This window comes from Duganella sp. Root198D2 (assembly GCF_001428585.1).
GTDB lineage: Bacteria > Pseudomonadota > Gammaproteobacteria > Burkholderiales > Burkholderiaceae_D > Rugamonas.
Genome location: NZ_LMIC01000001.1, coordinates 393645 through 449539, shown reverse-complemented (window position 1 = coordinate 449539; position 55895 = coordinate 393645). Strand labels below are relative to the sequence as shown.

General features: G+C 61.7%; 57 protein-coding genes (2 of these 57 cut by a window edge). 15 read left to right on the top strand and 42 right to left on the bottom strand.

What is annotated here, in order from left to right:
* The 3 genes in view from surE to ASE26_RS02110 are tightly spaced (at most 54 nt apart) and all read right to left on the bottom strand, a layout consistent with a single transcriptional unit that may run on beyond the window.
* Positions 1-706: the 5' portion of a 5'/3'-nucleotidase SurE gene (gene surE / locus ASE26_RS02120; RefSeq protein WP_055931561.1), read on the bottom strand. The gene continues 32 nt to the left of window position 1, outside the view; 706 of the gene's 738 nt are visible here — the first part of the coding sequence; its start codon is at positions 704-706; the stop codon falls past the left edge of the window.
* 54 nt (positions 707-760) lie between these two features.
* Positions 761-1813, bottom strand: coding sequence for a KGGVGR-motif variant AAA ATPase (locus ASE26_RS02115; protein WP_057245505.1), 1053 nt, complete (start codon positions 1811-1813; stop codon positions 761-763).
* Between the two features lie 22 nt (positions 1814-1835).
* The gene (locus ASE26_RS02110) at positions 1836-2441 is read right to left on the bottom strand and encodes a toll/interleukin-1 receptor domain-containing protein (protein WP_055931556.1); all 606 of its coding nucleotides are present in this window, start codon (positions 2439-2441) and stop codon (positions 1836-1838) included.
* Between the two features lie 114 nt (positions 2442-2555).
* On the opposite strand from ASE26_RS02110, the gene ASE26_RS02105 reads away from it, so the two are divergent.
* A complete protein-coding gene (locus tag ASE26_RS02105; protein WP_057245504.1) occupies positions 2556-3530 on the top strand; it encodes an NADPH:quinone oxidoreductase family protein in 975 nt (324 codons plus the stop codon).
* 266 nt (positions 3531-3796) lie between these two features.
* Here the strand turns inward: ASE26_RS02105 and ASE26_RS02100 are convergent, their stop codons facing one another.
* From ASE26_RS02100 to ASE26_RS02060, 9 genes are read right to left on the bottom strand one after another with little or no spacing between them, the layout of a single operon-like run.
* Entirely contained in the window at positions 3797-4183 is a 387-nt protein-coding gene (locus ASE26_RS02100; protein WP_156409850.1) for a hypothetical protein, read from the bottom strand.
* Between the two features lie 39 nt (positions 4184-4222).
* Positions 4223-4957: a DUF899 domain-containing protein gene (locus ASE26_RS02095; protein WP_373922079.1), complete on the bottom strand. Its 735-nt coding sequence runs from the start codon at positions 4955-4957 to the stop codon at positions 4223-4225.
* Positions 4958-4959: 2 nt separating this feature from the next.
* Positions 4960-5613, bottom strand: coding sequence for a glutaminyl-peptide cyclotransferase (locus ASE26_RS02090; protein ID WP_055931544.1), 654 nt, complete (start codon positions 5611-5613; stop codon positions 4960-4962).
* 49 nt (positions 5614-5662) lie between these two features.
* Positions 5663-6874: a hypothetical protein gene (locus ASE26_RS02085; protein WP_055931541.1), complete on the bottom strand. Its 1212-nt coding sequence runs from the start codon at positions 6872-6874 to the stop codon at positions 5663-5665.
* A 6-nt stretch (positions 6875-6880) separates the two neighbouring features.
* Positions 6881-7348, bottom strand: coding sequence for a hypothetical protein (locus ASE26_RS02080; protein ID WP_200953798.1), 468 nt, complete (start codon positions 7346-7348; stop codon positions 6881-6883).
* Positions 7345-7707, bottom strand: a complete 363-nt coding sequence (locus tag ASE26_RS02075; RefSeq protein WP_055931538.1) for a GFA family protein — start codon at positions 7705-7707, stop codon at positions 7345-7347. Before ASE26_RS02075 ends, ASE26_RS02080 begins: the two co-directional genes overlap by 4 nt.
* Entirely contained in the window at positions 7704-8318 is a 615-nt protein-coding gene (locus ASE26_RS02070; protein WP_229208102.1) for a DUF6683 family protein, read from the bottom strand. Before ASE26_RS02070 ends, ASE26_RS02075 begins: the two co-directional genes overlap by 4 nt.
* Before the next feature lie 33 nt (positions 8319-8351).
* Complete coding sequence (locus tag ASE26_RS02065) at positions 8352-8735, bottom strand: hypothetical protein (RefSeq protein WP_055931531.1); 384 nt, start codon at positions 8733-8735, stop codon at positions 8352-8354.
* Positions 8732-9397 carry a DUF6683 family protein gene (locus ASE26_RS02060; RefSeq protein WP_055931529.1) on the bottom strand — a complete coding sequence of 222 codons (666 nt, stop codon included), beginning with the start codon at positions 9395-9397 and terminating at the stop codon, positions 8732-8734. Before ASE26_RS02060 ends, ASE26_RS02065 begins: the two co-directional genes overlap by 4 nt.
* Before the next feature lie 110 nt (positions 9398-9507).
* Between ASE26_RS02060 and ASE26_RS02055 the strand changes: the two genes are divergently transcribed.
* Positions 9508-10272, top strand: coding sequence for an alpha/beta hydrolase (locus ASE26_RS02055; RefSeq protein ID WP_057245501.1), 765 nt, complete (start codon positions 9508-9510; stop codon positions 10270-10272).
* Here the strand turns inward: ASE26_RS02055 and ASE26_RS02050 are convergent.
* The 4 genes from ASE26_RS02050 to ASE26_RS02035 are packed head-to-tail and all read right to left on the bottom strand — an operon-like array spanning position 10269 to position 14409.
* Positions 10269-11111: an alpha/beta hydrolase gene (locus tag ASE26_RS02050; RefSeq protein WP_057245500.1), complete on the bottom strand. Its 843-nt coding sequence runs from the start codon at positions 11109-11111 to the stop codon at positions 10269-10271. The genes ASE26_RS02055 and ASE26_RS02050 overlap by 4 nt on opposite strands.
* Positions 11108-12151, bottom strand: a complete 1044-nt coding sequence (locus ASE26_RS02045; RefSeq protein WP_055931521.1) for a hypothetical protein — start codon at positions 12149-12151, stop codon at positions 11108-11110. The genes ASE26_RS02050 and ASE26_RS02045 overlap by 4 nt, the downstream gene beginning before the upstream one ends.
* A gap of 15 nt (positions 12152-12166) precedes the next feature.
* On the bottom strand, positions 12167-14182 hold the full coding sequence (locus ASE26_RS02040) for an ATP-dependent DNA helicase (RefSeq protein ID WP_055931519.1): 2016 nt from the start codon (positions 14180-14182) through the stop codon (positions 12167-12169).
* Between the two features lie 26 nt (positions 14183-14208).
* Positions 14209-14409 carry a YdcH family protein gene (locus ASE26_RS02035; RefSeq protein WP_055931517.1) on the bottom strand — a complete coding sequence of 67 codons (201 nt, stop codon included), beginning with the start codon at positions 14407-14409 and terminating at the stop codon, positions 14209-14211.
* 135 nt (positions 14410-14544) lie between these two features.
* Here ASE26_RS02035 and ASE26_RS02030 point away from each other — a divergent pair, with 135 nt between their 5' ends.
* Positions 14545-15351, top strand: a complete 807-nt coding sequence (locus tag ASE26_RS02030; RefSeq protein ID WP_055931514.1) for a PP2C family serine/threonine-protein phosphatase — start codon at positions 14545-14547, stop codon at positions 15349-15351.
* On the opposite strand, the gene ASE26_RS02025 is transcribed toward ASE26_RS02030, so the two are convergent.
* From ASE26_RS02025 to ASE26_RS01995, 7 genes are all read right to left on the bottom strand, one after another.
* Entirely contained in the window at positions 15348-16064 is a 717-nt protein-coding gene (locus ASE26_RS02025) for a hypothetical protein (protein WP_055931511.1), read from the bottom strand. The two genes, ASE26_RS02030 and ASE26_RS02025, sit on opposite strands and share 4 nt — an antisense overlap.
* Positions 16065-16077: 13 nt before the next feature.
* On the bottom strand, positions 16078-17175 hold the full coding sequence (gene zapE / locus ASE26_RS02020; RefSeq protein WP_055931508.1) for a cell division protein ZapE: 1098 nt from the start codon (positions 17173-17175) through the stop codon (positions 16078-16080).
* Positions 17176-17250: 75 nt separating this feature from the next.
* Positions 17251-18684, bottom strand: coding sequence for a dihydrolipoyl dehydrogenase (gene lpdA / locus ASE26_RS02015; protein WP_055931504.1), 1434 nt, complete (start codon positions 18682-18684; stop codon positions 17251-17253).
* 12 nt (positions 18685-18696) lie between these two features.
* Entirely contained in the window at positions 18697-19026 is a 330-nt protein-coding gene (locus tag ASE26_RS02010) for a PspC domain-containing protein (RefSeq protein WP_055931501.1), read from the bottom strand.
* Positions 19027-19158: 132 nt separating this feature from the next.
* Positions 19159-20397, bottom strand: a complete 1239-nt coding sequence (gene odhB / locus ASE26_RS02005; RefSeq protein ID WP_055931498.1) for a 2-oxoglutarate dehydrogenase complex dihydrolipoyllysine-residue succinyltransferase — start codon at positions 20395-20397, stop codon at positions 19159-19161.
* Between the two features lie 76 nt (positions 20398-20473).
* A complete protein-coding gene (locus ASE26_RS02000; RefSeq protein ID WP_055931494.1) occupies positions 20474-23329 on the bottom strand; it encodes a 2-oxoglutarate dehydrogenase E1 component in 2856 nt (951 codons plus the stop codon).
* Positions 23330-23503: 174 nt separating this feature from the next.
* Positions 23504-24403: a LysR family transcriptional regulator gene (locus ASE26_RS01995; protein WP_055931491.1), complete on the bottom strand. Its 900-nt coding sequence runs from the start codon at positions 24401-24403 to the stop codon at positions 23504-23506.
* 100 nt (positions 24404-24503) lie between these two features.
* Here ASE26_RS01995 and ASE26_RS01990 point away from each other — a divergent pair, with 100 nt between their 5' ends.
* The 3 genes from ASE26_RS01990 (at position 24504) to ASE26_RS01980 (ending at position 27153) form a co-directional block, all read left to right on the top strand.
* Entirely contained in the window at positions 24504-25352 is an 849-nt protein-coding gene (locus ASE26_RS01990; RefSeq protein WP_055931488.1) for an MBL fold metallo-hydrolase, read from the top strand.
* Positions 25353-25463: 111 nt separating this feature from the next.
* The gene (locus ASE26_RS01985; RefSeq protein ID WP_055931485.1) at positions 25464-25835 is read left to right on the top strand and encodes a BlaI/MecI/CopY family transcriptional regulator; all 372 of its coding nucleotides are present in this window, start codon (positions 25464-25466) and stop codon (positions 25833-25835) included.
* 46 nt (positions 25836-25881) lie between these two features.
* Entirely contained in the window at positions 25882-27153 is a 1272-nt protein-coding gene (locus ASE26_RS01980; protein WP_057245499.1) for a leucine-rich repeat-containing protein kinase family protein, read from the top strand.
* Between the two features lies 1 nt (position 27154).
* Here the strand turns inward: ASE26_RS01980 and ASE26_RS01975 are convergent, their stop codons facing one another.
* The 10 genes from ASE26_RS01975 to ASE26_RS01930 form a co-directional block, all read right to left on the bottom strand.
* Positions 27155-30496 (bottom strand): S41 family peptidase, encoded by a 3342-nt coding sequence (locus tag ASE26_RS01975; RefSeq protein ID WP_057245498.1) that lies wholly within the window; start codon positions 30494-30496, stop codon positions 27155-27157.
* 229 nt (positions 30497-30725) lie between these two features.
* Positions 30726-31244, bottom strand: a complete 519-nt coding sequence (locus tag ASE26_RS01970) for a hypothetical protein (protein ID WP_055931476.1) — start codon at positions 31242-31244, stop codon at positions 30726-30728.
* Between the two features lie 377 nt (positions 31245-31621).
* Positions 31622-32410, bottom strand: a complete 789-nt coding sequence (locus ASE26_RS01965; RefSeq protein WP_055931473.1) for a DUF6585 family protein — start codon at positions 32408-32410, stop codon at positions 31622-31624.
* A 139-nt stretch (positions 32411-32549) separates the two neighbouring features.
* Complete coding sequence (gltA, locus tag ASE26_RS01960; protein WP_057245497.1) at positions 32550-33854, bottom strand: citrate synthase; 1305 nt, start codon at positions 33852-33854, stop codon at positions 32550-32552.
* A gap of 44 nt (positions 33855-33898) precedes the next feature.
* A complete protein-coding gene (locus ASE26_RS01955) occupies positions 33899-34180 on the bottom strand; it encodes a succinate dehydrogenase assembly factor 2 (RefSeq protein ID WP_055931468.1) in 282 nt (93 codons plus the stop codon).
* 5 nt (positions 34181-34185) lie between these two features.
* On the bottom strand, positions 34186-34896 hold the full coding sequence (locus ASE26_RS01950; RefSeq protein ID WP_055931466.1) for a succinate dehydrogenase iron-sulfur subunit: 711 nt from the start codon (positions 34894-34896) through the stop codon (positions 34186-34188).
* A 16-nt stretch (positions 34897-34912) separates the two neighbouring features.
* Positions 34913-36691 (bottom strand): succinate dehydrogenase flavoprotein subunit, encoded by a 1779-nt coding sequence (gene sdhA / locus ASE26_RS01945; RefSeq protein WP_055931463.1) that lies wholly within the window; start codon positions 36689-36691, stop codon positions 34913-34915.
* Positions 36692-36694: 3 nt separating this feature from the next.
* Positions 36695-37060 (bottom strand): succinate dehydrogenase, hydrophobic membrane anchor protein, encoded by a 366-nt coding sequence (gene sdhD / locus ASE26_RS01940; RefSeq protein ID WP_057245496.1) that lies wholly within the window; start codon positions 37058-37060, stop codon positions 36695-36697.
* Positions 37061-37483 (bottom strand): succinate dehydrogenase, cytochrome b556 subunit, encoded by a 423-nt coding sequence (gene sdhC / locus ASE26_RS01935; protein ID WP_057245495.1) that lies wholly within the window; start codon positions 37481-37483, stop codon positions 37061-37063.
* 127 nt (positions 37484-37610) lie between these two features.
* Positions 37611-38387, bottom strand: coding sequence for a GntR family transcriptional regulator (locus ASE26_RS01930; RefSeq protein WP_055931453.1), 777 nt, complete (start codon positions 38385-38387; stop codon positions 37611-37613).
* A 174-nt stretch (positions 38388-38561) separates the two neighbouring features.
* Between ASE26_RS01930 and ASE26_RS01925 the strand changes: the two genes are divergently transcribed.
* The 5 genes from ASE26_RS01925 (at position 38562) to ASE26_RS01905 (ending at position 45185) form a co-directional block, all read left to right on the top strand.
* Positions 38562-39551, top strand: coding sequence for a malate dehydrogenase (locus ASE26_RS01925; protein ID WP_057245494.1), 990 nt, complete (start codon positions 38562-38564; stop codon positions 39549-39551).
* Between the two features lie 93 nt (positions 39552-39644).
* On the top strand, positions 39645-40646 hold the full coding sequence (locus tag ASE26_RS01920; RefSeq protein ID WP_055931449.1) for a CoA ester lyase: 1002 nt from the start codon (positions 39645-39647) through the stop codon (positions 40644-40646).
* A complete protein-coding gene (locus ASE26_RS01915) occupies positions 40646-41047 on the top strand; it encodes a hypothetical protein (protein WP_055931447.1) in 402 nt (133 codons plus the stop codon). Before ASE26_RS01920 ends, ASE26_RS01915 begins: the two co-directional genes overlap by 1 nt.
* 16 nt (positions 41048-41063) lie before the next feature.
* Positions 41064-43772, top strand: coding sequence for an aconitate hydratase AcnA (gene acnA / locus ASE26_RS01910; protein WP_055931445.1), 2709 nt, complete (start codon positions 41064-41066; stop codon positions 43770-43772).
* Between the two features lie 144 nt (positions 43773-43916).
* Entirely contained in the window at positions 43917-45185 is a 1269-nt protein-coding gene (locus ASE26_RS01905; protein WP_055931443.1) for a DUF2863 family protein, read from the top strand.
* Positions 45186-45380: 195 nt separating this feature from the next.
* On the opposite strand, the gene ASE26_RS01900 is transcribed toward ASE26_RS01905, so the two are convergent.
* From ASE26_RS01900 to ASE26_RS01880, 5 genes are all read right to left on the bottom strand, one after another.
* Positions 45381-45851: a CYTH domain-containing protein gene (locus tag ASE26_RS01900; RefSeq protein WP_055931440.1), complete on the bottom strand. Its 471-nt coding sequence runs from the start codon at positions 45849-45851 to the stop codon at positions 45381-45383.
* Positions 45852-45855: 4 nt separating this feature from the next.
* Positions 45856-46980, bottom strand: coding sequence for a M14-type cytosolic carboxypeptidase (locus tag ASE26_RS01895; protein ID WP_055931436.1), 1125 nt, complete (start codon positions 46978-46980; stop codon positions 45856-45858).
* Between the two features lie 119 nt (positions 46981-47099).
* Positions 47100-48563: a catalase gene (locus ASE26_RS01890; RefSeq protein WP_057245493.1), complete on the bottom strand. Its 1464-nt coding sequence runs from the start codon at positions 48561-48563 to the stop codon at positions 47100-47102.
* Positions 48564-48650: 87 nt separating this feature from the next.
* Entirely contained in the window at positions 48651-49724 is a 1074-nt protein-coding gene (locus ASE26_RS01885; protein ID WP_229208101.1) for a patatin-like phospholipase family protein, read from the bottom strand.
* Complete coding sequence (locus ASE26_RS01880; protein WP_055931429.1) at positions 49721-50464, bottom strand: transporter; 744 nt, start codon at positions 50462-50464, stop codon at positions 49721-49723. The genes ASE26_RS01885 and ASE26_RS01880 overlap by 4 nt, the downstream gene beginning before the upstream one ends.
* Positions 50465-50526: 62 nt before the next feature.
* Here ASE26_RS01880 and ASE26_RS01875 point away from each other — a divergent pair, with 62 nt between their 5' ends.
* On the top strand, positions 50527-50880 hold the full coding sequence (locus tag ASE26_RS01875; protein ID WP_055931426.1) for a VOC family protein: 354 nt from the start codon (positions 50527-50529) through the stop codon (positions 50878-50880).
* Here ASE26_RS01875 and ASE26_RS01870 read toward each other — a convergent pair.
* From ASE26_RS01870 to ASE26_RS01860, 4 genes are all read right to left on the bottom strand, one after another.
* The gene (locus ASE26_RS01870; protein WP_055931423.1) at positions 50877-51614 is read right to left on the bottom strand and encodes a metallophosphoesterase; all 738 of its coding nucleotides are present in this window, start codon (positions 51612-51614) and stop codon (positions 50877-50879) included. The genes ASE26_RS01875 and ASE26_RS01870 overlap by 4 nt on opposite strands.
* Before the next feature lie 11 nt (positions 51615-51625).
* Positions 51626-53833 (bottom strand): LamG-like jellyroll fold domain-containing protein, encoded by a 2208-nt coding sequence (locus ASE26_RS01865; RefSeq protein ID WP_082507323.1) that lies wholly within the window; start codon positions 53831-53833, stop codon positions 51626-51628.
* Between the two features lie 131 nt (positions 53834-53964).
* Positions 53965-54129, bottom strand: coding sequence for a hypothetical protein (locus tag ASE26_RS30405; RefSeq protein WP_156397998.1), 165 nt, complete (start codon positions 54127-54129; stop codon positions 53965-53967).
* Between the two features lie 134 nt (positions 54130-54263).
* The gene (locus ASE26_RS01860; RefSeq protein WP_055931417.1) at positions 54264-54668 is read right to left on the bottom strand and encodes a VOC family protein; all 405 of its coding nucleotides are present in this window, start codon (positions 54666-54668) and stop codon (positions 54264-54266) included.
* 268 nt (positions 54669-54936) lie between these two features.
* Between ASE26_RS01860 and ASE26_RS01855 the strand changes: the two genes are divergently transcribed.
* The 3 genes from ASE26_RS01855 to ASE26_RS01850 form a co-directional block, all read left to right on the top strand.
* Positions 54937-55170, top strand: coding sequence for a membrane lipoprotein lipid attachment site-containing protein (locus tag ASE26_RS01855; protein WP_055931414.1), 234 nt, complete (start codon positions 54937-54939; stop codon positions 55168-55170).
* 96 nt (positions 55171-55266) lie between these two features.
* Positions 55267-55629, top strand: coding sequence for a hypothetical protein (locus ASE26_RS30400; RefSeq protein WP_156397997.1), 363 nt, complete (start codon positions 55267-55269; stop codon positions 55627-55629).
* On the top strand, positions 55626-55895 hold the 5' portion of the coding sequence (locus ASE26_RS01850; protein ID WP_055931411.1) for a VOC family protein. It continues 129 nt past the right edge of the window; 270 of the gene's 399 nt are visible here — the first part of the coding sequence; its start codon is at positions 55626-55628; the stop codon falls past the right edge of the window. Before ASE26_RS30400 ends, ASE26_RS01850 begins: the two co-directional genes overlap by 4 nt.

Sequence of the window (55895 nt, the reverse complement as noted above, 5' to 3'; positions counted from 1 at the left end):
GTTGGCGATGGGTCAGGTCGATCTGCAAAGGCGTCAGCGACACGCGGCCATTGGCAACTGCATGGAAGTCGGTGCCCTCGCCGGCATCCTTGCAGGCGCCGGGCGGGCCGATCCAGTAGATTTCGCGGCCGCGCGGGTCGAGCGCCTTGACCACGGGTTCGGCCTGGTGGCGGCGGCCCAGGCGGGTCGGCGTCAGTGCCCCCAGCTGCTCATACGGCAGGTTGGGGATGTTCACGTTCAGCAGGTAGGGCCGCTCCAGCAATTCCAGGTAGCGCTGCACCAGGTCGCGCGCCACGCGGGCGGCGGCATCGACATTGGCCCAGCCGTAGGAGCCCTGCGAAAAGGCCATGGCCGGCACGCCGAACAGGTAGCCTTCGGTGGCGGCGGCCACGGTGCCCGAGTACAGGGTGTCGTCGCCCATATTGGGGCCGTTGTTAATGCCCGACACCACCAGGTCCGGCACATGGTCGAGCAAGCCGGTCAGCGCCACGTGGACGCAATCGGTCGGCGTTCCATTGACAAAATAGAAACCATTGGCCGCCTGGTGCACCGACAAGGGACGGTCCAGCGTCAGGGAATTGGAGGCGCCGGAGCGGTTGCTGTCGGGCGCCACAACCACGATATCGGCAATAGGCTGCAGGGCTTCTGCCAGCGCATTGATGCCAGGCGCCAGGTAGCCGTCGTCGTTACTGATAAGGATTCTCATACAGGGAATTTTACCTGAAGCAACGACTGGCGCAGCGCGCCGGCGCAGACAAATTTATATCGCCGCCGGCATTGGCCAGTAGACGGTGCGTTCCTGCTCGAGCGGCAAGGCATGGTGGTGGTTGAGGGTGGCCGGTGCGGCTTGGGGCAGGCGCTGCCAGGGGCAGAGCCCTTCGGAAAACCATTGCATGAATGCTGAATAACCTTGCTGCAGGGCCAAAGCCGGCAGCGGCTCGCCGCAAGCCAGGCTGGCGCAGTGCGGCAGTTGCACCGCATCGAAATAGGCTTCCAGCGACAGCCAGGGCAAGCCGTAGGCCTGGCCCAGCAGGCCTTCGAACAGGGGCTGGTAGCCGCCCGCCCCATCCGCTCCGCGCCGCCAGAGCGTGCATTGCCCCTCGTTCGAAGTATCGATGCGCGATGGCAGCGGGTAGACCAGCAAAGGCCGCTGTTCGTCCTCATGGCAGCTGCGGTAGCCGGTGGCGCGCGACACCAGGTCCTGCAAGCCATCCAGGTTCTGCCGGTTCGGCGCAAACACCAGCACCAGCCGCGTCGGCAGCAGCGTGGTGCAGATGGCCGCGCAGTCGGCGCGCCCGCTGCGGGCGTCGACCAGCACATGGCCGAAATGGCGCGCCAGGCGCGCGGCAAACGTGCGGAACAGCGCGGGGCATGCGTCGAACAGGCTTTGCCAGTCCAGCATTGCCGCACGTTCCGCATGGCTGCCGTCGCACCGCCCGGCGCGCAGCAGCCAGAGTGGCCGGTCATCGCATGCCCTGACCAGGTACTGCTCCCAACGGAGCGCGTCGACCACCGCATCGGCCAGCGCCTGCTCGCTGGCGTAGCGGCCGACGCGCTCCTGGAGCTGGTCGCGGCATTCCTCGAACAGCTCCAGCACGCCCGCGGCCTGCGCGGCGCCGGGGAAGTAGTAATGCAGGCCGGGGGCTTCCAGGTCCCAGTCGACCAGCAATACCGGCGCCGTACGGCGGCAAGCCAGCATGTGCCCAAGGTTGGCCAGCGCCATGGTGCGGCCTGCGCCGCCTTTGTACGAGTAGAAAGTGGTGACTTCGCCGGCTGCGGGCAGCTCTGGCAGGTGCAGGCGTAGGTGATCCATGGCGCTCTCTCAGTGGATTTTTCTAGCGTGGGAAATGCGGTGGGGCCGGCGGGCGCCATTCCGGCGGTACCGGCGGCAGCACGAACTGCCTGCAGTCGTGGCCGGGCGGGATGCTCGCCTTCACGCAGTGGTAATGCATCGTGATGCGGTCCACGATGCGCCGGATATCGGGCAGGAAATCGGGGTTGGTCTTCAAGTCCCCGGTTGCCAGCGTGTAGCGCGAAAAATCGACATACATGCCGGGCTCGCTGATCTGGCGCGGCAGGTTCAGTGGATGGCGGGTCATGATGACGGGAATGATCAGGTGGCTGGGCAGCTCGTACCAGCCACTGCGCTCAGCCTCGATCATCTGCATGGCCGCGAATTCGCGCCGGGTATACGGGTGCGCCTCGTACTTCGGGGTGTAGATCACAATCATCGTGGCGCTCTGGCACATGGCCAGGGCGAGGCGGCGCTCGATATCGTCCCCGCCGCCCAGCTGCTCGCTATCGACAAAGAGTTCGGTCTCGTTGTCGAAATGGGGCTCAAGATAGCACTTCAGGGCATCGACCAGGTCGTCCTTGAAGTGGCTCATATATGCGTGCTGGCCATGCGCGTAACTGAAAAAGCAGCCGTACCGGATACTCATGGCAATCGCCTCCCCTGCCAGCCAAATGTATCCCCGGCGCGGGCGCTGAACTTTGTGCAGGCGCAAAGTGATCTCGGGCATAATCGTACGATCGTTCGATAAGGAGACTGTGACATGAAGGCTATCGTTTGCAAGGAGTGGGGTCTGCCCGACACGCTGGTGCTGGAAGAAGTGCCCGACCCGCAGCCCGGCCCGGGCCAGGTGGTGCTGCAGGTGATGGCAGCCGCCGTCAACTTCCCCGATGTGCTGATCATCCAGGGCAAGTACCAGTACCAGCCCACCCTGCCCTTCACGCCGGGCAATGAAGTTTCAGGCGTGGTGCTGTCGGTTGGCGAAGGCGTGCAGGGCTTCAAGCCGGGCGACAAGGCAATTGCCTTCTCCGCCCATGGCGGCTTTGCCGAACAACTGCTGGTGCCCGCGGCTTCGCTGATGCCGATGCCGCCGGGGATGGATTTCGATACGGCCGCAGCAATCACCCTGACCTACGGCACCTCGCACCACGCGGTGGTGGACCGCGCCCTGTTGAAGGCCGGCGAGACCATGCTGGTGCTGGGCGCCGCCGGCGGCGTCGGGCTGGCCGCAATCGAGATCGGCAAGGCGCTCGGCGCGCGCGTGATTGCCGCCGCTTCCAGCGAAGAAAAGCTGGCGGTGTGCAAAGAGCATGGCGCCGATGTCCTGATCAACTACAGCAGCGGCGACCTGCGCGAGGCGATCAAAGCCGCCACCGATGGCAAAGGCCCGGACGTGATTTACGACCCGGTTGGCGGCGAGTATGCCGAACCTGCCTTCCGCTCGATCGGCTGGCGCGGTCGCTACCTGGTAGTGGGCTTTGCCAACGGCGAAATCCCCAAGCTGCCTTTGAACCCGGCGCTGCTGAAAGGCGCTTCACTGACGGGCGTGTTCTGGGGCGAATTCGTCAAGCGCGAGCCAAAGGCCAACCTGGCGGGCATGATGCAGCTACTGGGCTGGCTGGGCGAAGGCAGGATCCGCCCGCACATTTCCGCGCGCTATTCGCTGGCGGACACGCCGCAGGCCCTGAACGCCATGGCGGCGCGCAAAGTGACGGGTAAGGTGATCATCAAGCCCTGACCGGGCTACTTCTTTTTCGCGCCGCGCAGTTGCTCAAGCGCGGTACATGCGCCAGCCCTGCATATCCGCCTCCAAAGGCACGCCGGGGGGGCCTGGATTGAATAATCGACCATCCCGTTCTGCGCGGCGGACTTTTTCTCAAGTACGTCACTCAGCTGCAAGGTCACCTTGTCTTTTTGCGCGAGTACCGTCTTTCCAGCGGAGGTTTGCCGGACAGTCTATGGCTTGTGCGGCAGGAAGTACTGCCAGGAGAAGCAAGGTGCATATCATGCGCATGGTGTCGCGAGCCGTTTTGTCAAGAAAAAGGCGATATATGCAATGACGCCGTTTGCTGCGAGCATAACCGCCATGTGGCTACCCATCGCGCCCAGGGCAAGCAGCGCCGGCCCCACTGCGCCGCGCCCGCAGATCGTCATCAGGGACGGCATCAGCACGTAGCCGGCGCCGTGGGCAGTGGACATGATAAAGGTCCACAGCGCCATGCCCACCGGCCCCGCCAACGCATGCCCCCGGCGCAAGCGGCAAGCCAGTGCAACGAGGAGCAGGACGCCGGCTCCCCATTGCATTGCGGGCCGGTCCAGCGGCAGCCGGAAGGCTACCGCCGCTGCCACTGCGGCCATCGATGCCAGATGGCCGCAGGCGATCGCGGACACGGCCCTCCAGGGCCGAAAGCCAGGCATGGCTTCCCCGCTTCAGCCGTGGGAGCAGCAGGAGCCGGCGGCCGGCGCCTGCTGGTAGCTGTCGTGGTGTTTCACCCAGGCCATCGTGTAGGGCAAGCCTTCCTCGTGCCGCCCCAGCGGCGTGATATCGAGGAAACGATAGGTGTGCATCATCACTTCCACGCCGCGGCCGAAGGTCGAATAGGTGTGGTAGACCACGCCCGCGTCGTCCTTGTAGAACACGCTGACGCCAGGCGCGTCTTCAAACGGGAATGCCTGCCCGGTGTAGTTGTAATAGACCTCGCCTGCGGCCATTTCTTCCGGCGCGAAGCTGACGTGGAAGTCGTAATTGAAATCGCTTGCGCCGGAGGACACCCACTTGAACTGCCAGCCCATGTCCCGGCGCATGCGCTCAAGGCTGGCCAGCGGTGCGCGCGACACCGCCACCAGGCTGACGTCGCGCTGCGCCAGGTGCGACAGCGCGCCGTCGGTATGGTCGGCCATGTAGGAGCAGTGCGCGCAGCCCCGCTCCTCCCCTGGCGCAAACATGAAGTGCTGCACAACTAGCTGGCTGCGCCCTTCGAACAGGTCGGACAGCGAACGCTTGCCCTGCGGCGTATCGAACACATACTGCTTGTCCACGCGCACCCAGGGCAGCGCGCGGCGGGCGCTGGCCAGCTGGTCCTGCTGGCGCATCAGTTCCTTCTCGCGCACCAGCAATTCCTTGCGCTGCGCAACCCATTGCTCTTGATTGACGACGGTATTCATGATCATGCTCCCCGCGGGCGGCGCACTGCGCGCACCTTGCCGCTGTTCTCGCCGCCTGCATAGAACAAGCCGGCGCCATCGGATTCCAGGCCGCTGACGAACACGCCGGGCGGCATTTCCAGCAGCTCCAGCACGGCGCCGCTCTGCGGGTCAACGCGCCGGATGTCGCTTTGCTCGCCCTCCCAGGTGCCGTGCCACAGCTCGCCGTCCACCCACGTCACGCCGGTGACGAAGCGGTTCGATTCAACCGTGCGGATTACCGCGCCGGTCTCGGGATCGATCTGGTGGATCTTGCGGTCGCGGTATTGCCCCACCCACAGGCTGCCTTCCGCCCAGGCCAGGCCGGAATCGCCGCCCTTGCCGGGCGCCGGGATCGACGACAGCACCGTGCCGCTGGCCGGATCGATCTTGTTGATCCGCTCCGCCGCGATCTGGTACAGGAACTTGCCGTCGAATGCCGTCCCCGCGTCGGCGGCCAGTTCCAGGGTCCGTGCCGGCTTGCCGTTTTCCGGATCGAAGCCGATCAGGCGGGCGCCGGTGGCCGCCCATACCAGATGGCCGTCGTAGGTCACGCCGCCGACCTTGCTCACGCCCTCGAACGGGCCGTACTCGCGCAGGACTTCAGCCTTGCGCACCTTGTTTGAATTGAGAGTCATTGCCTTGCTCCTTATGAGGCGCGCCGTTGATCGGCGCCGCAAGTGAACTTTATTCCAATGGCAGCGCGGAAGGGAGTAACAAGATTGTCGTGAATCCGGCCAGCGGCGGCGCCAGCCAGCGCCGGGTGCGGGCATGACCGATCGAGCGCACACGCCCGGCCGCTTCCAGCTCTGCCAGCGCGCGCTGCACGGTGCGCTGGCTGGCGTCCAGCGCCAGCGCCAGCGCTGAGGTCGACCAGGCGGCTCCGTCCGACAGCAGCGCCAGCAGCGACGCCTGCTCGCCATCGATGGGCGGCTCCAGCACGGCCAGCACGCTGCCATTCAGGGTCCGCATCGCAAAGCCGAGCGGCGTGGCGTCAATGCTGGCAAGGCCTTTGACCAGAGCACGCAGGCGGCCGATCTCGACCCGCAGCCGTGCGCGGTGGGTTTCGTCGGGTCGGCGGATATTGAAGGCCTGTTCGATCAGCAAGTCGCGACCGGCTTCCCCCGGCCAGGCCTCGGCCAGGGTACGGGCCAGCACGAACAGCACGGGTCTGCGCGCCAGCGGGCGCCAGGTGCCGCCGCCACCCAGACCGCGCCGGCAGGCGTCCAGCACCAGCGTGCCGGACGCCTGCAGCGCAGCCACCTCGTCGAGCGACATCTCGCCGCCGCCATGCCGTCGCGCGGCAGGACGCTGCAGCGCGGCGCCAGCTTCCATTACTTCGGCCAGCAGCTCCGGTACCCCCGAGCGCGCGGCGGCCGCCTGCGCATTTACCAGCGCCGCCCGGGCCTGCGCCGGGCGCAGCGAACGCATGGCCAGTTCGGCTGCCGCCAGCTGCGCCACTGCGGCCAGGGCCGGAGTCAGGGCCCGGATATCGAGTCGGGACAGTTCCGCGGCGGCGGCCTGCAGGCGGCCGAGCAGAAGGAGTTTTCTGGCGGCGATCAGGCGCGCCTGCAGCGCATTGCCATAGTCGCCATGCGCTTCCAGCACCGCCAGCGCCGCCGCCAGCACGCGCGGTGGGCCGCCGAAGTCGCGCATCGCCATCGCCACTTCGGCCTCGGCAACGACGCAGCGGGCACGGGCCAGTTCTTCATGCGCACCGAAGCCGCGCGCAGCGCGGCGCAGCAAGTCGCGCGCCTTGGCGAAATCGCCCAGCCGCGCCATGGCGATGCCGCGCAAGGCCAGCGCAGGCGGATCTGCACGCAGGGCGACATGCTTCAGGGCGCCCAGCACATCACCGCTGGCAAGGGAGCGGGCCGACGCGGTGATCAGGGAGTCCATCGCAGTTCAGGTCCTGAGCACGCGCGACGCCGCCGCACGCAACAGGATGCGCGAATAGAGCTTATGGAAACCAAGCAGCGCGCGAAACACGCCCCCCTGCCGCGATCGCACGACGGCCGAACCGAAGTACAGCCGCGTGCCCTGCCCGGCCGGCAAGGCCATCAGCCATGAGCGCGTGCTGCCGGCGTAATCGCACATCAGCAATTGGCCGGGCGCCCGCCCCTCCACCGACCAGGCGGCGAACTGCTGGCGCTGGCCGCTCGCCAGCTCGCGCGCTTCCGCATCGCGCGAAGGGCGCGCGACGAACAACGCCAGCAGCAGGCGCTCCAGCTTGAATACGGCCGACGTGTAGAAAGCTTCGACAAACGCCGCATGCGGCACCTGGCCCGGCACGTCGATGGCGAAACAATCGGTATAGGCGCCCTGCTCGCGGTAGCGCTGCAGCAAGGCGTCCTGCGGCAGGTCGGCGATCACAAGTAGGTCCAGCTGGCGGCGCCGTCGAACTTGCGCACTTCCAGCGCAGCGACAACTTCAGGTGCGAAGTTGGCCATATTGACGCCCATGCGGCCGTCGCCGTTCGGCTGCAGCGACTTCCAATGCGTGACGCAGCCGCAAGACCGGCAGCGCACCGTGCGCAGCGACTTGTCGCCCCAGACGTAATCCTCGGTGTGCGCCGGATCGCCCCCGACGCGAACCGCTTCTTCCGGGTAGAAGGCCCACAGGGCACGCGTGCGGCGGCAGATCGAGCAGTTGCAGTCGATCAGGTATGCCGGAGCATCGGGTACCTCGATCGTGATAGTGCCGCAGTGGCAGGAACCGTTAAGGATGGTCATTTGACAAGGATAACACCTCGCTCGTCGGTCTGCAGGCGCTCGGGGTCCGTCCCCAGGACCAGCTTCAGGTTTTCGCGCGCGCTGTCGCGCAGGTTGGCAGCCACATTATCCGGCTGCGCCTTTTGCTGCTGCGACTTATAGGCCAGCGCCATGAAGGCACCCACCATGGCACTCTTTTCGTACAGGTTGCGGATCGTTTCCGCGCTTTGCTGCTCGGCCACTGCCGCGAATTGCGCATCCTGTACTTCACGATTGGCGAACACCATGCAATTGCCGACGATGAAGGCGGCCATCGCACCATCCAGGTCGTCGCGCAGCCAGCCCATTTTGGCGGCGATCTGCTGGTAGATGTCCATGCTTTGCCGGAAAGCCTCGGCCATTGCAGCCTGGCTCGATGGCGGGAACACCCTGGCCAGCTCCCGCGCATTGCGCTGTACCGCCGGCGGCGCATCCAGACGCGCCGGCTTGCTGCGCGAACGGCTGCCCGTGTTCATCGAATTGTTGTTCATCACCGCCATATTGGCGAAGTTGATCATCGGCGCTGTCGTCATCGAGTAATCGGGTCCCAAGCCCACGAAACCCTGTGCCTGGGCCGCCGATGCCTCAAGCATTGCGGCGCACAACATGGCACGCAGCAGGCGCCCTCATGCGCTCATCACCTGGCTGGGCAGCAAGTCGGACATATTCTCCGCCACGCTGCGGGCATTGAAGCAGCGGAAGCGGAACTCGCCGCCATCTTCCAGTTCAACCACCACGATGCCGGTCAGGATGCCGAATACGCGCCGCACCGAACGCACGTCGCGCAGGGGGATATGCACCGGCTGCAAATCATCATGCACCGCCTTGTTCATGATGTTCGGAATCCAGTCCAGCGCGTCGGCCGACACGGTGACGATACCGCCGACCCATAAGCCGCCGATGGCGGCGCCTATTGCTTCGACACTGCGCCCCGCTGCCCCGCCGATGCGGCGATTGACCACCGCATCGGTGATGAAGGCATTGCACATCTTCTTGATGAAGATCGTCATTGGAACCTCATGCCGTTTTTGTCGATTGACAGGTTGCCCGGATCGCCTTTCAACACCAGCTGCAGGTTTTCGCGCGCCGCGTTGCGCATGTTTTCATGGACGACCGGCGGCTGCGGCTGCTGCTGGTGCGATTTATAGGCCAGCGCCATGAAGGCGCCGATCATGGCGCTTTGCTCGAAGACGTCGCGCACCTTGTCCGCCTCGTTGCGGTCATTGATGTTCTGCAGCCTGTCCTGTGCGCGGATCTGCCTGGCGACGGCGTTGAAGTCTTCGTCCGAAACTTCGGTGTTTTTCAACACCATGTAATTCCCGACCAGGAAAGCCGCCAGCCCGCCGGCCATGTCGCGCGGAGTCCAGCCCATTTTCTTTTCGACCTGGAGATAGACGTCCATGCTTTGCACATAGACTTTCTCCATCTCCGCGCGCTTATCGGCCGCGAAGTGCTGGGCAAGCTTGTGCGCGTTGGCCTGCACGGCTGGTTTCGATTTCGGCAGGATTGGCGGGGCCTTCTTCGCATTGGCGGCGGAAGGAACCGGGATGCGCAAATCCGGCTGCGGCCAGACCACAACGTTATCGTAGCTCATGCCATAGCCGCAACATTGGCTTTGCGCGGCGGGCGCCAGCGCAGTCGCCAGCACGCCCAGGATCAACTTGCACTTCATCGCGTCACCTCGACTTTTGCGTAAAATGTTGTCGGAGAATATACAATTTCAGGCAATGCGCCAATTGAATCAAGGTGCGTGAAAGTCACTCGGCACAGGAGGATTGTCCCATGGAGATTCGCACGCTGGCATTGCTTGCCCTCGCGCTGCACGGCGTAGTGCAGGCTGGTGAAGTCCTGCTGGATATCCCGACGCGGCCCGGCGCCACCGTGCGCGTGCTGGAGATGACTGGCGAGCACGCGGTCGGCCACGTCGTGCTCTACCTGGCGGGCGGCTCGGGCCAGCGCGGGCTGCAGGGCGCCTGGCCTGGCAGCCTGCCTGCCGATCCGGATACCTTGTTCGGTGCACAGCGCCAGATGGCGCAACAGATAGGAGCGATGGTGGCGCTGGACACCGCCAGCGACCATGAGGTGCTGGATATCGACAGTCGCCAGGGCGCCGCGCACCGGCAGGATATCGCCGCCGTGGTCGACTTCATGCGCAAGCGCCACCCGCAGGCGCGCATGGTCCTGATGGGCAGCAGCGACGGCGCCTTCTCGGCCGCCTATGCCGCGAACCGCCTGCCCGCTGTCGATGCCGTGGTGCTGGTCAATGGCAGCGCCGAGGCCTGGGCCGAAGTGCCGCACCTCAAAATTCCCGTGCTCGGCGTGCATCACCGCCGCGACGCCTGCCTGCCCTTTCGCGACAGCTATCGGAAAGCGCGCTTCTTTCCGCTGATCGCTGTCGACAGCGAAGCCTTCCCGCCGGTCCATGCCGGCACCCGCCGCGACTGCAGCCGTGAAAGCGCACACGGCCTGCAGGGCCAGCGCTCGCAAGTCTATCGGGCGATCGGCAACTGGCTCCTGAGCGGTCAGGTGGCGCCGGAACTGCACTAGCCCGGCGCAGCTCGCAGCGTATCGAGGAAGCGCAGCAGGCGAAGCCGGTATTCGGCCGGATGGAATCGGTAAAGGTCTTCGTGGGCTGCGCCCTCGACCAGCCAAAGGGTTTTCGCTCCGCCCGCCGCTTCGAACATATGCCGCGTTTCTGCCGGCGGAGTCTGGCTGTCGCGCGTGCCGCCAGCCACCAGCACAGGCGCCCGCACCCTGCTGATGGCCTGGACAGGGCGCAGTTCCTCGCGCCCTACGCCTGTGCGCAAGGGAAGCTGCCAGTAAAGGAGTGGCGCAGCAAGACGCCCCACAGCCCCGAAGCGGACTGCGAGCCGGTTGGCGACGGCGTCTTCTATGGTGGGATAGACCGATTCAAGCACGAATCCATCGGCCGCCACCGGGCCTTTGCCCAACAGGGCTGCGGCGCCGCCCAATGACTGGCCGATGACGGCCACGGTCGCACATCCCTGGGCGCGCAAATAGGCAACCCCATTGCGGGCGTCGGCAGCCTCGCGGTGGCCGAATGTAATCATCTCGCCTGGCGTCTCGCCATGCGCTTGCAGGTCAATTGCGAGGGCGGTCCAGCTGGCGTCACGCAGGAACGCGGCGCGCTCCGCCATCGCGCGCCGGTCGCCGCGGATGCCATGCATCAGCAGTACGCAGCGTGTCGCGCCGGGCGCGCGCAGCAGGGAGCCGTGCGTCCCGCCAGCCAGCACCCGCTCGAAGCCAAGGGCCGCCGGCATGGCGACCGGATGATTGACCGGCTGGGAGAGCGCCCAGCCGACCGCCCACAGGCCGAGCAGCGCGCCAGCGGAAAACAGGAGTGCAAGCGCGTTGCGCAGCTTCACGCGGCGCGGCGTTCGACCAGCAGGCGCACGGGACCAGGCAGCAATTGGCGCAGGCTGGCGCCGATCCGCGCTTCGCGGCGCTGCCAGAACACGCCGGCGGCGATGATGGCAATGCCGATCGCAGTCAGTGCGACCGGGAACAGCAGGCTGTCGCGGAAAACGGTGTAAGACAAGTGGCCCAGGTAGCCAGCAAGGCCAAAGCCGCCGAATACCGCGAACACGCGGCGCGACAAGGCGGCGCCGAGACCGATCATCACGACGTTGATCAGGCAATAGACCAGCTTGCCGAACTCGCTGCCCGAGTCCATCGAAGACAAGGCGCCCCAGAACGCCAATACGCCCCAGATGTACAGCCAGAACGCATAATCCTTGCTGCTGCGGTTGCGCAGGTCGATCCACAGCGCGACCAGCGTCATGCCGACACCAAACACCGCCGAGATGATTTTGCCTTCACGGGAAAACAGGCCGTAATGGCCAAGCAGCATTTCGGCCACATCCATGCTCATGTACCACAGGGTCACCGCCAGCGGCATCACGGTGAACGGCATACGGTAGCGCCACAGCACCACCGCCCCGGCAGCCAGCGTGGCCAGCTCCATGAAGATCCAGCGCCAGTCGACGTAGTAGTGGTAGTTGCGATACGAACTGCCGGCTTCGCCGCCTGCCCACAGGCCGAGCATATGCTGCAGGCCATAGACCGCCAGCGGCACCAGCGCCACCGCGAACGCGGCCAGCACGCCCGCAGGCAGCACCAGGCCGCGCACGCGCAGCCATTCGACCGCGCCCAGCGCCGCCGCCATATAGCAAAGGGAGATGAACAGCAGGCCGGTGCCGCCGAACGACTCCCAGCCCAGCGTCATGAACAGCGACATGGCGCCGATGGCGATCAAGCCGCCCAGGTAATACAGGATGTGCGCCGGCTTGAAACCCGGCGTATGCTGCTCACGCTCCACCAGGAACTGCCACAGCCGCCCTGCCTGGCCTTCATCCAGCAGGCCCCGGCCTGCGGCTTCGTCCAACATTGCGCGTGTCAACTTCATTGACTCTCTCCGCGATTAATGACCCTTGAAAAATTCTATGACATCCGCCGCTTCGCGCGTGCGCTTGAACGGCGGCAGGCTTTGCCAGATGCGGCGGCCGTAAGGCTTGGAGATCACGCGCGGGTCGCACAGCATCAGCACGCCGCGGTCGCCTTCGTCGCGAATCAAACGGCCGGCGCCCTGCTTCAGGTTGATGATCGCTTCCGGCAGCGTATGACCCATGAAGCCGTTCAGGCCCTGGCGCTCCATCACTTCGATACGAGCGGCCAGCACCGGGTCGTCAGGCGGAGCAAAAGGCAGCTTGTCGATGATCACCAGCGAGAGCGCTTCGCCGCGCACGTCCACGCCTTCCCAGAAGCTCTGGGAACCAATCAGCACGCCGTTGCCGGCCTTGCGGAACTGGTCGAGCAGCTCGGTACGGCCACGGTCGCCCTGCACGAACAGCGGGAACTTCAGGCCGCGCTTGTCGAATTCATCGCGCAATCGCTCGGCCGCGCGCTTGACCGCGCGCAGCGTGGTGCACAGCAGGAAGGTGCGGCCGCCGGCCGCTTCGATGATGGGCAGCGCCGCATCCAGCACGGCGTCGGTGTAGCCCATCGAATTCGGGTCCGGCAGGCCCTGCGGCACGTACAGGAAGCCCTGCTCTTCGTAATTGAACGGGCTGGGCCAGTTGCGCGCGACTTCGTTCTCCAGCCCCAGTTGCTGGGCGAAGTGGGTGAAATCGTTTTTCACCGCCAGCGTGGCGGAAGTGAAGATCCAGCTGCGCGGCACGCCTTCGCGCTGGCCGTTGAAGATCGGCGCAATCGACAGCGGCGTCTTATGCAGCTGCAGCGAGCTTTGGAAGGCTTCCACCCAGAACACCGCTTCTTCGCCGGCAGCCACCTTGGCCTTCGGGTCGAACTTCCAGGCTTCCAGCTTGGCCGACAGCTCGCTGCCGCGCACACGGCATTGTTCGATGGTCTCGGCGCGCTCAGCGTTCTGCTCCAGCACGGCCACCATATCGATCAGTTCATCCTTCAGCGTCTGCAGCGCGGGGAAGAAATCGCTGGACGGCGCGATCTGCGGCAGCGACATGCGCACGATGTCCTGCGTGAAGGTCAGGCGCAGGTCGCGCGCCGCCTTCTCCACCGGGGTGACGACCTTGGCCCACTCGGCGCCGTCGCGCGCATGGGCCAGGCCCTCGGCCAGCACGTCGCGGCACAGCTCCAGTACGTGCGAAGTCGAAACGCTGTCGCCAAAGAACAAAGTGGCCGTATCGGGCAACTGGTGCGCCTCGTCGAAGATCACGGTATTCGCCGATGGCAGCAGCTCGGCCACGCCGGTGTCCTTCAGCGCCACGTCGGCGAAGAACAGGTGGTGGTTGACCACCACAACGTCGGCCTGCTGCGCCTCGCGGCGCGCCTTCATCACGAAGCAATCCTGGTAATACTGGCACTCCTGCCCCATGCAGTTTTCGCGGGTCGACGTCACCAGGTTCCACACCAGCGCATTTTCCGGCACGCGCGCCAGTTCGGCCTTGTCGCCGGTGCTGGTCATCTTCAGGAAACGCGAAATCTCACGCAGGTAGCCCACGTCCTCGCGCGAGGTCATGCGGCCGTTCTGCAGCGTGCGTTCCAGGTGATAGTGGCACAGGTAGTTGGAGCGCCCCTTCAGCAGCGCGACCGACACCGGCGCCTGCAGCGCCGCACGGATGGTCGGGATATCGCGCAGGAACAGCTGGTCCTGCAAGTTCTTGGTGCCGGTGGAGACGATGGTCTTGCCGCCCCACAGCAGCGCGGGCACCAGGTAGGCGAAGGTCTTGCCGGTGCCGGTGCCGGCTTCGGCGATCAGGGTCTGCTGCTTGGCGATGGCATCGGCGATCGCCTTGGCCATCTCGGTCTGCGATTTGCGTGGACGAAAACCGCCCACCGCCGGGCCCAGGGGGCCGCCGGGTCCAAACAGGCGCTCAATATCGGCGTCATGCGCCCCTGGAGCAAAAACCGGCTCGTTCGGCGCGCCGGGAGCGGCGGTCGGCTGTTGTGGATCTGTCAAGTTAGTAGAAGAATGAGTGGCCCTGCTCAGGCCGGTACGTCGGGCACCAATTGCATTTTCAGCAGGGTGATATAGTCTTTCAATTGCAACTTACGCTTCTTGAGGCGGCGCAATTGAAGTTGATCGTGGTGACCATCCAGGGTCAACATTTCAATGACTGCATCCAGGTCGCGGTGCTCGACATCGAGCTCAACGATGCGACGCTGAATTTCTTCTTTGTTGATCATAAATGGTAAGTCGGCACGATTTCGTTTAACGTTTGCTTACAGTTTCGTACGGACAACAGGCTATACTTGCTACGAAACTGCACACTGTGCATAGTTTAACTCAGGTAGTCATTGGAAAGAAGCTGTCAAGTCCCTATGAGCACGTACAAAATCGAGGCCGGAACCGCGCAACACATCGGTAGCCGGCCCCAACAAAATGACCGTGTCGCGTTGTTTACTGCGCAAAAAGCGCCCGGCTATGTGCTAGCCGTACTGGCTGATGGCATCAGCGGCGGTGCCACTGGTGCGGAACAGGTGCTGCATACGGCTAAACAATTGTTTGAAGAATACCGGGCCGCGGAGTCCGTCCACTTGCCGCGCCTGCAAGAATTACTGCGCGAGATCGCGCACGATGTGCACCAGATCCTGGTGATGGACCCGCGCACGGGTGCCAGCGAACCGCAGTCGAGCATGGTGTTGATGGTGCTGACGCCTGAACGCCAGGCTGTCTGGGCCATCGTCGGCGACTCACGGCTGTATCGTTTTGACAACAAGGAATGCCTGGCCCGCAGCAGCGATGCCGAATACGTCGCCCACCTGATGGCAAAGGAAAACCTGCCGGAAGAAGCGGCGCGCAAGCACCGCCAGGCCAAACTGCTCAACAACGCGCTCGGTAACAAGAACCGGGAGCCGTTCGTCACGTTTGGCGTGCAGGAAGACCTCAAGGCAGGCAATGCATTCCTGCTTTGCTCGGACGGCCTGTGGTCGTATTTTGCGGATGTGGAACTGGCGAGCGCAATCGCCAAGAAATCGCCGCGCGAAGCGGCCGAACTGCTGATCAACAAGGCGCGCGAACGTGCGCAGGGCAAGGGCGACAACTGCTCGATGGCGATCATCAAGCTGGTCGCGCCGCCGAAAGAAGCGGTCAACTACACCGTGCAGAAGCTGCGTAAAGCCGTTTAAGGCTTATTCGCGGCTTCGGCCTTTGCTGCTTTGGCCTTCGCTGCTGCCTCGGCTTTTGCGGCTTCGGCTTTCTGCGCCTCCGCAGCATGGCGCTTCTTCTCTTCCTTCTCGGCCAGCTTGGCCTTGACTTGCGCCTGCCGCTTTTCCGATTCCACCTTCTTGCGCTCGAATGCCTCGGCTTTGGCCGCGCGTTCCGGTGCGGCCGAGGCTTCCTGCGCGGCGCGGGCGCGTTCGCGGGCATCGTGTTCCGCCTGGCGCTGCTGCACCGACACGGCAGCCGGTTTCCGCGCAGCCTTCAGTTCAGGATTGGGCTTTGGCGGCTTTGGATGGGCGGCATTATAGGCCGCTTCGGCAGCATCCTTCTGGTTGCGCTCTTCCAGTTCGCGATCGCGCACTTCCACCGCACTGCGGCGCTTGAAGTAGCTCGCTTCCACTTCCACCGAGCGTAATTCGGCCAGGCGCAGGCGGCGCTGTTCCTTCGCCTTGTCGATACAATTGTTGACGAAGAACTTCTCGTAGCAAAGCTGTTCGCTGGCGCTGAACTCCGCCTCGACCGCTTCGCGGTCCTTCCTCACCTGCACCAGGCGCGCGTCAGCCTGTTCGACCGAATGGGTTTCCGGAATGCGCGGGGCGCCAGTCAGCGCCGGACGGCCGATGTCCTGCGCCAGCACAGCGCTTGGCAGCAACATGGCCAGCCAGATCCAGTTCTTCAAATCTTTCTCCTTGTCAGGACAGCTTTTCGGCAGCGCCGCGCTGTTCCTTTTCCATATATTCGCGCGATTGCATCTCGACGATGCGCGACACGGTGCGGTGGAATTCGTTGGACAGCACACCGGAGGTGTACAGCTCTTCCGGCTCCACCTCGGCCGACATGATCAGCTTGACCTTCTGGTCATAGAACACGTCGATCAACCAGGTAAAGCGGCGCGCTTCGGACGATTGTCCGGCCGACATCATCGGAATACCGGACAATATCACGGTATGGAAGCGGCTGGCGATTTCCAGGTAGTCATTCTGCGAGCGCGGGCCGCCGCACAGTGTGGCGAAGTCAAACCAGATGATGGTGCCGGCGCGGCGCAGGGCTTTCAGCTCGCGGCCCTCGACATGGATGCGCGGGTCTTCATCCGAGGTTTCGGCGACGCGCGCGAAAGCCTCGCGCAACTGGTGGTCGGTATTGGCGTTGAGCGGTGTGTAGTAGGCATCCACCTGCTCCAGCGCGCGGCCGCGGTAGTCGACGCCGGCGTCCACGTTCAGCACGTCCATCTTTTCCTTCAGCAGGGCGATGGTAGGCAGGATGCGGTCGCGGTGCAGGCCGTCCGGGTACAGGGTGGACGGCTCGTAATTCGAAGTCATGATGAAGGATACGCCGTTGTCGTACAGCGCCTTCATCAGGTTGTACAGGATCATGGCGTCGGCCACGTCCGATACGTGGAATTCATCGAAGCAGATCAGGCGGTACTTCTTGGCGATCCGTTTTGCTACTTCATCCAGCGGGTCTTCCACGCCGCGCAGCTCGTCGAGCTGCATGTGGACGTCGCGCATGAATTCGTGGAAGTGCAGGCGCGTCTTGCGCACCAGCGGGATCACCGAATAGAACGAATCCATCAGGAAGGATTTGCCGCGCCCCACCCCGCCCCACATGTACACGCCGCGCGGCGGCGTCGGACGGTTGATCAGGCGTTTGAAGGAATTCGAGCGCTGCGATTTGTACTCGACCCACGCGTCGTAGCACTGCTGCAGGCGGTCGACGGCGCGCTGTTGGGCGGCGTCGGCTTTGAAGTCGCGCTGCGTGAGCGCATGCTGGTAAAACTCTTGGACGTTCATTGAGAACCATGGGGTCAGGCAGCCGACATGAAACACGCTGCGCGTGCCTCATGTCGGAGCCAGACCCCGGCCTTATCAGAAGTTCAGCGTACGCTTGTCAACAGCGAGCGCTGCTTCCTTGGTCGCTTCGGACAGCGATGGGTGTGCATGGCAGATGCGCGCGATGTCTTCGGCAGAAGCCTTGAACTCCATCGCCACCACCGCTTCGGAGATCAGCTCGGAAGCCATCGGGCCAACAATGTGCACGCCCAGGATCTCGTCGGTGCTTGCATCGGCCAGGAACTTCACCATGCCGTTGGTATCGCCCAGCGCACGTGCGCGGCCGTTTGCCAGGAATGGGAAGGTGCCGGCTTTGTATGCCACGCCTTCAGCCTTCAGCTGCTGCTCGGTCTTGCCCACGGAAGCGATTTCCGGGTGGGTGTAGATGACGGACGGCAGGGTGTTGAAGTTGGTGTGGCCATGCTGGCCGGCGATACGCTCAGCCACGGCAACTGCTTCCTCTTCCGCCTTGTGCGCCAGCATCGGGCCGCGCACCACGTCGCCGATTGCCCAGACGTTCGGCAGGTTGGTCTTGCAGTCTTCATCCACGGTGATCATGCCGCGCTCGTCGACAGCCAGGCCCACTTTGTCGGCGCCCAGGCCGATGGTGTTGGCGGTACGGCCGATCGAGACGATCAGCTTGTCGAACACGGACTTCTGGGCTTCGCCCTTGGCGTCGGTGTATTCAACGGTGACGTTGTTCTTGCCGGCTTCAACCTTGGTGATCTTGCAGGACAGGTTGATCGACAGGCCTTGCTTGGTCAGCAGCTTCAATGCTTCCTTGGCGATCTGCTCGTCGACTGCGCCGAGGAAGGTCGGCAGGCCTTCCAGCACGGTCACTTCCGAACCCAGGCGGCGCCACACGGAGCCCAGTTCCAGGCCGATCACGCCGGCACCGATCACGCCCAGCTTGGCCGGTACGGATTCAATGTTCAGGGCGCCGGTGTTCGACAGGATCAGTTTCTCGTCGAATGGCGCGCCTGGCAGTGCGCGTGGATTGGAGCCGGTAGCAACGATGATCTGCTTGCCGGTGATGGTGTCGGTGGTCTGGCCCGAAATGGCGATCGGGTAGCCTTCCGCGCCAGCGGCGCCGGCGAACGCGCCGCGACCGTGGAAGAAGGTGACCTTGTTCTTCTTGAACAGGAACAGGATGCCGTCGTTGTTTTGCTTCACAACGGTGTTCTTGCGCTTCAGCATCTGGCCGACGTCGAAGGACAGGCCTTCCACGTTGATGCCGTGCTCTTTGAAGCCGTGCGATGCGTGGTCGAAGTGTTCCGACGATTGCAGCAGCGCTTTCGATGGGATGCAGCCTACGTTGGTGCAGGTGCCGCCTGGGGCTGGCTTGCCGGCGTCGTTGCTCCATTCGTCGATACAGGCTACGGAGAAGCCCAGTTGCGCCGCGCGGATGGCGGCGATGTAACCGCCAGGACCGGCGCCGATAACTACTACGTCAAATTGTTTGTTGCTCATGTCTATTCCCAATCATTGGTCGTCCGTGGGGACGAAAATCCACATAAGGATGTAAATCAGGCCGCCGAAGCCGAGGCATGATGCGACCAGAACGAAGATCAGGCGCCAGATCCAGGACTCGATGCCGGATTGCCTGGCGATGCCGCCGCACACGCCGCCCAGCCAGCGGTCGGTGGTGGAGCGGCGCAGCCTGCCGACTTCGGCGACGAAATCGTCGCCTGCCTGCTGGCTGCTGCCGCCGGCTTGCAGCATCTTTTCCTTGGCACGGGCGAATTCTTCATCGCTCAGGGCACCAGCCTGGTGCAGTTCGTGCAGGCGCTTCAGTTCTTCGGAGACGCTCATGTGACCCCCTTCGATTTTTTAAACCGGTAACCCGGTGTCCGACCCACAGGGTCAGACACCTATCAGGCGGCGGTCGCTGACTTGCAGGCCAAGTGCCTGACCCTGCGGGTCAGGCACTGACTTACCGGTTTATTACAGGTCCAGCAGCAGGCGTGCTGGATCTTCCAGGGCTTCCTTCATTGCGACCAGGCCCAGGACAGCTTCGCGGCCGTCGATGATACGGTGGTCGTAGGACATCGCCAGGTAGTTCATTGGGCGAATCACGATCTGGCCGTCAACGACAACAGCGCGGTCCTTGGTGGCGTGCACGCCCAGGATTGCGGATTGTGGTGGGTTGATGATCGGGGTCGACAGCATGGAGCCGAAGGTGCCGCCGTTCGAGATGGAGAAGGTACCGCCGGTCAGGTCTTCCAGGGTCAGCTTGCCTTCCTTGGCTTTCTGGCCGAATTCGCCGATCTTCTTCTCGATCTCGGCGATGCTCATCTGGTCTGCATTGCGCAGGATAGGCACCACCAGGCCGCGTGGGGAACCCACAGCGATACCGATGTCGAAGTAGCCGTGGTAGACGATGTCGTTGCCGTCAACCGAAGCGTTCAGGATCGGGTACTTCTTCAGCGCGTGCACAGCGGCCTTGACGAAGAAGGACATGAAGCCCAGCTTCACGCCGTGTTCCTTCTCGAACTTGTCCTTGTACTTGTTACGCAGGTCCATGACCGGCTTCATGTCGACTTCATTGAAGGTGGTCAGGATGGCGTTGGTGGACTGGGACTCAACCAGGCGCTCGGCGATACGTGCGCGCAGGCGGCTCATCGGCACGCGCTCTTCCGGACGGTCGCCCAGGTTGGCGGCGGCTGGAGCAGCAACCTTCTGCAGCTGCGCCTTAGGAGCGGCTGGTGCCAGCGGAGCTGGAGCAGCTGGTTTTGGCGCAGCGGCGGCAGCCAGGGCGTCGCCCTTGGTCACGCGGCCGTCTTTGCCGGAACCGGCAACGTCGGAAGCGGCGATGCCGGCTTCGGACAGGATCTTGGCGGCGGCTGGCATGGCAACGCCGGACTTGTCGGCGGACGCGGCTGGGGCGGCGGCAGCTGGTGCAGCGGCAGCGGCTGGAGCCGAAGGAGCGGCGCCTGCGGCGGCGTCGGTATCGATGATGGCGATCACTTCGCCGGCAACCACGGTGGCGCCGTCGGCCTTGATCACCTGCACAACCACGCCTGCGGCCGGTGCCGGCAGTTCCAGGACAACCTTGTCGGTCTCGATGTCGATCATGTTTTCGTCGCGGGCCACTGCCTCGCCGACTTTCTTGTGCCAGGCCAGCAGGGTCGCTTCAGCGACGGATTCCGACAGTTGAGGAACTTTGACTTCGATTTGTGCCATTTGTTTTTTACTCCGAATTTTGTGTATTTTTTGCGCCGCCCGCACCTGGCGGGCGGCTCACCCGCTTGATGCGTGATTACTTGGTCAGGATGAAGCCCTTCAGCTTCGAGAACGCGGTTTCCAGCAGGTCTTTCTGCTGCGCGTAGTGCTTGTCGTAGTAACCCACGGCAGGCGAAGCGGAAGCTGGGCGGCCGGCGTACGCCAGCTTCTGGCCCGATTCCATAGCCTCGAAGATGTTGTGCTGGATCTGGAACCAAGGACCCTGGTTCTGCGGCTCGTCCTGCGCCCACACCACTTCGGTCAGGTTCGGGAACTTCTTCAGTTCAGCAGCGAACGCCTTGTGCGGGAATGGATACAGCTGCTCGATACGCACGATGGCGGTATCGGTCGCGCCGCGGGTCTTGCGGGTGTTCACGATGTCGTAATACACCTTGCCGGAGCAGGCGATCACGCGCTTGACCTTCTTGGCGTCGATCGACTCGTCCACCTCGCCGATCACGGTCTGGAACGCGCCCTTGGCCAGTTGCTCCAGCGGGGAGCCAGCGTCCTTGTTACGCAGCAGCGACTTAGGAGTCAGGATCACCAGCGGCTTGCGGAACTGGCGCACCATCTGGCGGCGCAGCACGTGGAAGATCTGCGATGCGGTGGTCGGCTGCACAACTTGCATATTGTTGTCAGCGCACAGCTGCAGGAAACGCTCTGGGCGGCACGACGAGTGCTCCGGGCCCTGGCCTTCGTAACCGTGCGGCAGCATCATGACCAGGCCGGAAGCACGGCCCCACTTCACTTCGCCGGAGCTGATGAACTGGTCGATTACAACCTGGGCGCCGTTGACGAAGTCGCCGAACTGGGCTTCCCAGATGGTCAGGGTGTTAGGCTCGGCGGTCGAGTAGCCGTATTCGAAGGCCAGCACTGCCTCTTCGGACAGCACGGAGTCGATCACGGTGAACGGCGCCTGGCCTTCGGAGATGTTCTGCAGCGGGATGTAGGTACCGGCATCCCAGCGCTCGCGGTTCTGGTCGTGCAGCACAGCGTGGCGGTGGGTAAAGGTGCCGCGGCCGGCGTCCTGGCCGGTCAGGCGCAGCGCGTAGCCGGAGGAAACCAGCGACGCGAACGCCAGGTGCTCGCCCATGCCCCAGTCCAGGTTCATGTCGCCCTTGCCCATGCTGGCGCGGTCGGCCAGCACTTTTTCCACCAGCGAGTGCACCTTGAAGCTTTCCGGCACGGTGGTGATGGCAGTGGCCAGGCGCTTCAGCTCAGTCATCGGCACGGCGGTATCGGCCGCGTCGGTCCATTTGCGGTTCAGGAACGGCAGCCAGTCGACGGCGTACTTGTTCTTGAAGTTCGAGATCACAGGATCGACGGTGTGCTTGCCAGCGTCCATCGCAGCGCGGTAGGCGGCCACCATGGCGTCGCCGCCGTCGGCCGGGATCACGCCCTGGGTTGCCAGCTTGTCCGCGTACATCTTGCGGGTGCCTGGGTGCTTGGCGATCTTCTTGTACATCAGCGGCTGGGTCAGCGCCGGGGTATCCTGTTCGTTGTGGCCCAGTTTGCGGTAGCAAATGATGTCGACAACGATGTCTTTCTTGAACTGCAGGCGGTAGTCCAGGGCGATCTGGGAAGCCAGTACCACGGCTTCAGGATCGTCGGCGTTCACGTGCAGCACAGGCGCTTCGATCATCTTCACGACGTCGGAGCAGTAAATGGTGGAACGCGCATCGCGCGGATCGGAGGTGGTGAAGCCGATCTGGTTGTTGATCACGATGTGCACGGTGCCGCCGGTGCCGTAGCCGCGGGTCTGCGCCAGGTTCAGGGTTTCCATCACAACGCCCTGGCCGGCGAATGCCGCGTCGCCGTGCACCAGGATCGGCAGCACTTGCGCGCCGTGCGCGTCGCCGCGGCGGTCCATACGGGCCTTGACCGAACCTTCAACCACAGGGTTGACGATTTCCAGGTGGGACGGGTTGAACGCCAGCGACAGGTGGACCGGGCCGCCTGCGGTGGAGATGTCGGACGAGAAGCCTTGGTGGTATTTCACGTCGCCGGCCGGCAGGTCGTCGGCGTGCTTGCCTTCGAACTCTTCGAACAGATCCTTAGGCGCCTTGCCCAGGGTGTTCACCAGCACGTTCAGGCGGCCGCGGTGGGCCATGCCGATCACGATTTCCTGCACGCCTTTTTCACCGGCGCGCTGGATCACTTCGTCCAGGGAAGCGATGAACGTCTCGCCGCCTTCCAGCGAGAAGCGCTTCTGGCCGACGTACTTGGTGTGGAGGTAGCGCTCCAGGCCTTCAGCAGCGGTCAGGCGCTCCAGGATGTGCTTTTTCTTTTCGGCGGTGAATGCCGGGGTCGAACGGATCGATTCCAGGCGCTCCTGCAGCCAGCGCTTTTCGGCCGGATCGGAGATGTACATGTACTCCGCGCCGACGGAGCGGGTGTAGGTGTCCTTCAGCAGGTTGGTCAGGTCGCGCAGGGTCGCGGTCTCCGGGCCGAAGTAGGTGTTGCTGATGTTGAATACGGTGTCCTGGTCGGCGTCGGTGAAGCCATAGAACGACGGTTCCAGTTCAGGAATGCTCGGACGTTCCTGGCGCTGCAGCGGATCCAGGTTGGCCCAGCGAGAGCCCAGGTAGCGGTAGGCTGCGATCAGCTGGGTGGCGGCCACGCGCTTGCGGCCCATTTCGGCGTCGGACGAAGCGACGATGGTACGGATTGGACCCGCTTTCGCGCGTTCGGCGAAGGAGGCGATGACGGACGAATGGACGACGTCTGGCTTGGCGCTGCCGTCAACTGCCGGCACGTTCTGCATGGCGTCGAAGTACTGGCGCCAGTTGTCTGGCACGGAGCCAGGATTTTCAAGATACGCCTCGTACAGTTCTTCTACGTACGGCGCGTTCCCACCAAACAGGTAGGAATTGGACGTCTGTTGTTGCATCATTTCTTTGCTCACCTTTCTTCGCGCTTCGCGAGGAATTAGCGGGTTGTTCAAACCTTCCGCGACACGGCCTGACCGGTTAGCGGATTGCACATCAAGTTGTGGGGAAGGGCTCTGTTGTTTCCAGATTTTCCAAAAACGGTCGCCTAGCATAGCACTGTCGTTGAACTGAAACAACTAAAACTCCGCGCCGCGCCGGGCGAACCAGTCGGCCAGGTAATCCAGCAAGGCCCGCAGCGCAGGCGGCATGTGCTGGCGTGATGTGTAAATGGCATGAATCCCCAAAGCCTGCGGTTGCCAATCCGGCAATACCTGCACCAGCCGGCCCTGCGTCACCAGTGGCTGCACCACGAAGCGCGGCTGCATGGCAATGCCGGCGCCCTGCCCGGCCGCCGCCAGCAAAGCCATCGACTCGTTCGAAGAGAGATTGCCGCCCACCGGCACCTCCTGCGGCGGCTCGCCATCGCGCGCCAGCATCCACACACTCCTGCCGAAATAGCTATACGCCAGGCAGTTATGCCGCGCCAGTTCCTGCGGATCGGACGGCGCGCCATATTCGGCCAGGTAGGCCGGCGCCGCCGCCAGCATCGAGCGGCACTCACCCAGCTTGCGCGCAATCTGGTTCGGCTCCAGCGCATTGGTAATACGGATCGCCAGATCGATGCGCTGTTCGACCAGGTTTACGGCGCGGTTATCGACCTGCAGGTCGACCGTCACCTGCGGATACCGGCGCAAGAATTCCGCCAGCGCATCGGCCAGCGCCGCCTGTGCCAGGAACTGCGCGCAAGCCACCCGCAGCAAGCCGCGCGGCTCCCCGGCTCCCGCATCGCCCGCCGCCGGAATCGCCCCGGCCAGCGCCAGCAGCTCACGGCAACGCGCCAACGTCAGCTCCCCCGCCGCGGTCAGGCCCAGGCGGCGCGTAGTCCGGTGCAGCAAGCGCGCACCCGCCCACTCCTCCATCTCCGCCAGGTAGCGCGTGACCATGGCACGCGACATGTCCAGCGCCTCCGCCGCCCCGGCCAGGCTGCCCCGATCGGCGATAGTGACAAAGACATTAGCGGAAGCGATACGGTCCATATGAGCGATTTATGCAATAAACAGTTTCAATATACGCTATTTTTCGATCATGTCATAAGGCCTACACTGGCGCCATCCAATCACCGAAAGGAATACAGAGATGATCAAGCACACCCTCGCAGCAGCCGCATTCGCAGCAAGCACCGTTGGCGCCTCCGCCGCCCCGCTGACGCTGGAAGTTTTCAACCCGGGCGAAGCCGCCATCTTCCCGGTTGCCTCAGTACTGGTAAAAGGCGAGAAAGACGCCGTGCTGGTGGACGCCCAGTTCTCGCGCGCCGAAGCTGAAAAGCTGGCCGCCCAGATCAAAGCCAGCGGCAAGCGCCTGACCACTATTTATGTCAGCCACGGCGACCCGGATTTCTACTTCGGCCTGGACGTGCTGAAAGCCGCCTTCCCGCAAGCGCGCATCGTGGCACGCGGCACCACCATCGCCGCCATGGAAAAGAAAGCCCAGGCCAAGGTTGCCTACTGGGGCCCGATCCTCGGCGCCAACGCCCCTAAAGGCGTGGTGATGCCGGAACTTCTGCAAGGCGACATCGAACTGGAAGGCCAAAAGCTGCAAGTCAAAGGCCAGGGCGACCGCAGCTATGTATGGATCCCATCGATCAAAGCCGTGGTCGGCGGCGTGGTGCTGTTCAAAGGCCTGCACGTATGGGTTGCCGACACCCAGACAGCGGAATCGCGCGTCCAATGGCTGTCCGTGCTTGACGAAATTTCCGGCCTGAAGCCAACCACCGTCGTCCCCGGCCACTTCGCCCCCGGCTCCGCCCTGACGCCGGACGCCATCAGCTACACCGCCGACTACCTGCGCCGCTTCGAAGCCGCCACCCCAGCCGCCGCAAACAGTGCAGCCCTGGTCGCAGCGATGAAGGCCTCCTACCCGCAAGCCGGCCTTGAAAGCGCCCTGCAACTGAGCGCCAAAGTCGCCAAAGGCGAACTCGCCTGGTAAAAGCACCACAGCCCAGCCCGTGTCACACCATGGGGTCAGCCGTTCGCGAGTGTAGACTTTTATGTCTAGATAATTTATTCTAGATCCATCGATGTTCTTCCTGGATCTATCATGGCCCTGCCGAAACCTACCCCTAGCGAACTGGAAATGCTGCGCCTCTTGTTTGCGCTAGGCCCGGCGACTGCGCGGCAGGTGCATGAGGCAGCGGTGGCAACACGGCCGGATATGCAATACGCCACGGTGCTGCGCCTGCTGCAAGTCATGCATACCAAGGGTCTGCTGAACCGCGATGAAAGCCAGCGCGCCCACGTCTACTCACCTGCCGAGCAGCAGGACTCGATCCAGACCTCGCTATTAAAAGACTTGATCCACAAGGCTTTTGCCGGTTCCGGCAAGGCGCTGGTGATGGCGGCGCTGCGCGGCGGTCACGTGTCAGCCAAAGAGCGCGCGGAAATCCAGAAAATGCTGGACGAGGAAAGTTGAGCGCAACAAGCTATACTGCGCCCACCAAAATTCCCCAAGAGACCAGATGCAAACGCTTCAACAACTGCGCTCCGGTGAACTCGCCGGCGCAGTGCGGCTGCAATTGCGCTGCGCCCTGACTGAATTCCCGCGCGAGATATTCGACCTGGCCGAAACGCTGGAGATCCTGGACCTTACCGGCAACTCCCTGTCCTCCCTGCCGGACGACCTGCCACGCCTGCGCCGCCTGCGCATCATCTTCTGTTCCGAAAACCAGTTCACCGAGCTGCCGGCAGTACTGGGCCGCTGCCCTTCGCTGACGATGATCGGCTTCAAGGCGAACCGGATCACGAGCGTGCCCGCCGCCGCCCTGCCCCCTCGCCTGCGCTGGTTGATCCTGACCGACAACCGCATCGAACAACTGCCCGGTGAAATCGGCAAATGCATCGACATGCAGAAGCTCATGTTGTCAGGTAATCGCCTAAGTGCATTGCCGTCCGCGCTGGCGAACTGCAGCAAGTTGGAACTGCTGCGCATTTCCGCCAACAAGCTCCCCGGACTGCCGGACTGGCTGCCTGCCATGCCGCGCCTTGCCTGGCTGGCTTTTGCCGGCAATCCTTTCAGCGAGGCGGCCATCCCGCCCGCCGCCAGCATTCCTTGGGACGAGCTGCAAATCCAGCACAAGCTGGGCGAAGGTGCGTCCGGCGTGATCCACCAGGCTATACTCAATGGAGAGCCTGTGGCGGTCAAAGTGTATAAGGGCGCCATGACCAGCGATGGCCTGCCGGCACAGGAAATCGCCGCCTGCATCGGAGCCGGCAAGCATCCCAACCTGATTCCCGTTCTTGGAACTATTCCGGACCATCCCGCAAGCCTGCCGGCACTGGTCATGCCGCTGGTCGACCCGGATTTACGCAACCTGGCGGGCCCGCCGAGCTTCGCAAGCTGTACGCGCGACGTCTACGCCGACGACCAGCACTTCACTACGGAAGCCCTGCTTGGCATTGCCCGTAGCATTGCTTCCGCAGCAGCACATTTGCATGAGCGCGGCATCATGCACGGCGACCTGTACGCGCACAATATCCTCAACTGCGGCAAGGGCAATGCAGTGCTGGGAGATTTCGGCGGGGCCTCATGCTTCGCGCCGGGCACCATACGCGCATCCGCGCTAGAGCGGCTGGAAGTAAGGGCCTTCGGCTATTTGCTGGAAGAACTGCTGGAACGCGGCGAAGAAGAATTGCCCCAGGTGCGGGCACTGGCAAATGATTGCCTGCACCCGGCACCTGAAACACGCCCTGCATTTGCCGAAGCTGCAGCAAGGCTGGAGGCAGCGGATTGAATCAACGGCTCTTGTCCGGATAAGCGGGGCGCGGCGGACGGCTTGGCGGTGACTTCGCCAGTTCGGCCTTGATCACCTCGATCGCTTTTTCAAGCTGCGGGTCGCGGCCCGCAATCACATCCGCCGGATTCTGGTCGACTTCAATATCCGGCGCAACGCCTTCATTCTCAACTCCCCAACCGCCTTCGCGCGTCCAGAACGCCAGGTTCGGCGCAGTGATCGTGCCGCCATCCAGCAGCACCGGGAAGCCGAGGATGCCAACCAGTCCGCCCCAAGTGCGCTTGCCGATCAGCGGGCCAAGCTTATTCTTGCGGAACATCCACGGCAGCAGGTCGCCGCCCGAGCCGGCCGTTTCATCGATCAGCATCGCGCGCGGGCCCTGGATCGAAGCGGATGGTGTCTTCATGTCCGCACCATAACGCATGGCCCACCACGCGATCTCCTGCTTCTGCAGCAGCTCGATGTAATAGTCGGCCAGGCTGCCGCCGCCATTGAAGCGTTCATCGACAATGATCGCGTCCTTGTACGACTGCGGATAGAAGTAGCGTTTGAAGTAAGTGTGCCCCAGGCTCGCAGTATTCGGCACGTAGACATACGCCACACGCCCGCCGGTTGCGGCATCCACTTTACGGATATTCCCCTCTACCCAGTCGCGGTTGCGCAGCGCATCTTCGCTCGCCACCGGCACTACCGTAATGTGGCGCGCGCCCTTGCCATCCGCGCTCGGGCCGACCGTAATTTCCAGCGACCTGTTTGCGGTATTTTCGAAGGCGCTATACAGGTTGGTCGGTGGCGCCAGCGGACGGCCATCAACCGCCAGCAGGTACTCGCCCACTTTCACGTTAAGACCCGGCTCGGTTAATGGCGCACGCAGCGTCGGGTTCCAGTTCAGGCCACCGTAGACCTTCTTGAAGCGATAGCGGCCATTGGCAATTTCGTAGTCGGCGCCAAGCAGTCCGCCCGGCACCGGTTTGGCATCGATGAAATTATCGCCGCCGCCGCCGCGGTGGTGGCCGACCGCCAGTTCGCTGCACAGCCACTGGATCACACGATTCAGGTCGCTGCGCGTGGCGACGTCAGGCAGGAACTGGGCGTATTTGTCGCGCATGGCTTTCCAGTTCACTCCATGCATATGCGGGTCATAGAAGTAGTCGCGGTTGATGCGCCAGACTTCATCGTAGATCTGCCTCCATTCCGCACGCGGGTCGGCCTTGGTTTCGATGGCTTCCACACGCAGCTTGCCCTCGGACGGCGACAGCAGCTTGCCGGTGGCGGAGCCCATATTCCACTGCTCTTTCAAACGCCAGGCGATCTTCTTACCGTCAGCGCTGATTTCGAAGTCCTCCGCGTCCGCAACAATGGTTTCGGTCTTGCGCTCTTTCAGGTCGAAGCGCTGGACCTGGCGCTTGCCATCCACTTCGCGCAGGAAGAAGATTTGCCCTTCCCCGCCGGCTTCGAGATCGAAGTATTCCGAAACCGGCGGCGGCATGTCGATCACTCGGGTCGAAATACCCTCCCAGTCGATGCGCATCGGAGCCGGCGGCTTGGCCGTCGCAGCGGCGGCTTTCGCCTTGGCGTCCGCGCCGCGGCTGGTGGAGGTGTCGGCCAGAACGCGTTCTTCATTTTTGTCGCCTGCGGCACCATCCTTCGGTGGCTCCTTCGGCGCAGGCGCTGCACTTGCCGCGCCCTTCTCTTCATCACTTTCGCGCACCAGCGGCGACGGAACATCGTTCCTCAGCACCATCAGCCAGAGTGAACGCGTCGGGTGGTTATCCTGGTTCTGCAGCGAGAACCAGTTGTTGCTCGGTCCCGCATCGGTGGATGCGAAGAAGTACAAGTACTTGCCATTGCGGTCGAACACCGGGTTGGCGACATCGGATAGCCCGTCCGTCACCGCATGGGATTTATCTTCTTCCAGCGCATAGATGTAGGCCGTGCGCGTGTAGCTCAGCGAATTGAGCGTGTAAGCGATGAAGCGCGAATCCGGCGACCAGGTGCCGCGCAGCGACTTGTCGACGCCGTACATGGGTTCGGTAGCAACCTTCGTCTGCACGCCCGTCGCCAGGTCGATGAAATACAGCGTCCAGGAATTATCGATAAAGGCAATCTTCTTGCTATCCGGCGACCAGGCCGCGCGCTCGAAAAATCCGGAGCCATTCAGTTTGAACTTGCGCAACTCGCCCTTGCCGTCTTGTTGTCGGACATGCAAAGCGTACTCGCCACTTTCATCCGAAAAGTAGGCAACCTGGCGCCCATCCGGCGACCAGGCTGGCCCGCGCTCGTGAGCCCCCGGCGTCTGCGTCAAATGGCGAATATCGCCCTTCTCAGCCGGAAGCGTGACGATGTCGCCGCGGAATTCAAACGCCACCCTTGCCCCCGATGGCGACACTGAAGCCGCGCGAATATATTTCGCCCCACGCACCCAGCGCTCCCGCGACAAGCCCAGGTCGGCGCTGACGCCGATCGCGAGCCTGCGGCCGGCAGCCACACCACTGTCGAGGTCGAGCATATGCAGATAACCTGCCTGCTCATACACAATTCTTCCACCGGATAATGCCGCATTCAATACGGGAAAATCGGTATGCCGGGTCAGTTGGCTAATTGCTTTGCTGCGCGTGTCGTAAACGTAAAGATTAAATTCCCCATCGCGATCAGAACGGAAATAGACTTTATCTCCCACCCACATCGGATCCGCGTCATTAACACGGCTGGCAGGTTGCGGAATTCGCTCCACCGCCAGAGTGTCGCGATTAAACAGCCAGATTATCGAATTTAAGCCACCACGATAACGCTTCCATTGCAAGAATGCCGGCGAAGTCGGGTTATAAGCGATGGACCGCCCATCAGGCGAAAGAGTCGCACGCGCGGCGTTTGCGATCTCAAGCTTCGTTTCGACGCCACCCCCTACCGGAACGGTAAATAGATTGCGGTACCGGTTATTAAACGCCACGCGCGGCGACGTGAATAAGACCTGCGCCCCATCCGGCGTAAAACCTTGCACCACGTCCGCACCCGGGTGCCAAGTCAAACGGCGTGGAATCCCGCCGGCAATCGGCAGGATAAACACATCCGTATTGCCGTCTATATTCGCACTATAGGCGATTGACCGGCCATCGGGAGAAAAGACCGGATTAGACTTTTCGCCGATATCCGAGGTTAGACGCCGCACATCCCGGCCATTCTGGTCGGCCAACCAGACGTCGCCAGCATAGATAAATGCAATGTTTTCTTTAGAAATCGCCGGCTCGGATAGCAGTCGGGTATCGGAAGTATTCGGGACAGCTTGGGCCGCAACAGGGATTGCCAGCGCGGTGGCGAGAATGAGGGTACGACGGGTGAACAAGCAAGCCTCCGTGAAATGAGAAAGTACTTGGCTGCAGTAGCTGGATGGGCTCAACGATAACAGAACCCGTCACTACCTGGAGGACTACAATGCCGTCAAACCAAAATTAAGCCTAAACGTGCCAAGTTGCAGCATGACTGGCCACAGTAAAAAAATATGGCAAGAAAAAGCGAGCCGTAGCTCGCTTGATCCAGTTAATCCGCGCTCGACGAATTTCTGTCTTGACGTCCTACTTTTTGGTTGGAGGGCGTGACTTGAACTGGTCAGCGCTATCAGGGCAACTCTTCAGCGTCATTTGCAACGAAACGCCAAAGGATTCGCTTCCTTTGATAAGCCTATCAATTGAAGCATAAGCGCCCGGCCCTTCCCAATAACTAAAGCGCGTGCCACCCTGCTCGACCACGGTCGTTTTGACCATCTTATGTGCAGTAAGCAGAGCCGCGATATTCTGACTCAGCTTTTCGGTTTCAACAGCGCTTGTATTCGAGAACCCAATTGCAGCCGAACACCCGCGCCCGCTTTCGAAGCCACGCATATATCCCCGCACCGAGAATCCCAATTCCTTTTTATCCTGGGGCACAGGAGAATACATATGCCAACCGTTTTGCCCCACCGCTTCCGGCCGCACCTTGATGAAATCCGCATATGGAATTGACAGCCGCATCCCATCGACTCGCAGCTCTTGAATATCAGCAGACCAGGCACGAGCCGCCAACAGAGAAGCCGCCAGAAAAATCCATTTCAACATCCGCTATTTCCTCGCCAAATTTAAGAATTGGCATGATGGCAGGCTGGATTTCCATATCCAAGGGAAATCAACCTTAATCGCCAGCGTTAACATGGCGCTCCCACAGGTAGCAGATGACGATACCTAATCGGGCGGATACGTTGCCAGAATTCGGTGCCGAATTCGGAGCCAGAATTCGGTGCCAGGTCTGTCATTTGGACAATGCGCACGCACCTTTGATCAATCTCAAGACGCACCAAGTTGGTGAGCATGATTCATCAATATATTCGTCAAAGGACAACATCTTGAGTTAGATCAAACGTGCAGCTTGCGTGTCCAAATGACAGACCTGGCACCGAATTCTTGATTACTCAACGATCTCGTCAAACGGCGCTTGCTCAAGCCAATGCAACCATTTGTTGCGGAATCTTAGCCGGGCCAGTATCGATTTGAGTGAAGTGTTCAAGTACCGCCAGAAAAACGAAGAGGTTCTTGATCTGGAAGGAGTGAGGCCGCCCCCAAGGAATCCGGCGCCCCTTTTTCTTGATGATGACTTGCCCCGCCCTTAGTTCTGCATCACCGACTTCTGCCCAGGAAACCTTGCCGAAGCGCCTGCGGAGCCCGTCACGGCTGACCTTAAGCGCACCAAAATCCACCGTCTCCCCATGCTCCATTTTCGCAATCACAAGCGGAACCATCTCCGCCGCTGTCAGCGTGAGAAGGTTGATGCCAAGCACGAAAACCTCCTTATAGCTGTCGGAGAACTTCAGGGTGGTCTGGGGCGCCAACCTTACCTTGACCCATGTGCGTCGAGTGGGGAAGCCGAGCAATTTGGTGGCGCGAACAGTCACGTACTGCACCTCGCGCCAGCCGAAGAAATGGGTTTTGCCCCTGAGCCTATAGGCCATTCCCTTCTCGAACACCGTCAGGCTTGAGCCTTTGAGCCTATACCAGCGGACGGCAATGACGATGGCAAGCAATCCGCATATTCCAGCAATTATTCTCAAGAATACAGGCAAGTCGACATCCCTCACCGTGGCCTGGGCGTCGGCGGCGACGAAGGCCAGTGCAATAGCCGTGACAATCAGCAAGACGGCAAGCACAGGATAGAGCAGGCCCAGTCGCCCAATCGGGTGGATACTGACAATTTTCCCGCACTGGCTCGCTTGATGAACGTTCGCAGACAAGTTGATTCCTTAAATTCGCAGAAGAAGACGTCGAACCCGATAGTATTATTGAAATCTTTCGAATTGACAACATTTTGCCTTCGCTGGGAATAAAAAAAGCGAGCCGAAGCTCGCTTTTTCCCCGAGAAGGCTGCAAGGACTACTTGCGGTCTTTCAGCGGAGGCACGTCGCGCACTGCCGAGCCAACGAACAGCTGGCGTGGGCGGCCGATCTTCTGCTCCGGGTCGGCGATCATTTCGTTCCACTGGGCGATCCAGCCGATGGTACGGGCCATGGCGAAGATACCGGTGAACAGGGACACCGGGATGCCCAGGGCCGACTGCACGATGCCGGAGTAGAAGTCCACGTTCGGGTACAGCTTGCGGGAGACGAAGTATTCGTCGTTCAGCGCAATCTTTTCCAGTTCCATGGCCAGCTTGAACAGTGGGTCGTCTTGCAGGCCCAGCTCTTGCAGCACTTCGTGGCAGGTTTCGCGCATCAGCTTGGCACGTGGGTCGAAGTTCTTGTACACGCGGTGACCGAAGCCCATCAGCTTGACGCCGGAGTTCTTGTCTTTCACCTGGGCGATGAAAGCCGGGATCTTGTCGACGGTGCCGATTTCTTTCAGCATGTTCAGTGCAGCTTCGTTCGCGCCGCCGTGGGCAGGGCCCCACAGGCAAGCGATACCGGCAGCGATACAGGCGAATGGGTTGGCGCCCGAGGAACCGGCCAGACGGACGGTCGAGGTCGAGGCGTTCTGCTCGTGGTCTGCGTGCAGGATCAGGATGCGGTCCAGGGCGCGCACCAGCACGTCGTTGACCTTGTACTCTTCGCATGGATTGCCGAACATCATGCGCATGAAGTTGGCGGAGTACGACAGGTCGTTGCGTGGGTACACGAACGGCTGGCCGATCGAGTATTTGTATGCCATGGCAACCAGGGTTGGCAGCTTGGCGATCAGGCGGATGGCCGAAATCTCACGCTGCTTGGCATCGTTGATGTCCAGCGAGTCGTGGTAGAACGATGCCAGCGCGCCGACGGTACCAACCAGTACCGACATCGGGTGCGCGTCGCGGCGGAAGCCGCGGAAGAAGAATTGCATCTGTTCGTGGACCATGGTGTGCTTGGTCACGGTGTCGACGAACTGTTTCTTCTGCACTGCGTTCGGCAGGTCGCCGTTCAGCAGCAGGTAGCACGATTCCATGAAGTCGGCGTTCACGGCCAGCTGTTCGATCGGGTAGCCGCGGTATTGCAGCTCGCCCTTGTCACCGTCAATATAGGTGATCGAGGAGTTGCACGACGCGGTGGACATGAAGCCTGGGTCGTAGGTGAATTTGCCGGTGGTGCCGTACAGCTTGCGGATGTCGATGACGTCCGGGCCCACGGTGCCCTTGTAGATCGGCATTTCGACCGATGGGCTGCCGTCGGAGAACGATAGCGTTGCTTTGGTATCAGAGATGTTCATGGACTCTTCCTTTGGGAGAGATGCAGCAAATAAAAAAACTTAACTCAGGCTTGGCGCAGGCGAGCCAGTAACGCATGTACATGCGGCAGGTCTATTTCGCCTTCCGGCTCCTTGCGGGCCAAGACCAGATCCATCAGTGCATTGTCCGACAAATCGAGGAGTCGCGTGAACGCGTCCACTTCCTCGTCGGTCAATCCTGCTTCGTGCGCATCGAGGAAACGAGTCAGGATAAGGTCGTTTTCCAGCAGGCCCCGTCGTGCGCGCCAGCGTAGGCGCGCACGGTTGGTCGGATCGGCCTGATGCGCTCGTTTTTCGAGTTCGGCCATGTTTATTAAATGGCGCGACGCACCATCAGTTCCTTGATCTTGCCGATCGCCTTGTTAGGGTTCAGGCCTTTCGGGCACACGTCGACGCAGTTCATGATCGAGTGGCAACGGAACAGACGGTACGGGTCTTCCAGGTTATCCAGGCGCTCACCGGTGGCTTCGTCGCGCGAGTCGGCGATGAAGCGGTAGGCTTGCAGCAGGCCGGCTGGACCGACGAACTTGTCCGGGTTCCACCAGAACGACGGGCAGGAAGTCGAGCAGCAGGCGCACAGGATGCACTCGTACAGGCCGTCCAGTTCTTCGCGTTCCGCAGGCGACTGCAGGCGCTCTTTCTCCGGAGGGATCGAGTCGTTGATCAGGAACGGCTTGATCGAGTGGTATTGCTTGAAGAACTGGGTCATGTCGACGATCAGGTCGCGCACCACCGGCAGGCCTGGCAGCGGGCGCAGCACGATAGGCTCGCTCAGCTCGTTCAGGTTGGTGGTGCAGGCCAGGCCGTTCTTGCCGTTGATGTTCATCGCGTCGGAACCGCACACGCCTTCGCGGCAGGAGCGGCGCAGCGACAGCGAATCATCGACATCGGACTTGATGCGCTGCAGTGCATCCAGCAGCATCTTGTCGGTGTCTTTCAGTTCGACCGTCAGGTCTTGCATGTAAGGCTTGGCGTCCTTGTCCGGATCGTAGCGGTAAATCTTGAATTTGAGAGTGCGTGCCATGTTGTGAGGCCCTTGCTTAGAAAGTACGTGCTTTTGGCTTGAAGGTTTCGACCGTCAGCGGCTTGGTGACGACTGCCTTGTATTCCAGGCGGTTGCCTTCGGAGAACCACAGCGTGTGCTTCATCCAGTTTTCGTCGTCGCGTTTCGGGTGGTCGTCCTGGGCGTGGGCGCCGCGGGATTCCTTACGCGCATTGGCCGATACGATGGTCGCTTTTGCAGTTTCGATCAGGTTGTCCAGTTCCAGCGCTTCCACGCGGGCGGTGTTGAACACCTTGGACTTGTCGTTGTACGAAACGTGCTTGCGGCGCTCGTCCAGCTTCAGGATTTCTTCTACGCCTTTGGCCAGCATGTCGTCGGTACGGAACACGCCGCAGTACTTCTGCATGGTGGCGCGGATGTCGTTGGCGACGTCTTGCACGCGCTCGCCACCGGTAGCGGTTTCCAGGTGGTTCAGGCGGTTCATTGCGAAGTCGGCTGCGTCCTTCGGCAAAGGCTTGTTTTCCTTCTGCTTCAGGTTCTGTGCCACCACGTGGTTGCCGGCCGCGCGGCCGAACACCACCAGGTCCAGCAGGGAGTTGGTGCCCAGGCGGTTGGCACCGTGCACGGAGACGCAGGCGCATTCGCCGATGGCGTACAGGCCGTTCACGATCTTCTGGCTGCCGTCGCCGTTAGGCACGACTACCTGGCCGTGGATATTGGTCGGGATGCCGCCCATCTGGTAGTGGATGGTCGGAACGACCGGGATCGGTTCCTTGGTCGCGTCGACGTTGGCGAACTTGTGGCCGATTTCCAGGATCGATGGCAGGCGCTTCTGGATGGTCTCGGAGCCGATGTGGCGCAGGTCCAGCAGAACGTGGTCTTTATTAGGACCGCAGCCGCGGCCTTCCTTGATTTCCTGGTCCATGGAGCGCGACACGAAGTCGCGTGGCGCCAGGTCTTTCAGGGTCGGAGCGTAGCGCTCCATGAAGCGTTCGCCGTTCGAGTTGATCAGGATGCCGCCTTCGCCGCGCACGCCTTCGGTGATCAGCACGCCCGCGCCGGCCACGCCGGTCGGGTGGAACTGCCAGAATTCCATGTCTTGCAGCGGCAGGCCGGCACGTGCCGCCATGCCCATGCCGTCACCGGTGTTGATGAAGGCGTTGGTCGATGCTGCGAAGATGCGGCCTGCGCCGCCGGTTGCGAAGATGGTGGTCTTGGCTTCCAGGATCATGCATTCGCCGGTTTCCATTTCCAGGGCAACCACGCCAACCACGTCGCCGTCGGCATCGCGCACCAGGTCCAGGGCCATCCACTCAACGAAGAAGTGGGTGCGGGCGCGCACGTTGCGCTGGTACAGGGTGTGCAGCAGTGCGTGGCCGGTACGGTCGGCCGCGGCGCAGGCGCGCTGCACTGGCTTCTCGCCCAGGTTCGCGGTGTGGCCGCCGAACGGACGCTGGTAAATGGTGCCGTCCGGGTTGCGGTCGAAAGGCATGCCGAAGTGTTCCAGCTCGTAGACGACTTTCGGTGCTTCGCGGCACATGAATTCAATCGCATCCTGGTCGCCGAGGTAGTCGCCACCTTTGACGGTGTCGAACATGTGCCAGTACCAGTTGTCTTCCGACATATTGCCCAGCGAGGCGCCGATGCCGCCCTGCGCTGCCACGGTGTGGGAGCGGGTCGGGAACACCTTGGACAGCACGGCTACATTCAGGCCGGCTTCCGCCAGTTGCAGGGAGGCGCGCATGCCGGAACCGCCGGCGCCAACGATCACCGCGTCAAAACGACGGGTTGGGATTGCAGATTTAATAGCTGCCACGATTTACACACTCCACAGAATTTGCAGCGACCAGGCGGCGCAGGCGATCAGCCAGCCAATGGTAGCGATTTGCAGGAACAGGCGCAGGCCGACCGGCTTGATGTAGTCCATCCAGATGTCACGGATGCCGACCCAGGCGTGATAGAACAGGGCCAGCAGGGTCACGGCGCTGAACAGCTTGAACCACTGCTTGGCGAACAGTTCCGCCCAACCTTCGTACGACGGGGTCGACGAGGTGAAGATCATGAAGAACAGGACGGCGGTGTACACCACCATCAGCACGGCGGTCACGCGCTGGACCAGCCAATCCTTGACGCCGTAGTGGGCGCCGACAACCAGGCGTTTTGGGCCGATGTTATTGTTAGCCATTTAGAACACTCCAAACAATTTCAGGGCGACCAGCGCGGTCACGATGACAGTGATCACGACCACCACGGTGGCGGACTTGCGCGCGGAATCCTTGTCCAGGCCGACGTGGGTATCCATGACCAGGTGGCGTACGCCGGCGCAGAAGTGCTGGGTGTAGCCCCAGACCAGGGCCAGCATGACCAGCTTCGCGATCGGGTGGGAGGCGATGAGCATGAAGTTGGCGAAGGTGTACTCGGAGCGCAGCGATTCCTGCAGCAGGTACAGCACGAACGGCAACAGCAGGAACATCAGGGCGCCGCTGATGCGGTGCAGGATGGAGACGATGCCAGCCATCGGCAGTCGGTAGTTCATCAGATCCGTAACGTGGATGTTACGGAATTCTGGCCGCTCTTTTTTTGGGGTTTCCCGCACGGCTTCAGTCATATACAACCTCCCTATGCTTTATTACAAATGATTTGCCAAACTTGGCGAAGCTACGATTTTCGCCGATTTTTGCACTTACGACCAATATGTATTGTTACATATCACCAAAATATTATTGCAGCGCACCTTAACTGAGATCATTTTGATAATGATGCCGTTCCGTCAGGTACAGGCCGCGGCGCAATTCGACCGGTTTATCGCCATAAGTGAAGGACACGCGTTCGGCGCACAGCAGCGGCATGCCTGCCGCAACTTTGAGCAGCGCGGCATCGCCCTCCTCGGCACACACAGCCCGGATCTTTTCTTGCGCGCGGATCATGCGAGTGCCGAATTCGGACTCGAACAGGCCGTACATCGGGCCTTTGTATTCATTCAGGCGCTCTGCCGTCAGGCCTTTGAAGATCACGCCGGGCAGCCACAGCTCTTCGACGATGGTTGGCACGTTGTCGAAACTTTGCACGCGCTTGATGTAGACCACGGCGTCGCCCGATTTCAGGTCGAGCAGGCGCGCCACTTCGGCGGGCGCACGCAGGCGCTTGACTTCAATAAACCGGGATTCGGGGTAATGCGGCACACCTTCGTCCGGCACCAGGCGCAGGAAACGGAAGTGCGCGCGCGCCTCATGGTGGGTGGACACGAACGTCCCCTTGCCCTGGCGGCGCATCACCAGGTTTTCCGCCGCCAGCTCATCGATCGCCTTGCGCACCGTGCCCTGGCTGACCTTGAAGCGGTTGGCCAATTCGACTTCGCTGGGGATCATCTCGCCCGGCTTCCATTCGCCGGACTGCAGGCTCTGGGTAATCAGGCCTTTTATCTGCTGGTACAGGGGAGAGAATGTGGGGGACGGAGCGCCGGCCGCGCCTAAGGCGTCAGAAGTGGTCTGGTTGGGCGTGACGGGATTCATAGCCCGCTATTCCACCACATCCAACCCCTCACGTCCAGAAAAATCCTATAACTTATATGTCTTATATAAGACATAAGATAGGATTGACAGCCAGTCGACAGGCGCCTACACTCGCCCGAATTGTCGTATCATTACGAGCTTACACCGTTTTCACGTCCACTTTGGAGATTCACCATGGCTAAAACCCCAATGCGTGTTGCCGTTACCGGCGCCGCCGGCCAGATCGGCTATTCCCTGCTGTTCCGTATCGCCAACGGCGACATGCTGGGCAAAGACCAGCCAGTCATCCTGCAACTGCTGGAAATCCCTGACGAGAAGGCCCAGAAAGCGCTGAAAGGCGTGATGATGGAAATCGACGACTGCGCGTTCCCCCTGGTTGCCGGCATGAGCGCCCACTCCGACCCGATGACCGCCTTCAAGGACGCCGACGTGGCCCTGCTGGTTGGCGCCCGTCCTCGCGGCCCAGGCATGGAGCGTAAAGACCTGCTGGAAGCCAATGCGCAGATCTTCACCGTGCAAGGCAAGGCGCTGGACGCCGTCGCTTCGCGCAACATCAAGGTTCTGGTGGTGGGCAACCCAGCCAACACCAACGCCTACATCGCCATGAAGTCCGCTCCATCGCTGCCAGCGAAGAACTTCACCGCCATGCTGCGCCTGGACCACAACCGCGCCCTGTCCCAGATCGCCACCAAGACCGGCAAGGCCGTCAAGGACATCGAAAAGATGTGCGTATGGGGCAACCACTCGCCAACCATGTACGCCGACTACCGCTTCGCCACCATCGACGGCGCATCGGTCAAGGACATGATCAACGACCAGGAATGGAACGCCAACACCTTCCTGCCAACCGTGGGCAAGCGCGGCGCAGCGATCATCGAAGCACGCGGCCTGTCCTCGGCAGCTTCGGCAGCTTCGGCAGCAATCGACCACGTGCGCGACTGGGTCCTGGGCACCAACGGCAAGTGGACCACCATGGGCATCCCATCCGACGGCTCCTACGGCATCCCTGAAGGCACCATGTTCGGCTTCCCGGTGACCTGCGAAAACGGCGAATATAAGATTGTCCAGGGCCTGGACATCGACGCCTTCTCGCAAGAGCGCATCAACATCACGCTGAAGGAACTGACCGAAGAGCGTGAAGGCGTGAAGCACCTGCTGCCATAATCGTCTCTTACAGTGGAACCGGTTAAACCACCGCTCCGCCGTACCCGCCGCGCTGCCGATGGCAGCGCGGCTGTTGTTTCATCTAACGCACCAATGCATCCATCCGAGGTTTTATTCCAGGGCACACGCCAGCCGCTGCTGCTCCCTGCCTGCGACCACTACGCCGGCAGTGAAAAGCTGATGCGCAAATCCATGGCCCTGCAACAAGAGCTTGGTCCCCTGTTCGACATCACCTTCGATTGCGAGGACGGCGCCGCCGCCGGCAACGAAGAATCCCACGCCAAGCTGGTCGCCCTGCTGCTGCTGGACGAAGCCAATGCCTTCAACCGCATCGGCGCCCGCGTGCACGACGTCAACAGCGCGTTCTTCGAGCGCGACGTCGAAATCATCTGTACCGAAGCAGGCCACAAGCTGGCCTATATCGTGATTCCCAAGCCGGAAAGCGTGCAGGAAGTCGCGCGCGCTATCGAACTGGTGAACAAGCATGCCGCCAGGTCCGGCCGCACATCGCCGGTGCCGGTGCACGTGCTGATCGAGACCCACGGCGCGCTGCGCGACGTGCACGATATCGCCGCCCTGCCCCAGGTGGAATGCCTGTCCTTCGGCATCATGGACTTCGTCTCGGCCCACTACGGGGCCGTGCCGGGCAGCGCGATGCGCACGCCGGGCCAGTTCACCCACCCGCTGGTGGTGCGCGCCAAGCTGGAAATCGCCGCCGCCTGCCACGCGCACGGCAAGGTGCCGTCGCATAACGTCACCACTGAAATCAAGGACTCCGCCGTGGTGGCGACCGACGCCCAGCGCGCAGCCGCGGAATTCGGCTTCACGCGCATGTGGAGCATCCACCCGAGCCAGATAAAACCTGTCATAAAAGCATTTACGCCGCGTGCATCCGAGGTAAACGAGGCCGCAACCATCCTGCATGAGGCAGAGAAGGTACAGTGGGGCCCGATTAACCAGCATGGTCGCTTGCATGACCGCGCGAGCTATCGCTATTATTGGACGGTTCTGCAGCGAGCCAAGCTCGCAGGCCTGCCGCTGCCGGACTCCGTTGCCGCCCTAGTCGGGGTGGCCGAATCAAAAGGAACCCAATAATGTCGTTTATGAAACTGATCACCGCCTGCGCCATGGCCCTCGCCATCGCCGCCCCATCCGCACATGCAGCCCCTAAAAAAGCCGCCAAACCCGCCGCCACCCAAGGCGAGTCGGAATCGAGCGTGAGCGGGCGCACGGCGACCAATTACGCCTGCGAGCTGGGCAACAAGATCACCATTTACAGCAGCGCCGACGACGGCAACAGCATCGTCATGCGCTGGAAGAACCGCCTGCACCGCCTGACTCGCGAAGCCACCTCCACCGGTGCGCAACGCTTCGAGAACAAGATTGCAGGCCTGATCTGGATCGGCATCCCTGCCAAGGGCATGCTGCTGGATTCCAAGGTGAACCGCCAACTGGCGAACGAATGCAAGACATCTGATCAAGCGCTCGGACTTTAATCAATAAGGAGAGGACATGTCCCGCAACACACTGAATACGCTTAAGGATTTCCCGATCGGGGCAAAGAAGGGTAAGTTCTACTCCCTGCCAGCCCTGGAAAAGGAACTGGGCGCCAAGATTTCCCGCCTGCCGGTATCGATTCGCGTCGTACTGGAATCCGTTCTGCGTAACTGCGACGGTAAGAAAGTGACCGAAGAGCACGTCAAGCAGTTGGCTAACTGGGGCGCCACCGCTGCCCGCACCGACGAAATCCCATTCGTCGTAGCCCGCGTTGTGCTGCAGGACTTCACCGGCGTTCCGCTGCTGGCCGACCTGGCTGCCATGCGCAACGTCGCCTCCAAGATGGGCGTCAACCCTAAGAAGATCGAACCGCTGGTGCCGGTGGACCTGGTGGTTGACCACTCGGTCACCATCGACCACTTCCGCGAGCCGAAGGCCCTGGACCTGAACATGAAGCTGGAGTTCTCGCGCAACAACGAGCGCTACCAGTTCATGAAGTGGGGCATGCAAGCCTTCGACACCTTCGGCGTGGTTCCTCCAGGCTTCGGTATCGTCCACCAGGTGAACCTGGAATACCTGGCACGCGGCGTGCACAACGGCTCCGGCGTGTACTACCCTGACTCGCTGGTAGGCACCGACTCCCACACCACCATGATCAACGGTATCGGCGTAGTGGGCTGGGGCGTGGGCGGCATCGAGGCGGAAGCCGGCATGCTGGGCCAGCCGGTGTACTTCCTGACCCCGGACGTGATCGGCGTCAACCTGACCGGCGCGCTGCGCGAAGGCTGCACCGCGACCGACCTGGTGCTGACCATCACCGAAATGCTGCGTAAAGAAAAAGTCGTGGGCAAGTTCGTCGAATTCTTCGGCGAAGGCACCGAGTCCCTGTCCGTGACCGACCGCGCAACCATCGCCAACATGGCGCCTGAATACGGCGCGACCATGGGCTTCTTCCCGGTCGACGACGCCACCATCGAATACTTCGAAGGCACCGGCCGCACCAAGGAAGAAATCGCTGCATTCCAGGCCTACTTCAAGGCACAGGGCATGTACGGCGTGCCGAAGAAAGGCGACATCGACTTCACCCGCGAACTGCACCTGGACCTGTCCACCGTTGCACCGTCGCTGGCCGGTCCTAAGCGTCCGCAAGACCGTATCGAAATCGGCAACGTCAAGTCCACCTTCACCGAACTGTTCTCGAAGCCAACCACCGAGAACGGCTTCAACAAGAAGGCCGACGAACTGACCAAGACCTACACCACCAGCAATGGCGTGAACGTGAAGAACGGCGACGTCCTGATCGCTGCCATCACCTCCTGCACCAACACCTCGAACCCGAGCGTGCTGCTGGCAGCCGGCCTGCTGGCCAAGAAAGCTGTGGAAGCCGGCCTGACCGTGGCTCCGCACATCAAGTCGTCGCTGGCTCCTGGCTCGCGCGTTGTGACCGAGTACCTGACCGCTGCCGGCCTGCTGCCATACCTGGAAAAACTGGGCTTCGGCGTGACCGCTTACGGCTGCACCACCTGCATCGGCAACGCTGGCGACCTGACCCCGGAACTGAACGCCACCATCACCGGCAACGACATCGTCGCTGCTGCGGTGCTGTCCGGCAACCGTAACTTTGAAGCGCGTATTCACCCGAACATCCGCTCCAACTTCCTGGCATCGCCACCGCTGGTCGTCGCTTACGCGATCGCCGGCAACGTGACCCGCGACCTGATGACCGAACCAGTCGGCCAGGGCAAGGATGGCAAGGACGTGTACCTGGGCGACATCTGGCCGACCTCGAAAGAGATCGCCGCCCTGATGAAGTTCGCGATGAACTCCAAAGTGTTCAAGTCCAACTACGCCGACGTCAAAGGCAACCCGGGCAAGCTGTGGGAAGCCGTATCGTCGACCGAAGGCCAAGTGTACAACTGGCCTGACTCGACCTACATCGCAGAACCTCCATTCTTCGATGGCTTCGCGATGACCCCGAAAGCTGCCGAAACCGGCATCAAGGGCGCGCGCGCACTGGGCGTGTTCGGTGACTCCATCACCACCGACCACATCTCGCCAGCAGGCTCGATCAAGGAAGACGGCCCGGCAGGCAAATGGCTGAAGGAAAACGGCGTGATGAAGGCCGACTTCAACTCCTACGGCTCGCGCCGCGGCAACCACGAGATCATGATGCGCGGCACCTTTGCCAACGTGCGTATCAAGAACAAGATGATCCCGGCCAAGGCCGACGGTTCCGCTGTTGAAGGCGGCATCACCATCCACCAGCCATCGGGCGAACAACTGTCGATCTACGACGCGGCAATGCGCTACGTTGAAGAAGGCACCCCGACCATGATCTTCGGCGGCGAAGAATACGGTACCGGCTCCTCCCGTGACTGGGCGGCCAAAGGCACCCAGCTGCTGGGCGTGAAGGCTGTGATCTGCCGTTCCTTCGAGCGTATCCACCGTTCCAACCTGGTGGGCATGGGCGTGCTGCCGCTGCAATTCATCGGCAACGACTCCGTTGAATCGCTGGGCATCACCGGCAAGGGCGAAACCTACGACCTGAAGGGCCTGGAAGGCGAAATCAAGCCTCAACAGCAAGCCACCCTGGTGATCCACCGCGCCGACGGCTCGAGCAAGGAAGTGCAAGTACTGCTGCGCATCGACACCCCGATCGAAGTGGACTACTACAAGCACGGCGGTATCCTGCCATTCGTGCTGCGCCAGCTGCTGGCTGCCTAAAAAATGGGGACGTACCCCATTTTTTAAGCAACTAACGCCACCTTCGGGTGGCGTTTTTTATTGTCCTGTTCATTTGCCGCCAACTCTTGCCGAATCCACTACAATAAGGGTACCAAGGTTTCCTTTTTCATTAAGAAAAGCGCTATGCGTCGCCCATCCAAAGATTCAACCCACAAATTATCTGCCGACAGCCAGCGCCTTATCTCCCTCGCCCAAGCCCTGGGCCAGGCCGCCAGCCGCATTGAAGAGCGTAACTGGGAGCGGGCGCTGGATGTCCAACTGCACAAATTGCTGCGCACAGGACACCAGGATACTGTCGACTCGGCCCTGAACTCGCTGTTCAGCCTGGACCTGCCTGCCTACGACATCCTGATGGACAGCGTGGAAGCGGTCAGCGAATCCGACACCATCGTGGTGGAAGTCGACGGCGAATCGCGCGAGTACGACATCCTGCTGGTGGCAGCACCGGTGCTGGCCTGGACGCGCTTCTCGATTGCCTCGGGCCAGATCCCGTCCGACATCCTGAACACCCTGTCGGCGCACTTCTCCGCCCACCTGCTGGCCGATGGCACGCATATGGCGATGTCGTCCACCCTGTATTCGATCGACCAGCTGCCGCGCACCCATGCCGAAGCCTATTCGAAGGTGCACAAGCTGGCGCAAGCTGCGCTCAAAGGCCAGGCCGTCAAATCCGACAGCAAGGTGGTGGAAACCGCGCCCTTCCTGGCCGATACCCGCTACCTGATGGTAGCCGTGGTGGCGCCGCACAATGGCCCCTTGTTCCGCTGGCAGGAGCCCGCCCATCACGCCGCCCAGGCCGAAGCTCGGCGCGATGCGCTGGCAGCATGGACCACGCAAGCCACGCCGACCGTGGCGCGCCTGTTGCCGGGTTGCGGCGTCGAACTGCTGCTGCCGGAAGCCTATTACACCGGCTGCCGCGAAGCCGACAAGCTGATCCGTCCGGTCTCGATCCGCGCCGCCGTGCATTACCTGACGCATTCGCTGGATTGCGAGCCGTCCGACCTGCGTGCGGTGATTGCCGGCTTCGGCGATGAATCCGCGCCGGATGGCCAGGTGGATGAATACCGCGTCGCCTTCACGCGTCGTTCCGACAGCGACGTGATGTACGGCGTAGTGTGGCCGCTGTACGGCCAGGAGGACGAGGAAGGCACGCCGGCCGAAGGCTTGTCCGGCACCACGCTGGCCGAACTGCTCAAGCCGCGCACGCCGGTCGAAGAGATCGTCGAGCACCTGAACGCCGCCGGCGTATCGCAGGTGAAGAAGCTGGGCGAAAAGTATGTCGCCGAATACTGCGACGACTGCGGCGCGCCCCTCTTCGCCGATCCATCAGGCGAGCTGGTCCACGCCGAAATGCCGGAAGACTCCGCCACCGGCACCGAGCACTTCCACTAAGACAAAAAAGCCCGCGATCAACGCGGGCTTTTTTAATCCGGTGCCATAATCCGGTGCCAGGTCTGTCATTTGGACAGCTAGCGCTATCGTTTGATCTTCCTCAATACGCAAAATGCGTCTTAATCGCGTATTGAGGAAGATCAAGCAAATCGACTGGATGTCCGAATGACAGACCTGGCACCGAATTCCCGAATTTCATCGCTTCCAAGTGGAGTACGGCTGCTTGATCAGGTTTGAATTGAAGTAGCGCAAATCGTGGGTGACTTCTTCGCCAGCCCAGTCAGGCTTGTCAAATAAAGCATCCTCAGCCGGCAATTCAATTTCCGCGACAACGAGGCCCGCATTCTCGCCGAGGAACTCGTCCACTTCCCATACGAAGCCGCCGACAGGAATACGGCGGCGGTACTTCTCGATCAGCGGCCGCTCGCACAGCCGGTCCAGCAGTTCAGCGGCGTCGGCAATGGGCACGGGATACTCCCACTCCCCGCGCGCCGCGCCCACGCTCTTGCTCTTGATGGTCAAGACCGCCCGCTCACCCTCGATGCGCACACGCACCGTGCGCTCGGCATGCGAGGACAGGTAGCCCTGGCGCAGCAGCACCGGCTCGCCTTGCGTGCGCCAGCCGTCACCGGCGACCAGGAACTTGCGTTCGATCTCGATCCCCATCTGCTTACTCGTCCAGCGACAGCAGGATAGGCTGCAGGATTGCCGCACCCAGCGCCGCGCTACGCGCACCGTTCCAGCCGACGGCAGGAACCGGCAGGTCCGCGTTATCCTTGAACGGCATTTCCAGCGTCAGCGACAGCACCTGGAAGTGGTGGCCGATGTATTTGGACGCCAGGGTCAGCATGTCTTCCTTGTACTTGGAAGGCGCATAGCCAACCGCATCCTGGAAGTCCGGCGTGGCGTTCTTGTAGCGGTCGATGAAGTTCTTCTGGCGCGCCATCTGCTCCGGCGTGAAGTTCTCCAGCATTTCATTACCGGCCACGAAGTTGTAAGGCAGCGCCTCATCGCCGTGAATGTCGAAGAACATATCGACGCCGGTTTCGTGAATCTTCTGTTTCACGCACAGCACTTCAGGCGAACGCTCCAGCGAAGGCGTCATCCATTCGCGGTTCAGGTTTGCGCCTGCCGCGTTGGTGCGCAGGTTGCCGCGGGTAGAGCCGTCCGGATTCATGTTTGGCACGATGTAGAAGCAGCAGCGCTGCAGCAGCTTGCGTGCGATCGGGTTGGCGTCGTCCAGCAGGGAATCAATCAGGCCTTCGGTGAACCATTCGGCCATCGATTCGCCTGGGTGCTGGCGGGCGATGAACCAGATTTTCTTTTCAGCTTCCGGCTCGCCAATGACGACCAGGTTCATGTCGCGGCCGTCGACGGTGGAGCCGATATCCAGCACGCGCGCGATCGGGTTCTCGGCCACTTCGCCCAACAGGCGCAGGTGGCGCTCCCACGAATACGGCTCGAAGTAAGCGTAGTACACGCTGTCGTTATGCGGCGTGTGTTTGATGGTCATTACATGGCCATCGAAAGAGGTCGGGACGCGGAACCAGTTTTCGCCATCGTAGCTGGCGGCAGCGTTGTAGTCTTCGAAGCCTTTGGCGTAGGTTGCGTCGCCGGCGTTCAGGAACTTCATCGTCACCGCTTCGCCACGTGCGCCCTGCAGGCGGAAGTGGAACCACTGGTGGATGTCGGCGGCGTTGTCCTTGCGAAGTTTCAGTTCGATGTTCGCGGCATTGTCGGCGCGGACTACTTCGATGGCGCCAGAGTCGAAATTCTGGCTGATTTTGATGGTCATTACTGTCCCGTTCAGAGGCTTGGGTTGATCGGAAACGATATTGTACACACCCAAACCGGTAATCCGGTGCCAGACCCTTACGGCCTGACACCGGATACGCGACTGCCGCAGGCCGGTTTTCAGTCGACGTTGCGGCCCCGCGCCTTCAGCGCCGCCCGCACGCCCGCGCCATAGCCCGCATCGGCCTTATCAAAATGCCCCAACTGGCGCTGGATAATCTCATCACTCACCTGGCTCAGCGGCCCGGCAATATTGTCAAACAGGTTCAGCTTCTCCTGCTCAGGCAGCAAGCGGAACAGGTTCCCCGCCTGGGTGTAGTCATCTTCCTTGCCCCGCCCATCGTAGCGCCTTGCCCCGCCGTCCAATGCCAGCTCCGGCTCGCCATGCCCCATCCCCTGTGGATTGGACCCCGCCGCCTCGGTCGCCGCATAATTCTGCTCCGCACCGCCAAAGCCCGCAGCCATGGCGCCATCGCGCTGCTGGTTATGGAAAGGACAGCGCGGCGCATTCACCGGCAAGTGCTGGTGATTGGTACCCACACGGTACAGCTGCGCATCGTGGTAAGCGAACAAACGCGCCTGCAGCATCTTGTCCGGGGAATAGCCCAGGCCAGGCACCACGTTGGCAGGCGACAGCGCCGCCTGCTCCACTTCCGCGTGATAGTTGACCGGATTGCGGTTCAGTTCCAGCACGCCGACAGGAATCAGCGGGAAGTCCGCATGCGGCCACACCTTGGTCAGGTCGAACGGGTTCCACCCGGTGCGCTGCTCCCATGCCGCCAATTGCTGCTCGCTCGCCACCTGCACCTTCACCTCCCACTGCGGGAAGTCGCCGGAAGCGATGGCGCTGAACAGGTCGCGCTGCGCATGGTCCGGATCAGAGCCGGCCAGGCGCGTCGCATCCGCCGCGCTCAGGTTCTTGATGCCCTGCCTGGTCTTGAGGTGCCACTTCACATACACGCGTTCGCCGGCAGCGTTAATCAGGCTGAAGGTATGGCTGCCGAATCCGTCCATATGGCGGTAGCCGTCCGGCGTGCCGCGATCGCTGAACAGCATGGTGACCTGGTGCAGGGACTCCGGCGTCCTGCTCCAGAAATCGAACATCATGGTCGGCGATTTCAGGTTGGTCTGCGGGTCGCGCTTCTGGGTGTGGATGAAGTCCGGGAACTTGATGCCGTCCTTGATGAAGAACATCGGGGTGTTATTGCCGACCAGGTCCCAGTTGCCTTCCTCGGTGTAGAAACGAACCGCGAAGCCGCGCGGATCGCGCTCGGTATCGGCGCTGCCACGTTCGCCGCCAACCGTGGAAAAACGGACGAAGGTTTCGGTCTGCTTGCCGATGGCCGCAAACAGCTTGGCTTTGGTGTATCTGCTGATGTCGTGGGTGACGGTGAAGGTGCCGTAGGCGCCGGAGCCTTTGGCGTGCACCACGCGCTCTGGAATGCGCTCGCGGTTGAAATGCTGGAGCTTTTCAATCAGGTGGAAGTCCTGCAGCAGGACGGGCCCACGCGGGCCGGCAGTCAGGGAGTTCTGGTTATCGACGACTGGAATGCCGGATGCGGTGGTGATAGGGGTCTGGCTCATTTACTGGCTCCTTCATGTGATCGGTGAAAATCATTCTAAAGAGACACGGTCGATTAATAAATTTGATTAAATCTATGAAATCGATAGCTAAAATTGCTCGTGAATGGCGATCCCCTCGAAAGTGTCCGCTGCCGCGGCCCACGGCTTTGCCATGAACGCCCGCTGCGCATCCGTGTAGCCGGCCTGCCAGCGCTGGCTGATGCCGGCGCTCGAAAAGTCGATATCTTTGGTATGGTCTTCGCAGCTCAAGTGCGGCGCCTTCAGCAGCACCACATGCATCGAAGTGCCGCAGCCCCACAGCGCCAGCTCGCGTACTTCCGGCGTGGCGCGCACGTCCTCTGGAAGCTTCATCGCCAGTTCGCGAATCACGCGCCGCAGGCGGTGCAGCTTGCGCTGCTGCTCTATATGGCTGGCGCGGCTGGCATACTGGATTTCCTTGTGCTTCTCCAGCACATCCAGCACGCTTTGCGGCTCGCTGCCGTCCGGGTTCCACACCTGGACCGAGAAAATCACCGAATCGCGCCGCGGTTCGTCATCCAGCACCGCCTCGATCGGCGTATTGGAATAGATGCCGCCATCCCAATACGGTTCGCTGCCGATGCGCACCGCGGGAAAAGCCGGCGGAATCGCGCCGGACGCGATCACATGCGACAGTTCCAGCGCTTCCTTGCGCGTGTCGAAGTAGCGCATCACACCATTGCGGGCATTCACCGCGCCTACGGTCAGGCGCGTGTGGCGCTCGTTCAGGTAGGCCAGGTCCACTAGCCCTTCGAGGGTATTGCGCAGCGCATTGGTACGGTAGAACGAGGCGTTCTCCACGCCCAGCGGCGCGGCGGGGTTCCACCAGGCGAGCGGGTTGGGATCGAAAAATGCCGGAATGCCTTGCGCCAGCGTGAGCGCGTTGGCAAACGCCGGCGGCAGGCTGCCGAAAATATCGTGGCGTTCCATGGCCTCCCAGAAGGCGCGCAGGCGAGGCAAACGCTGCTCGGGCGGATTACCTGCGATGATGGCGCCATTCAGGGCACCGATCGAGGTGCCGATCACCCAGTCCGGTTCCACGCCGGCTTCGTGCATGGCCTGGTAAACGCCCAGCTGGTAGGCGCCCAGCGCACCGCCGCCCTGCAGCACCAGCACTACCTGCCCTGGTATGCTCTTCTTCACAGGCGCACCGAAAGGCCAACGGTGAAAGCCAGGTCCGGCGTGCGGCGGTTCAGGCCGAGCATGACGCCTGCATCGACGTGCAGGTCGCGCGTGAACGAATAGCCGCCGCCGAAGTCGAAGCTGGCCGTGGTGCCGCCGTCGCGCGCACGCGAGATGCGCGGCGCCGCCACTTCGACGAAGGTGTAGGCGCGCTCGCCCAGGTTTTTCGCCAGCGTAATGCCGAATTGTCCAGTGGAGACATGGCGTCCGCGTTCATCGCGATCGAGGTAGTAGCCGGGCATGACGCCCAGCTCCAGGTCGTGCGGCAGTTCCCATTCGAGCGGGACGCGGAAGGAAGGCCGGGTTCCGTTGCCTTTGAATTCGCGCGATCCCGTTGCGAAATCCGACTGCATGATCAAGCCGACCGACGGAGTCCCGCCCTCCCCTTCGCGCACCTGCCATTTGAAGCTCACGGCGGCATCGCCCCAGCCACGCGTGCGCGCCGGGTCGCCGCGGTCAGTCAGGCGGCCGTCGGATTCCAGACGCAGCTCAAGATCATCGGTTACGCCGATGCGCAGCAACGTGGGCGTGCTGCGCGCCTCTTTGGATTGCAGCACACCCGTCTCCAACTGTATGCGCCCCTTGCCCACCACTTCGGGGGCATCCACAAAATCGGGACGATCGGTGGTGATCCAGCTATCGGGTTCCGCCGCCGCACAGCACAAAGGCAGCGCAAGCACACACAGTACACGTTTCGGCATTTCGCTCTCCAAAGCAATTCCGGCTTAGGATAGGAATATGCCATTAATACCGGAGATCAACAATGAAGCTTAACCATATTGATTTGCCCGTCACAGAACTCGAAGCGGCTACCGATTATTTCGAGCGCGGTTTTGGCTTTGAACGGATGCGGGCCCCGGCTGAAGGCATGGCGATCTTGCGTGGCGAAGACGGCTTCGCCCTGGTCCTGCAAGAGGCAAAGCAGGTGCATTACCCGGCCGGTTTTCACATCGGCTTCCTGCAGGCTTCCGACGCAGCCGTGCACGCGGGCTATCAGCGGCTGGCCGATGCAGGACTTCCCTTACCGCCTGCCCCGGCGGTGAGCTACGGCTGCCTGTCTTTCTGGTGCCAGGCTCCCGGCGGCATCCTGATTGAAGTCAGCCACCGCCCCGGTTAGCCCATTCGCCCGGTGCGCAGGGCGAACGCCCACTCAGGACGACCGTGGCGCTGCGCCACTTCCGCCGCGGCATGCCAGTCGTAGGCAACGGCATACTGCTCGAGCGCCCAGCCGCTGGCCGTGCGCTCGACAATCGCGTAGCGTGCGTGCGGCGAGCCGTTTTCCGCTTTGTGCGGATACGGCAGATCATCGCCATACGCCTGCAAGCCGACACTGCCGGGATTGACGATCAGCCGGCCATCGTCCAGCAATACCGAACGCGGTACGTGGGTATGTCCGCACAGGATCAGGGATGCCTGTGCATCGCCTGCCCGCTCCAGCACTTCGCCGTAGCTGGCAGTGCGCTGGCCTTCGGGATCCACGGACTCCATCCAGTACACCAGGTCCGAGCCCGGTGTACCGTGCACCATCAGCACATCGTCGTGCAAGCGCATGGCCCCGGGCAGCGACGCGATCCATGCGCGATGCGCCGGCCCGATGTGCTCGTGCGCCCACAGGTCCGAAGCTCCCATGCGCGCCGGATCATGCTCCAGCACCTGGCGTTCGTGATTGCCGCGAATGGTCGGCAACCCAAGCGCCATCAAGCGTTCGGCAGTTTCGGCCGGCAGCAGAGGGCCGGACAGGATATCGCCCAGGTTGACCGTCACTTCAACATTGCGCCTGGCGATGTCGGCCAATACCGCATCCAAAGCCCACAGGTTCCCATGGATATCCGACATCACCGCAATGCGCATCGCTTAAACTCCTAGGTGGCCAAGGCAGCGACTTCCGCCGCGCTGAGGGCACCATTATAGATCCGGAAATCGTCGATCTTCCCGTTGAAGTAAGGATCGGAGGAATACTGCGAACGGCCGATCCAGTTTTGCGTCGTGCTGCGCATGCGGAACGGTGCATGGGTCATCTGGGTATTGGTGGCAACCGCACTGCCGTTCACATACAAGGTGCCGGTGCTGCCGGACAGCGTCACCGCCACATGCACCCATTGGCCCGATGGCAGCGGCGCCGAAGTCAGCGCCTGGTCACCCCAGCCGTTGGTAAGGCTGATGGCGAAGCGCAGGCCGGCGCCCGCCGCTTGCGGCGTCAGGAACATGTTATGCGTGGTACCCGAGCCAAAGTCGAAAATGCGCGCCCAGTTACGGCCGCCGTCCCAGAACACCCAGGCAGCGATGCTGAAGTCGGCCACCCCATCCATCAATTTGGCCGGCAGCGCCACATAGTCGTCAACGCCATCGAGCAGGACCGCATTGCCTTGCTTGCCCGCGGTCCACTGGGCTCCGTTCATCAGCATTCCATGGCGGGCATTGCCGCTGGTATCCGCGGCCGTCGTGCCCTGTGTCTCGCTGAACTGGAGCAAGGTATGCGGCGCAACCGCCGTGACAACGCGCGCTTCGTTGGAAGCTTCACTATTGCCGGACGGCGTCTGCGCAGTAATCGCGTAGTAATAAGTGTTGGGCGCCATGCCACTGTCGGTGTAGGTAAGCAAACCGCTGATGCCGCTGGCAACAGTAGTGTATGGGCCGCCAGCGGCCGTCGAGCGCAAGACTGTGTAGCTGCTGGCCTTTGCGGTTCCCCACCAGGACAGCTCGACCTTCCCTCCCACCAGGCGTGCCGTCAGCCCGCTCGGCGCCACGTTCGAAGCGAGCGGGTCGCGGCTGAACGTAAGCGTTCCCAAGCCAAGCTGGTCGCCGGCGCCGCCATCGCCTTCTGCGCGCATCCTGGCTGCCATCTGCGCGCAGAACGGCGCTGCCAGCCCAAGCCGGTTGACGTAGTGGTGATTGATCATTTCCCAGACCGGCCGGAAATGCGGCAAAGCGCCTGGCGAGATGGCAGTACCCGTGCCCTGCCTGTTAATGTAGGTATCGAATGGCATCGAGGTGTAGTACGGAACACCGCTGGCATCCGACAAATTGGACTTGGCCACATACTCGGCACCCGCAAGGAAACGGTTATTGTCGTAGCCGTAGAAATCATCGCCCTGGTTCCAGGCCATTTCGCAAAATGCGCCAGCGAGGCCGATGCCGAGCGTGCAGTGCCCCTGGTCGCGCGAACTCTCCTGCCATTGCCCCAGATAGCCCGGATGGATAAAAGGCACAGTCTGGCTTGAGGCGCCGTTGCCGCGGCCAGTCAGGTAATAAGACACCGCCTCGCCGTACACGTCCTCCCGGTCGCATAGCACGCCGATGGCCAGCATGCAGGCCAGGTTGCACAGGTCCCAGTTGGCCCAAAAATTGGTGATCTCGGAGCCGTTATGCGTTGTCAGGAACTGATGGTTCAGGGGATAGAACACGGTCAGCATCATGTTCTGGAAACGCGCAAAGTCCGCAGCGGCCCACCCGGAATATGTCCGCATGATTTCAGCTGCATTGGCGAATTGGTAGCCGTAAATACCGGCGGCCAGGAAACGGTCGGAATTGCCGGTGACTGTCGTCAGCGTGGACGACCAGGCGTTCAGGAACTCCACCGCCTTGTCGGCATAAGCAGTGTCGCCAGTCACCTTCCAGCGCAACGCCAGTTGGTAGCTGCGCGCCACGTCGATAAATAACTGGCCGAAATTGCTGCCATCGCCGCCACGGATCACGGTCTGCAAGGGGCGCGGACTGGTATCCAGGTTCGAGCGTCCCGTGCGCAGCAGCGCGTTCCAGCCATCCAGCCACGGTTGCGCGCCTGCCGAGACCTTGGCGCGCATGCGCGAGAAATCCGCTTCAGTATGCAGCAGGCCGGGATGCACAAAGGTGCGCCCCGCCGTCGTCGGTGCAGGTACGGCCGGTTGCGCGGGCTGCCCGGTTTGCGGACCCGACGATCCTGCTGCACCGGACGCGCCCGGCTCACCGCTACCGCTACCGCTACCGCCACCGCAACCCGTGAGATGAAATGAGCTGACAGCCACCAGGCTCAGCGAGCCGGCGCAAAAGGTCCTGCGGGGAAGGGAAATAGCTTGGTCTTGCTTGGACATTGTCACCTTTCGAACGACGCGCGGACGGGACGCCGCGCGCACTCGATGGTAACTTACCTCAAGGCAACATTTCTATGAATACATTGATGAAATTTTGTGTATCAGATCGCAAAATTCAGCATGATTTGGAATCAGTTACCTGCCAGCGCATCCGCCACTTTGTCCATTTGGGACGCCTTGGCGATAGCATTTGCAGGTTTCTTCACGTTCTTCTGCGATTCCTTGGCCTGCGCCGGTGGCGGCACTGGCAACGTCGAGGCCACGCGGACCGTATCCATGGCGTACATGGACACCATCAGCCCTACAGTTCCAATCAATAACCAGCGTACCCATGAGGACAACACGATAACCTCCGGCAAACTTTTCTACTAATGAGTTTAGTGTCGAAATTTGCCGGGATTCTATTCTATTGTCACAGCAGCTGAAGATTTTATTGCTGAGGTTGCTGAGCCATGTAAACCAGTTCCCAGATATGGCCATCCAGGTCTTCAAAGCCGTGCGCGTACATGAAGCCATAGTCCTTCGGCTCACGCGGCGTCTTGCCCCCTGCCGCAACTGCCTTGCGCACCAGCTCATCCACTTCGTCCTTGCTCTCGCAGGACAGGCAGACCAGCACCTCGGTCGCTTCCTTGGCATTGGCAATCGGCTTCGAGGTGAAGGTGCGGAAGAAGTCCTCCACCAGCAGCATCGCGTAAATGCTGCCGTCATGGATCACCATACTGGCGGCATTTTCGTCGGTGAACTGCGGGTTGAAGGTGTAACCCAGGGCGGCGAAGAAAGCCTTCGACTTTTCCAGGTTCTTGACGGGCAGGTTGACGAAGATTTGCTTGTTCATATTGGCCTCTCAAAAAGAATTAACAAGGTGGTTGGTAATCCTATGACGCGCCAGCTTTTCTCAAATCGACATCCACCGCAAAAAAAGTTTCAGGGGCGCACGGGTGCGCGAATATAGCACTCCGTTTCCTGTAAGAAGTTCTCAGATTGTCACAAACATAAATATTAATAAAAAATACAAATATGAGACATTTGACATGTTAGATTCTTGGTTACACCTTGAGCGCGAGCGCTCCGGGTTTCAACAATCCAAGAGACAGGAAATAAGTATGAAGAAGATGATTTTTGCTGCGGTGACCGCAATCCTGATGTCCGGCTGCGCTGATTTGCCACAGAATGACCACGCGACTGCAAGCGTCAGGGAACAATCGTATGAGACCACCGGCTCGCGCATTCCGCGCAAGGCAAGCAGTACGACTCGCGCCGACGCAAGCGTTGTAGATAAAGACGAAATGGATCGCCAGGTGCGCAGCCAGGGCACTACCGGCACTCTCGGCCAGTAATATTCGCCAACTGAACCCCGAAAGCTGGAAGCCAGCTTTCGGGGTTTGTCATTTCAGTCCTGCGCCCTGACCAGGCCGGGGCAGTGCGGATGCTGCATGGCCGGTTATGTAATCGAGTTTTACACGTCGTTCGGACAATTGCGACACACCCTTCGTGCGCAACCAATTACGTCCGGCAGTTGTTCGAACAGCTTCCGGGTGGGCAAGAGCTATACCTTCGTTCGCCGGGCACATGCGGGCGCCGAGCAGGCAGGTATCGATACGCGGCGCCAGGTCAAATCAGTCGCCCCACCTTTCAACCCAATCGAGTTGCACATCCTCTCCTTCATACGGAGATGGGGGTTCGCATCCAGAAACGCTGGCTTGATTTTCGAACACATGTCGATTTTGCGCTTTGTTATTCGTCGTATGGGTGAAGCACCGATTGCCCATTCAACCCTAGCCAAGGATACGCCATGAAAAAGCAGATCATCTTCAACCTGCCCGTGAAGAACCTGGACAGCTCCAAAGCCTTCTTTTCCGCTCTCGGCTTTTCATTCGATCCCAGATTTAGCGGAGAGCATGCGGCGTTTATGAACATCGTCGACGGCGCCATACAAGCCATGTTGACGACCGAGCCCTTCTTCAAGTCCCTGATCGACAAGCCGGTCGCGAATGCCAAGGAAGCCAATGAAGTCGTCATCTGCCTGAGCTGCGACAGCCGGGAAGAAGTCGACGGCCTCATT

What these genes read in the sequence shown, in the direction of transcription:
- ASE26_RS02115 (WP_057245505.1), bottom strand. Translation starts at nt 1,813, where the DNA reads ATGGATCACCTACGCCTGCACCTGCCAGAGCTGCCCGCAGCCGGCGAA.
- ASE26_RS02110 (WP_055931556.1), bottom strand. Translation starts at nt 2,441, where the DNA reads ATGAGTATCCGGTACGGCTGCTTTTTCAGTTACGCGCATGGCCAGCAC.
- ASE26_RS02105 (WP_057245504.1), top strand. Translation starts at nt 2,556, where the DNA reads ATGAAGGCTATCGTTTGCAAGGAGTGGGGTCTGCCCGACACGCTGGTG.
- ASE26_RS02095 (WP_373922079.1), bottom strand. Translation starts at nt 4,957, where the DNA reads ATGAATACCGTCGTCAATCAAGAGCAATGGGTTGCGCAGCGCAAGGAA.
- ASE26_RS02090 (WP_055931544.1), bottom strand. Translation starts at nt 5,613, where the DNA reads ATGACTCTCAATTCAAACAAGGTGCGCAAGGCTGAAGTCCTGCGCGAG.
- ASE26_RS02085 (WP_055931541.1), bottom strand. Translation starts at nt 6,874, where the DNA reads ATGGACTCCCTGATCACCGCGTCGGCCCGCTCCCTTGCCAGCGGTGAT.
- ASE26_RS02075 (WP_055931538.1), bottom strand. Translation starts at nt 7,707, where the DNA reads ATGACCATCCTTAACGGTTCCTGCCACTGCGGCACTATCACGATCGAG.
- ASE26_RS02070 (WP_229208102.1), bottom strand. Translation starts at nt 8,318, where the DNA reads ATGCTTGAGGCATCGGCGGCCCAGGCACAGGGTTTCGTGGGCTTGGGA.
- ASE26_RS02065 (WP_055931531.1), bottom strand. Translation starts at nt 8,735, where the DNA reads ATGACGATCTTCATCAAGAAGATGTGCAATGCCTTCATCACCGATGCG.
- ASE26_RS02060 (WP_055931529.1), bottom strand. Translation starts at nt 9,397, where the DNA reads ATGAAGTGCAAGTTGATCCTGGGCGTGCTGGCGACTGCGCTGGCGCCC.
- ASE26_RS02055 (WP_057245501.1), top strand. Translation starts at nt 9,508, where the DNA reads ATGGAGATTCGCACGCTGGCATTGCTTGCCCTCGCGCTGCACGGCGTA.
- ASE26_RS02045 (WP_055931521.1), bottom strand. Translation starts at nt 12,151, where the DNA reads ATGAAGTTGACACGCGCAATGTTGGACGAAGCCGCAGGCCGGGGCCTG.
- ASE26_RS02035 (WP_055931517.1), bottom strand. Translation starts at nt 14,409, where the DNA reads ATGATCAACAAAGAAGAAATTCAGCGTCGCATCGTTGAGCTCGATGTC.
- ASE26_RS02030 (WP_055931514.1), top strand. Translation starts at nt 14,545, where the DNA reads ATGAGCACGTACAAAATCGAGGCCGGAACCGCGCAACACATCGGTAGC.
- zapE (WP_055931508.1), bottom strand. Translation starts at nt 17,175, where the DNA reads ATGAACGTCCAAGAGTTTTACCAGCATGCGCTCACGCAGCGCGACTTC.
- lpdA (WP_055931504.1), bottom strand. Translation starts at nt 18,684, where the DNA reads ATGAGCAACAAACAATTTGACGTAGTAGTTATCGGCGCCGGTCCTGGC.
- ASE26_RS02010 (WP_055931501.1), bottom strand. Translation starts at nt 19,026, where the DNA reads ATGAGCGTCTCCGAAGAACTGAAGCGCCTGCACGAACTGCACCAGGCT.
- odhB (WP_055931498.1), bottom strand. Translation starts at nt 20,397, where the DNA reads ATGGCACAAATCGAAGTCAAAGTTCCTCAACTGTCGGAATCCGTCGCT.
- ASE26_RS02000 (WP_055931494.1), bottom strand. Translation starts at nt 23,329, where the DNA reads ATGATGCAACAACAGACGTCCAATTCCTACCTGTTTGGTGGGAACGCG.
- ASE26_RS01995 (WP_055931491.1), bottom strand. Translation starts at nt 24,403, where the DNA reads ATGGACCGTATCGCTTCCGCTAATGTCTTTGTCACTATCGCCGATCGG.
- ASE26_RS01990 (WP_055931488.1), top strand. Translation starts at nt 24,504, where the DNA reads ATGATCAAGCACACCCTCGCAGCAGCCGCATTCGCAGCAAGCACCGTT.
- ASE26_RS01985 (WP_055931485.1), top strand. Translation starts at nt 25,464, where the DNA reads ATGGCCCTGCCGAAACCTACCCCTAGCGAACTGGAAATGCTGCGCCTC.
- ASE26_RS01980 (WP_057245499.1), top strand. Translation starts at nt 25,882, where the DNA reads ATGCAAACGCTTCAACAACTGCGCTCCGGTGAACTCGCCGGCGCAGTG.
- ASE26_RS01970 (WP_055931476.1), bottom strand. Translation starts at nt 31,244, where the DNA reads ATGTTGAAATGGATTTTTCTGGCGGCTTCTCTGTTGGCGGCTCGTGCC.
- gltA (WP_057245497.1), bottom strand. Translation starts at nt 33,854, where the DNA reads ATGAACATCTCTGATACCAAAGCAACGCTATCGTTCTCCGACGGCAGC.
- ASE26_RS01955 (WP_055931468.1), bottom strand. Translation starts at nt 34,180, where the DNA reads ATGGCCGAACTCGAAAAACGAGCGCATCAGGCCGATCCGACCAACCGT.
- ASE26_RS01950 (WP_055931466.1), bottom strand. Translation starts at nt 34,896, where the DNA reads ATGGCACGCACTCTCAAATTCAAGATTTACCGCTACGATCCGGACAAG.
- sdhD (WP_057245496.1), bottom strand. Translation starts at nt 37,060, where the DNA reads ATGGCTAACAATAACATCGGCCCAAAACGCCTGGTTGTCGGCGCCCAC.
- sdhC (WP_057245495.1), bottom strand. Translation starts at nt 37,483, where the DNA reads ATGACTGAAGCCGTGCGGGAAACCCCAAAAAAAGAGCGGCCAGAATTC.
- ASE26_RS01930 (WP_055931453.1), bottom strand. Translation starts at nt 38,387, where the DNA reads ATGAATCCCGTCACGCCCAACCAGACCACTTCTGACGCCTTAGGCGCG.
- ASE26_RS01925 (WP_057245494.1), top strand. Translation starts at nt 38,562, where the DNA reads ATGGCTAAAACCCCAATGCGTGTTGCCGTTACCGGCGCCGCCGGCCAG.
- ASE26_RS01920 (WP_055931449.1), top strand. Translation starts at nt 39,645, where the DNA reads ATGCATCCATCCGAGGTTTTATTCCAGGGCACACGCCAGCCGCTGCTG.
- ASE26_RS01915 (WP_055931447.1), top strand. Translation starts at nt 40,646, where the DNA reads ATGTCGTTTATGAAACTGATCACCGCCTGCGCCATGGCCCTCGCCATC.
- acnA (WP_055931445.1), top strand. Translation starts at nt 41,064, where the DNA reads ATGTCCCGCAACACACTGAATACGCTTAAGGATTTCCCGATCGGGGCA.
- ASE26_RS01905 (WP_055931443.1), top strand. Translation starts at nt 43,917, where the DNA reads ATGCGTCGCCCATCCAAAGATTCAACCCACAAATTATCTGCCGACAGC.
- ASE26_RS01900 (WP_055931440.1), bottom strand. Translation starts at nt 45,851, where the DNA reads ATGGGGATCGAGATCGAACGCAAGTTCCTGGTCGCCGGTGACGGCTGG.
- ASE26_RS01895 (WP_055931436.1), bottom strand. Translation starts at nt 46,980, where the DNA reads ATGACCATCAAAATCAGCCAGAATTTCGACTCTGGCGCCATCGAAGTA.
- ASE26_RS01890 (WP_057245493.1), bottom strand. Translation starts at nt 48,563, where the DNA reads ATGAGCCAGACCCCTATCACCACCGCATCCGGCATTCCAGTCGTCGAT.
- ASE26_RS01880 (WP_055931429.1), bottom strand. Translation starts at nt 50,464, where the DNA reads ATGCCGAAACGTGTACTGTGTGTGCTTGCGCTGCCTTTGTGCTGTGCG.
- ASE26_RS01875 (WP_055931426.1), top strand. Translation starts at nt 50,527, where the DNA reads ATGAAGCTTAACCATATTGATTTGCCCGTCACAGAACTCGAAGCGGCT.
- ASE26_RS01870 (WP_055931423.1), bottom strand. Translation starts at nt 51,614, where the DNA reads ATGCGCATTGCGGTGATGTCGGATATCCATGGGAACCTGTGGGCTTTG.
- ASE26_RS01865 (WP_082507323.1), bottom strand. Translation starts at nt 53,833, where the DNA reads ATGTCCAAGCAAGACCAAGCTATTTCCCTTCCCCGCAGGACCTTTTGC.
- ASE26_RS30405 (WP_156397998.1), bottom strand. Translation starts at nt 54,129, where the DNA reads ATGGTGTCCATGTACGCCATGGATACGGTCCGCGTGGCCTCGACGTTG.
- ASE26_RS01860 (WP_055931417.1), bottom strand. Translation starts at nt 54,668, where the DNA reads ATGAACAAGCAAATCTTCGTCAACCTGCCCGTCAAGAACCTGGAAAAG.
- ASE26_RS01855 (WP_055931414.1), top strand. Translation starts at nt 54,937, where the DNA reads ATGAAGAAGATGATTTTTGCTGCGGTGACCGCAATCCTGATGTCCGGC.
- ASE26_RS30400 (WP_156397997.1), top strand. Translation starts at nt 55,267, where the DNA reads ATGGCCGGTTATGTAATCGAGTTTTACACGTCGTTCGGACAATTGCGA.